Below are 56,199 nucleotides of genomic sequence, written 5' to 3' on the forward strand. Positions count from 1 at the left end.
GCGGAGAGGCGTCGCAGGGCGTACCGCTGATCTGGGGACGCGCCGCGGAGTTGGGGCAACTCGCGAGGGCCGCGCGGGCGTGGCACGAGGGCGGGTCATTGAGCGACATCCGCCGGGTCGCGCCCTTCGTGCTCATGACCGGCCGGTTCGAGGTGCCCGACGGCGATCCCGTCCGGCTGGCCGAGTCCGAGTGGCAGGGCCTGCGCAAGGAGGCGGGGGAAGTGGCCGTGCCCGGCTACCGGGCGCTGGTCGAAAGGGCGTACGCCGAACCGGCTCTGAGGGGTCTGTACCCCTTCCGGGACAGGTGGGTGCTGTACTTCTCGACCACCACCCGCCCGGACCTGACCGTCACCGGGCCGTGCCTGCGCGCCGATGACGTCGACCGGTTCACGGTCCGCGGAGCCTTCGCCGACCGGGACGTCCTCACCGAGACCGCCACCGCGCGGGAGGCGGTGGCGGTCGCCGTCCGGCATCTGCCGAGCGGACTCGGCCCCGTCACGTCCGGGGCGCCCCGGTAGCCACCCGCCGGCGCCGTCAGGACCTATCCGGACCACCGCTCAGGACCGCAGCAGCTCGGCGGCGCGTTCCGCGATCGCGTAGACGGTGGCGTTGGTGTTCGCGGAGGGGATCGAGGGGATGACGGAGGCGTCGGCGACCCGCAGGCCGTCGACGCCGCGCACACGCAGGGCGGGGTCGACGACGGAGCCGTCGTCGTGGCCCATCCGGCAGGTGCCGACGGGGTGCATGTACGAGCACAGGGTCCTGAGCGCGTGGTCCCGCAGGCCGGCGTCGTCCGTGACCTGGGGCCCCGGCAGGACCTCGTGCCCGCGCCACTCGGCGAGCGCGTCCGCCTGACCGATCTCCCGCGCCAGGTGAAGCCCCCGGACCACGGCGGCCAGGTCCCGCTCGTCGCCGTAGTAGTCGGGGTCGACGAGCGGCAGGACGTCCGGGTCGGCGCTCGCGAGGCGGACGCTCCCGCGGCTGTGGGGCCGTATCGAGGAGACGGAGATGGTGTAACCCTGCCCCGCGGCGGGCGCGTCGGGGACGGGGATGTGACCCGCCGCGTCGACGAAGAGCACCTGGAGGTCCGGGCCGTCGAGCCCGGGCCCGCTGCGCACCAGGCCGTACGCCTCGCCGTGGTTGTTGGCGCCCTCCGGGACCGGACGGGCCGCCCGGTAGATGAGGTTGGCGATCGGGTGGTCGTGCAGGTTCTCCCCGACGGCCGGGAGGTCCACCACGACGTCGATGCCGGTACGGCGCAGGTGCCCCTCGGGGCCGACTCCGGAGAGCATCAGCAGTTGCGCCGATCCGATGGCGCCCGCGGTGAGGACCACCTCGCCCGAGCACCGCACGAGCGATACGGTGCCGTCCCTGGCGCCGTACTCCACCCCGCTGCACCGCCCGCCGCCGATGTGCAGCCGGAGCACCTGGGTACCGGTCACCACGGTCAGGTCGGGACGGTGCAGGACGGGGGCCAGGTAGGCGTCGGCGGCGCTCTGCCGCCTGCCGTCGACGACGTTCAGGTCGGACCAGCCGAATCCCTCCTCCGCTCCGCCGCCGATGTCGGTCGCGCGCCGGTGACCGGTCTCGGCCGCCGCCTCGAGCATGGCCGCCACGACCGGGTTCGGGGACTCGGGGAGCCCGACGGTCAGGGGGCCGCCGACCCCGCGCAGGGCCGGATCCCGTCCGGAGAGGTTCTCGCTGCGCTTGAAGTAGGGCAGCAGCCCGTCGAACCCCCAGCCCTCCAGGCCGGCTTCCGCCCAGGCGTCGTAGCTGGAGCGGTGGCCGCGGAGGAAGTTCATCGCGTTGATGGCGGATCCGCCGCCGAGCGTGCGCCCGCGGGCGAGGGGGACGGTGGTGCCGCTCGCCCGCTGCCGGACGGTGGTGTCCCCCCAGTTCGCCGACGTCCGCAGCAGGGCCGGCCAGGCCGGGGGCGAGGTCATGTCGGCCGAGGTCTGCGCCGTGCCCGCCTCGAGCAGCAGGACGCGTACGCCCTCGGGCTCGGACAGCCGTGCCGCGATCACGCAGCCGGCCGTCCCGCCGCCGACGACGACGTAGTCGTAGCTGTCGGTCATCGATGTCCCGTCCGTTCCTCGTGAGTCGATCGTGTGCCGTGCCCAGAGGGGCAGGTCATTCGGCGATGGGGTAGCGCGGCGGCCGCGAGCCTTCGATGGTGATCCACTGGAGTTCGGTGAACTCCTCCAGGCCGGCGCGCCCGCCGGACTTGCCGTAGCCGCTGTTCTTGACGCCGCCGAAGGGCATCTGCGCCTCGTCGTCGAGCGTGCTGCCGTTGATGTGGCACATGCCGGCGTTGATGCGCTTGGCGAGGTCGAGGGCGAGGGGGATGTCCCGGGTGAAGACGGCCGAGGTGAGCCCGTAGTCGTTGTCGTTGGCCACGCGCAGGGCCTCCTCGGGTCCGTCGACGGAGATGACGCCGACGACGGGGCCGAAGGACTCCTCGCGGTAGACGCGCATGTCCGGGGTGACGTCGGCCAGTACGGTGGGCGCGAAGCACGGACCGTCCGAGGTCCCGCCGGCCAGGAGCCGTGCGCCGGCCGTGACCGCGTCCAGGACCAGGTCGGACAGCCGATCGATGCTGTCCGGTCCGACGACCGGGCCGAGCGCGGTGTGCGGGTCGCGCGGGTCACCGCAGGTGACGGTGGCGGCGACGGCGGCCAGGCGCCGGGTGAACTCCTCGGCGATCCTGCGGTCGACCAGGATGCGTTCCGTGGACAGGCACGCCTGGCCCGAGTTGGCGAAGGCGCCGAAGGCCGTGGCGCTGATCGCCCGGTCGAGGTCGGCGTCGGCGAGGACCAGGACGGGCGCCTTGCCGCCGAGTTCGAGGATCGCCTGCTTCATGTGCGCGGCGGCCCGCTGCGCGATGATCCGGCCCACCCGGCTCGAACCGGTGAAGTGCACCCGCCGTACGGCCGGGTGGGCGATCAGCGCGTCGACCACCTCGGGGCCGTCCTCGGGCGCGTTGGTGACGAGGTTGTACACCCCATGGGGCAGCCCGGCCTCGGTGAGGCACTCGGCGACCAGGCCGTGGGTGCGCGGGGTCTGCTCGGACGCCTTCATCACGACGGTGTTGCCCACGGCCAGCGCGTACGGGACCGAGTTGCCGACGAGCAGCGCCGGGGCGTTCCACGGGATGATGCAGGCGACCACGCCGACCGGTTTGCGGATCGCGATGGAGGTGCGGCCGGGTGTCTCGGAGGGGATGAGCTCGCCGGTGAGGCCGTCGTGGACCGCGCTCGCGGCGTAGCGGAACTTCTCGGCGAGAGCCGAGGTGTTGTAGTGGCCCCATGGGGCGGGGCCGCCCATCTCGACGGTGATCGCCTCGGAGATCTCCTCGGCTCGCGCTTCGAGTGCCTCGGCGGCCGCCCACAGGATGCGGCGGCGTTCGTTGGGCGGCAGCGCCGCCCAGGCGGGGAAGGCACGGTCGGCGGCATCGGCCGCCCGCAGGACGTCCGCCGAGAGGGCGGCTGCGGCCTGGGAGGCGATGTCGCCGGTGAACGGGTCGCGTGCGGTGAAGGTGTGCGTGCTGGCGGCCTGTTGCCAGACGCCGTCGATCAGCAGTTGCTGCACGGTGTTCTCGCCGGTGAGGGTCACGGGTGGTTCTCCTGCTGTGCGGAGGCGCGGTGCTTCGTGCGCAGCACGGCGCGTGGAGGTGGCGCTGGGACCGGTGGTGCCAGAGCGAAGGGTGATGCCGATCGGACGGGCCTGCTGGATGCGGGGCCCGTCAGCGACGCACGGGGTGGCGTCGTGCACGTCGGCGGTGTCGCCGAGGGTTTCCGGTGGCGTGGGGCGTGTGTCGTGCTCCGGCTCGCGGAGCGGGAGTTGGCGACCGCCCGCCACCGGCCTCGGCGCATGCGCGGCGGGCTCCGAGGACGCCTCACGTGCCGGTGGGGCGTCGGAGGCGGTGGCCTCCGCAGCGTCCGGAGTCCCCCGGCCGGTGCTATTGAAGGATGTCCGTGCAGCGTAGCGCTGATAAGCCGCAAGGTGCAATAGGTGCTAACATTTATGTATAAATCGGACGCGGATGACGTCGCGCCCTTGATCACGGCGAAGAACCCGCCCCCGGCGGCAGTTGCTGGTCGACCCAGACGAGCTTGCCTTCCGGAAGGTGGCGGGCCCCCAGGCGCGGGACAACTGCGCGACGAGGAAGAGCCCGCGGCCGTGTTCGTCGGTGGCGGTGGGGCGGTGCAGCAGCGGGTGACTGTGGCTGGAGTCCGAGACCTCGCAGGTCAGGACTGCGTGCCGGATCAGGCGCAGCCCGATCGTCCGGTCGTTGTCGCAGCCTCCGCCGCCGTGGACGACGGCGTTGGTGACCAGCTCGCTGACGATCGGCTCCGTGGACTCGGCCAGGTCGTCCAGCCCCCAGCGGGCCAGTTGGCGGGTGACGAGCGCCCGGGCACGGCTGACGACGGCCGCGGCGCCCGGGGGCCCGTACGTCACATTCCGGCGGCCTGTGTCGTCGTACCTCTGTGGAGGCGCACGCCTTCACGGGATGTGCGGATCGCGACCATAGGCTGTGTCTATCGACGCCTTCCGATATCCGTCTTGGACGTCACGGCGCGCTCGTCCATAGCATCCAGACATGGCACTTACCGTCCGGTCGGGGCCGGGCCCTGGGCCGCGGAACGGCCGCGAACGGTGGGCTGACATGACCACCTATGAGGAGGCTTCCATGAACTGGCGCGACGCCGCCGCCTGCAGCGGGGAGGATCCGGAACTCTTCTTCCCGATCAGCGGCAGCGGCCTGGGCATGGCGCAGATCGACGAGGCCAAGGCAGTGTGCCGGCGGTGCCCCGTCATCGCCCGGTGCCTGGAGTGGGCGGTGGAAACCGGCCCCATGGAAGGCATCTGGGGCGGCACCACGGAGAGCGAACGGCGTGCGATGCGGCACCGCGCCACCCGTGAGCGACTCAGAGGGGCGAGCGGAACCGCCGCCTGAGCCGCCCCACGCGACGGCTCGCCGGTTTCCGTCACCGCCTGCACGAGGGAAGCACGACACTCATGGAGGCCCTGCGCCGCCGCACAGGGGTCTCCTCGGCCAGAGGAACTCATGCTCATGCGGGGCAAGGCCGCGGGGCGACCGGGCACCCTTCCGAACCCGGCGCTGAAGGACCGGCCCATGCTGATGGCGTTGGCCTTCAGGATGCTCGGATCGACGCACGACGCCGAGGACGCCGTCCAGGAGACCTACGCCCGCTGGTACGCGATGTCCCCCTCGGCCCGCGCCGGCATCAGGTTCCCCCACGGCCTGGCTGGTCCGCGTGGCCGGCCGGATCTGCCTGGACCACCTCGGCTCCGCCCGCGTCCGCAGGGAGAGGTACACGGGCGAGTGGCTGCCCGAACCGCTGCCGGACAGCTCGGCGTGGAGCAGCGTACGGACGTCCGCGCACATGGACGACCCCGCTGACCGGGTCGCCCTGGACGACTCCGTCACCATGGGGATGCTCGTCCTGCTCGAGGCCCTCACGCCGGCGCAACGCGTGAGCTTCGTCCTGCACGACGTCTTCAAGGTGTCCTTCGTCGAGATCGCCGCCATCGTCGGCCGCAGCGCAGAGAGTTGCCGCGCGCTGGCCGTGGCGGGCCGCAGCGGCATCACCTCCGCGCGCAGGCACGAGGCGGATCAGCAGGAGTACCGGCGGCTGGTCCGCGAGTTCAAGCGGGCGTGCCAGACCGGCGAACTCGACCGCCTGATCGCCCTGCTGGACCCGCAGGTCACCACGCGGGCGGACAGCGGAGGACGGGTCCGTGCCGCTCTCAAGCCCATCCACGGAGCGGACAGGACCGCCCGCTACCTCATCGGCGCGTCCCGTAAGGAGGGCCGTCTGGCCACGGCCCTCATGACCCTGGAGAACGCCGGTCACCGCCCTGCACTGGTCTGCCGGGTGGACGGAGCGGTGGTCGCCGTCGTCACCCTGCACGTTGCCGGATCGCGGATCACCGACGTGTGGATCACGCTGAACCCGGACAAGCTGGCCGCCTGGGTCTAGGGCCTGTCGTCACACCTCGGTCAACGCCCACCCGGGATCAGGGCTGGTCGGCTCCCGGGAGGTCGGCGGTCAGAGGGGTGTGTCAGAGGGGTGTGTCAGAGGGGTGTGTCAGAGTCTGCGCATGCTCGAGATCGTGGTGAAGACGGAGAACCGGGAGCGGCACGTCCGTGTGTCCGCCGAGGAGCTGGCTGGGCTGGTCCGGCACATCGGTGGTGACGGTGACCGGTTCCTGGTGGTCCAGCGGATACCCGACCTGCCTGACGTCTTCGCCCAGGTCTGGCACGAGGCCGGTGGTGACTACACGCTGGAGCACCGGGACGGTGCCGCCGACCGGCACTTCCAGGCGATGGCCGACGGGCCCGAAGCCGTGGTCGCGGCGATGACCGGCTGGGCCCGCCAGGAGGCCGGCTGGGACGGTGGTCTGGGCTGGTCGCTCCTGGACATGGGCCCCGTCCCCGAAGTACCGCCGCTCGACCTCGACGAAAACGAGCGCGTGGAGTTGGAGGAGCGCGTCCGCGAGGTGCTGGTCGGCGGCTACGCTTCCCGCGCCGAACTGGCCGAGCTTGCCGAGGAGTACCTGGTCACCAAGGACCGTCGGCCCGTCTCGCGCGAGCAGGCGGAGGCGCTGGCCGACCGGTTGTGGCTGGAGCGGGTCGCGGAGCAGACCGCATGGCAGGGCGAGACCGACCCTGAGCGACTCACCCGCGCGTTCGCCGCCCTGCAGGAGGCCGGCATCACCGCCCGTGAGAACTTCACCTGCTGCCGCACCTGCGGCCAGTCCGAGATCGGCGACGAAGGCAGGCCGGACGCCCGCGGCTTCGTCTACTTCCACACCCAGTGCACGGACTCCGCCGCGGCCGGCCACGGGCTGATGCTCCTCTACGGGGGTTTCGACGGCTCGCCCGAGACCACTGCAGCCATCGGCCACGAGGTCGTGGCCGCCCTCGAAGCGGCCGGCCTTCACGCCGTGTGGGACCGTGACCCCGACCGGGCCATCACCGTCACGCCCCTGGACTGGCGCCGCCGCCTGGTCGGTTAGGGACCGGCGTCAAGGATCACACCCACATCAGGTGTGAGCCGAGGGTGACAGCCGCCCGATATCCCCCGGCTTCGCCGGTCAGTGCTCGATGCCGTGCCGCATCTCCTCCTCGGTGGGCTTGGCCACCTGTGACGCGGGCCCGTAGAAGGCGTGCGACAGGCGCAGCCGCAGGCGTTCGCGGCGGGTCCCAGGCAGATGCGTTTGGTGACGACGAGGGAGACCACCGGGACGACGAACACCGCGACGCGGACGGCCCAGGTGACCGCGTTGATGGAGAGGTGGAAGCGGGTCGCGAACAGGTCGTTGCCGCCGCCCGCCAGCAGGCAGAAGTAGAGGCTCAGCCAGCGACGCCGAGCCCCGTGCGCACCTCGTCGGCCGGGTGGACGGCGTGACGGCGGCGGTCGTCGGTATCGACCTCACCGAGGAGGGCCGCATCGGCCGGATCTGGCTCATGATGCACCCGGACAAGCTGCACGCGTGGCGCAACAGGGACGGCGGATGACGACTCCTGGTGGAAGGAGGTTTCCGGACCTCCGGGAATGGCGGCGTGTCAGTTCCAAGTGGTCAGCGAACAGCCGGGCCCGCGCAGCCTCACATCCGGGATCTCAGCACGTCGACCTCGCAGCCCGGCGCGAACGGGTCGAAGCCGTGCTCGATCAGCCAGCGAACCACCAGCAGGCTTCGCAACGACCACCACGCGTGGATCACGTCGAGGTCGACGTCGGTGCCGTAGCCCGCGACGACGTCGTCGAGGTGCTCCTCGTGTCCGAGCGTGAAGGTGGCGAGGTCGTACAAGGCGTCACCCTGACCCGCCTCGGACCAGTCGATGATGCCCGTGACCTCGTCGCCTTCGAGGAAGACGTGCGCGATCTGCAGGTCGCCGTGCGTGAACGCCGGAGTCCACGGCCGGAGCGCGGCCTCGGCGACCCGGCGGTTGCGGGTGACCAGGTCAGCGGGCAGGAGGCCGTTCGTCACGAGCAGCTCGCACTCGCCGTCGAGTTCCGCCGCCAGTGCGACGAGGCTCCGGCCCGCCCCGCCGGGCCGGGGCGGCAGCGGCGCGTCGTGCAGCTTCCGGATGGCGGCGCCCGCCGCGGCCCACGCCGCCGGTGGCCCGGTCGACGGCCCGCCGAGGCGCCCAAGCGTCGTCCCCGGGACTGCGGCGATCGCGAGCACGGGCGGCTTGCGCCACAGGACCTCCGGGGTCGGGACCGGCGCGAGGGACATCGCCTCGACCTCGACGTCGATGCGCGCCTGATCGGCGTCCACCTTCAGGAACACGTCGCCGACGCGCAGGGTCGCGCGCTCGGAATGGGCGACGACGACTTCCACCTCATCCATGGGCGACCAGTATCCCGGGGGTGATCGCCGACGTCGCCGGGTTTGTCGCGTGCGATGACGCGGCCGGCGGCGTCCCGACACCGATCCGGGGTGTCACACATGCACCAGGTGATGGGTCATGGGGACGAAGGAAGTTCGTGACCACGGAGAACGGCCGTGGAAAGGCCATGCCGGGCGCCCGTTGTTCGCACACGTCCCGGCGTGAAGTTCACCCCGCGGAGGGGCCCGATGTGTCCGTGTTGCCGCGCATGTGCATGCGCCGTGGCCGGATACTGCGCATTGGCGTTCATGCCCTGCGGCCATGAAGAAGGAGTTTCCCGATGGTTGATGAGCCGATCCTGGTGCTTGCCGCAACCGGCGGACAGGGCAGGGCCGTGACCGACGCGTTGCTGGACCGCGGGGCCAGGGTGCGGGCGATGGTGCGGGATCCCGCGCGGGAGGCCGCGCGGCGGCTGGCCGATCGAGGCGTCACCGTGGTGGCGGGCTCCCTGAACGACGGCGCTTCCCTTGCCGCGGCGATGGACGGGGTGGCGGGGGTCTTCGCGTTCACCACGCCCTTCGAGGCCGGCGTGGACGCCGAGGTGGCCCAGGGACGGGCCATCCTGACCGCCGCCGGCGCGACGCGCGTACCGCATCTGGTGTTCAGTTCGGTGGCCGGTGCCGACCAGGGGAGCGGCGTACCGCACTTCGACAGCAAGGCCCGCATCGAAGCCGAGCTGGCCTCCGGCGATGTGCCCCACACGATCCTGGGGCCGACGTACTTCTACGACAACGCCCTCGGCGGCGCGGAGCGCATCCGCGGCGGCGTGCTCGACCTGCCGCTGCCCGCCGACAGGCCGCTGCAGCAGCTCGCACGGGCCGACCATGGCGCGTTCGCGGCCGAGGTGCTGCTCAACCCCGCGCCCTACCTGGGGCGGCGTATCGAACTGGCCAGCGACGCACCCACGCCCGCGCAGATGGCGGACGCCCTGCGCGCGGCCCTGGGGCGGGACGTCCGGCACGAGCGCGTACCGCTGGAGGCCATCGGCAACCCGGACATGCACGCGATGTGGACCTTCCTCAACGGCCCCGGCTACCGCGTCGACGTCCCCGCGCTCCACGCGGCACATCCGGAGATCGCCTGGACCGGCTTCGCCGAATGGGCGCAGGCCGCCTTCGCCCCCGCCCACTGAGCCCGGGCGCACGGCCAGGCCACGACGCCCCAGCCGGTCACACGTCCGGTAGGAGGAGCCAGACTTCGGAGAGGGCGAGACCGTGCTCGTGGGTCGTCACCCCGCACGGGCAGCCCAGCCGGATCAGGCGCCAGTCGCAGGTCACCGTCCACGGGCCGTCCCGGCCTCCGCACGCCGGGCAGCCGACGGTCTCGGCCGTCCACACCCCGGCGGCGGGTCTGCCGTGACGCCGGAAGCGGCCCGCGTACCGGACCTGCCAGGGCCGGACCGGTGGTGTGTGCGGGGCGGTCCCGGGCGGGCCCGCCGAGGCCAGCGCGGCGAACAGTTCGGTCAGTTCGGGGAGCAGTGCCTCGCCCGCGTCGGTCGCCGGCCGGGTCCGTCCGCCTGCCGTCCCCGCAGGGGACCCGTATCCGGGCGCGGCCGCTGCCACTGGTGGGTTCGGGGTGGCGTACCACGGCAGGAAGGCCCGGGCGACGGCGGCGAGGAGAGCGGCCGCGCGCGGGCTGACGGCGCCTGCGTCGAGGTGGTGGAGGGCGGTGCGCAGGACCCGTTGGAGCCGCCGGTCCCGGTCCGTGGCGCGGGTCCGGGCGGTCGCCTGCCGCCGGGCCGGGAGCGGCGCCGCAAGACGGTCCAGGACCGCCGCGGCCGCTGCGGAGTCCGCGGGGGCGGGCCGCCACTCCCCGGCCGCAAGGAGCCGCCGTGCCTGCCCGGCCTCACGGGCCAGGGCGCGAGTCGACAGCGGCCACGGACCGCAAGTTGCCTCGTGAACCTCGTCCCCGCGCGGCACGGCCTCATCTCCGCCTTCCCTCGTTCCCGCCGCTGACGCGACGTGGGTCCTTCCCTATCCGTACGCGCTGGACGTGTCCAGCTCCGTCGTCCAGTCCGGAACACGCCGGGGCGCATCCCAGTCGTCCTCCGGCCGATCGCCCGGGGCCGCCCCGTACGGCCGGTCCCGGGCGATAGCGTCCTTCCGCTACAGCCCCCGGCCCCCGGCCGCCGCCTTGCCGCTGAGGCTCTCCAGGTCGCTCCTGCGGACCCGGATCAACAGCAGTGCGACCAGCAGCACGACGGCCGCCATGGCGATGATGACGTGGTACGGGAGGTGCGCCGGGCGCTGATGGGTGATCGGCTCGTCCGCGGCCCGGCTTCGGAAGTGCCCTGATCCGGGCCCTCGATGTCGTCGGTCACGCGTCACCTGGGCCAGACGGGTAAGACGGCAGCCATGAGGATCGCTGGCGGCGCAGTCCCGCCACGGCTGCGGTGGTTGCTGCTGCTGCCCGCGCAGTGGGGGCTGCTGGTGGCGCTCGGAGCGCTGGTGACCGGCCCCCTGGCGGACCGGTGGCCGCTGTCGGGGGAGGACGGCGTCGTCCGGTCCCTGTCCGCGCACCGTACCGGCGCGGGCGTCACCGTGGCGCAGGGGCTGTCACTGGTCGCGGGTACCCAGGGCGTGATCGCCGTGACGCTGCTGTGCGCGGTGGCGCTGCTCGTACTGCCGCGCACCGCGCGGCGGGCCGAGGCGTACTTCCTGCCCGGCGCGGTGGCGGCGCAGTCGGCGGTCTTCGTCCTCGTCACCATGTGCGTGGAACGGCCCCGCCCGGACGTCCCGCACCTGGAGCTCGCACCGCCGACCTCGAGCTTCCCCTCCGGGCACGCGGGGGCCGCACTCGCCCTGTACGGGGGCCTGGCCGTGCTCGCGGCGCGCGGGCCGCGCCGTCCGTGGCGGCTTCCGTCGGTCGTCCTGCTGCTGTGCGTCCCGGCCGCGGTGGCGGTGTCGCGGCTGTACGCGGGCATGCACCACCCCAGTGACGTCATCGGAGGTCTCCTCAACGGCGCCTGCACCCTGTTCGTGATGACCCGCGCCCTGCCGCCGGCCGGCGGACGGCAGGGCCGGACGCCCGGCCCCCGCTCCCGTGGTGGCGGCGGACGCCGGGCCGTCGTCGTCCGGCACCCGCATGCCTGCCCCGGCGAACTGGCCGACGAGGTGCGTGCCGTCCTGGACCGCCACGGCTACACCGACCAGCGGTGGACCCTCACCACGGCGGAGCGCCCCGGCGGGGAACTCGCGGCACTGGCCGCGGTACCCGGCACCACGCTGGTCGTCGTGTGCGGCGGTGACGGCACCGTACGCGCCTGCGCCGGGCCCTTGCTGGGCACGGACACCGCCATGGCCATCGTGCCCTGCGGCACCGGCAACCTGCTGGCCCGCAACCTCCACCTGCCCATGGACCCGGCCGTGGCCCTGGAGCAGGCACTGACCGGGCGGACCACCCGCATCGACGTGGGGCGGGTGCACGGCGACGGGCTGCCCACGACCTGCTTCACCGTCATGGCGGGCGCCGGCTTCGACGCCGCCATGGTCCGTGACGCCTCCGTCCGGCTCAAGGCGCGCCTGGGCTGGAGCGCCTACGTCCTGTCTGGGGTCGGCCATCTCACCGACCCGCGCATGCACCTGGCGATCCGTCTGGACGGCGGCCCGGAACTGCCGCGCAGGGCGCGGATGGTCCTCATCGGCAACGTCGGCGTCCTCCAGGGCGGCCTGCCGCTGCTGCCCCGGGCACGCCCCGACAGCGGATGCCTGGACCTCGTGCTGCTCAACCCCCGTGGCCTGACCGGATGGGCGGCCGCCGCGGGGCACCTGGCGGTACGCATGTTGCCGCACCGCCCGGGGCGCCGCGGCGGCGGCACCGCGACCGGCGCGCCCGTGGCCCGCGGGGCGCTGGAGTACTTCCAGGCCCGGCGGATCGACATCGGCTTCGCCCCGTCCCAGGCACGGGAACTCGACGGGGACGTCGTCGCCGACGGCACCCGGATCACCGCCGAGGTCCAGCCGGGGGCGCTCGCCGTCCGCCTCCCCGCCCCCACTACTGCACCCGCCACCGAGCGTGCCCCGCGGCACGACGACCGAGCCGTCACCCCCGGCGGCTGAGACCCCCGCCGCCACCCCGCGGCCGTACCGGTCAGGAGAACGATGGGCACCGCCACCCGCGTCCCGCAACGACGCGACGTCCAGGGCGACGAGCTGTCCGGCGACGAGGCCTGGGCCGCGCTGCGCCGGTACGGCGGCTGGAGCCTGCTGCGCGACTCCTTCGTGCGGTTCCGCTACGCCGACGGCTTCAGCCACTCCCGCGCGCTGGCCCTGCAGACGGTCCTGTCGATCGTCCCCTTCGCCATCGCCGTGATCGGCCTGTCGAGCGTCCTGCACACCGACGACATCGGCCGCGTCGCCGAACTGACCGTCCGCCGGATCGCCAGCGGACCCAGCCAGGAGGTCATCGACGACGCCCTGCGGCAGAGCCACCGGCAGGGCGACGGCGGCGGGCAGGCGGCCCTGTGGCTGGGGCTGCTGTTCTCCGTCGTCAACGTCACCACCGGCCTGTGCCAGGTCGAACGCGGCGCCAACCGCATCTACGGCGTGGAGCGCGACCGCCCGTTCCTGTACAAGTACAGCCGCGGCCTGGTGATGGCCGTGCTGGCGGGCATGCCGCTGGGCCTCAGCTTCGTCCTCACCGTCCTGGGAGGCCATCTGACGCGGGCCCTGGCGCAGGTTTACCACCTGGACGCCGCCACCACGCACGCCTGGGACCTCCTGCGCTGGCCGCTCGGGATACTCCTCGCGGTGCTCGCCACCAGCGCGATCTTCCGCCGTTCACCCCGCCGTGCCCAGCCCGGCTACACATGGCTCGCCTTCGGCGCGACGGTGTACCTGGTGCTGTGGAGCGCGTCGACCTGGGCCCTGAGCCTGTACGTCGGGGCGAGCGGATCCTTCACGAGCATGTACGGGCCGCTCAGCGCCTTCGTCGCGCTGCTGCCGTGGTCCTATCTCACCTCGGTCGCGCTCTTCCTCGGCCTGGCGTTCGCCGCGCAACTGGAGGCGGTGCGCGCCGGGGTCCGGCAACCCGCCGCCGACGACCCGGGCGTGTGACACCCGACCGGCGAAGGAGGCCCCGCCCATGCGCAACCCGTACCACTTCACGCACCTGGGACCCGACGCACGTCTGGGCGCCCGGCTGCCGGCCGCGGCGGCCGCCACAGCCGTCATGGCGGTGCCCTTCGCCCTCGCCGTACTGCTGGTGGAATCCGGATGGCCCCCGCTGCGCCGCCTGGACCAGGGCGCCGCCGACCATCTGCACCGCGCCGCCCTGCAGCACCCGGGCCTGGTGCGCGTGCTCCGCGTCCTCACCGACGTCGTCTGGGACCCGGCGACGCTGCGCGCGCTGGTCGCCGTACTGGTGGTGTGGCTGCTGACCCGCCGGGCCTGGCGCCTGGCGGCCTGGGCCGCCGTCACCGCGGTCGCCGGAGCCACGACGGGGCTGCTCGCCAAGAACACCGTCGAACGCGCCCGCCCCCACCTGCCGGACCCGGTCGCCCACGCCCCCGGCTTCTCCTTCCCGTCCGGCCACGCCATGACGGCCACCACCTCCTGCGCCGTCCTGCTGCTCGCCCTGCTCCCCCTGGTGCCCAAGGCGTGGCGCCCGCTGCCGTGGGCCCTCGCCGGGATCACGGTGCTCGGCGTCGGCTGCACCCGGGTGGCCCTGGGCGTCCACTGGGTCAGCGACGTCCTGGGCGGCTGGCTGCTGGGCCTGGTCGTGGTCACCGCCACCACCCTCGTCTTCGAGACCTGGCGCGCCGAGACCGGACGTCCCCGCACCGCCCCCTCGCAGGGCCTGGAGCCGGAACTGACCGGGGGCGCCCCCGAATCACCACGCGACGCCTGGCGGCCCTGAGGCCCCGGCCAGCCCGACGAGCCGCCGAGCCAGTCGGCCAGGAGGGGGACGACCAGCTCGGGCGCCTCGACCTGGGGGAAGTGCCCCACCGCGGGCGCGTCGTCGAGAACGGTCAGCTTGGAGCGGGGGACGAACTCCGCGATGCGCGGGATCACATGGGCCCCGCTGATGGGGTCCGCCGGGCCCCAGATGAACTGCTGCTCGTCCTCACACGTGCGCAGCACCTCCGTCCATCGAGCGGCGTGCACCTTCCGTTCGTCCATGTACCGCAGGAGGCCCGGCAGGACTCTGAGGCCGTCGCGCATCCGCGTCCCGGCCCACATGTCGTGCGGCACCGCCTCAGGCAGGGGTCGTCCGGTCAGATGCGCCACTCCCTGCGCCGCCGGTGAGGCCGGACCTGACCTTGGCCAGCATCTGGCCGAGCAGGTGGAAGGCCCGTGCCCGCGTGGGTGCTTGGCGGAGCGTTCCGGACCAGTGGACGTCGGTGTACCTCTCGACGGCGACGAGGGTCTCGTGGTCGTTCCGAGCCGCCAGCACCTGCACGAAGCGCACGTAGTCGCCGATGTCCGTGCCGGGCGGGTGCCGCTCCATGAAGGCCCGAAGGCGCGGGGTCAGCGCCGGCAGCGTCCGATCCGTCGGGAAGACGACGGCCAGGCCGGCGAGGGCGAGTCGCACCGCAGGGCATTCGGTTTCCCATCGGGCCAGGAGGTCCGGCGTGCGGGACTCGACGACTGCCCGGGTTCGGGCCTCGCTGTCCGGGTCGGTGTGGGGTGGGGTGCCGGGCCGGCGACGTGCCAGATGACGCTCCCCGACCGTGGCGGCGTGGAACAGCGTGTGCACCGCTCCGAACCGCTGCCGGGCAGGCACCCGGTCGTCGGTGGCCAGTACCGCGGGCAACACGACGCCTTCGGCTGTCCAGGGCCGGCAGGTGTCCTGGTGGAGGATTTCGCCGTAGAAGTCGCCGAGGAACCGGACGTCGCTCTCCCAGTGCGGATCCGCCAAGGGCTCGAACAGCATGGATGCCTGGGGCACCCGGCGCCAGTCGGGCAGACGGTCGGCGATGACGTCCCGGAAGATCCGCCGGATCGGCGGGCCGAAGACGCGACCGGTCCTCCACGCCGCCCGGAGCTCTTCATCGGTCGCGTCGGCGGAAGCGGAAGTGGATTCTGGTTCGGGTCGGTCGCTCATCGCCGGCGCAGCGTACTGCGGCACGGCTCGCCCGCGCCGTCCCCCGTTGCCGCTGTCACCGCCGCCAGTTCGGCGGTGGCGTGGCGCCGGCCTGGGGGCTGCTGACGGCGGCGCCGAGGGCCGCGCCGAAGACCGCGAGGGGGAGGGCCGCCAGCGGTACGTAGAGGAGCACCCAGCCGATGGCCTCGTGCAGGGCCAGGCCGATCCGGCCGGAGACCGGGTCGCCGTCGATGGGGTGCACCCCGGCCCGCTGGTAGCGGAACGCCTCCGTGACGTAGACGGTGAAGGCCGGAAGGCACGTGGCCGCCACCGCCCACACCGCGGCCTGCAGTCCGGCCCGGAACGAGTGGTCGGCGGCCGCGACGAACAGCGAGGCCAGGAACAGGGCCAGGACCGGGACGGCGAGCAGGTAGAGGCCGAGGCTGTCGCCGGAGGCGATGTCGTTGAGGCGGGCGCAGAGGAGGAGTCCGCCGGAGACCGCCACCCCGACGCCGAGGCCGGTGCGACGGGCACGGCGGCTGGTGGTCAGTGCCCGCGGCGGAACGAGCGTGAGCCACAGGCCCACGGCCAGCAGCACCGCCAGGGTGACGGCGGCCGAGGGAGCCAGCACGACGGAGGCGTCCGTGCCCAGGGAGCAGGCCGTGACGGCGACGCACGCGGCCACGCCCACCAGGCCCGCGACCGCGGTGGGCAGACCGGGTGCGGGGCGGCGCAGTCGCCGGGCGCGGGAGACGGCGACGGTGGCCAGGGCGCCTGCCAGGCCGACGAACGTCACCGCGAAGAGCCGCAGTTCGGGCAGCGCGCGACCGACCACCGGTCCGGTGCCGACGGCGAGCGCCGCGGCCAGGGCCGCGGCCGCGAGCACCGCCGCCCGGTGCCCGCGCGGCGGGAACAGCGCGGTACGGGCACACCCGGTCGCGAACGACCAGCGCTCCCGGGGGTCCGGCACCTGCGCCAGTTCGGCGGTCATCGCCGAGCCCCAGTCGCGGCGGTCGGCCGGCAACGTCGCGACCGCCGCCGTCAGCAGCCGCGCCGGGGCGTCCATGGCGGCCAACCGGACACCGGACGTGCGCCACCAGGCGGCCCAGAGCAGCGCACCGGCCAATGCCGCGGGCGCGGCCAGGAGGACCGAGGTCACGGCGTACGACAGGAGGTCCTCCTCCGGCGCCGGCGGGCTGCTGCGGCTCAGCAGCAGGACGTAGGCCGCGTCGACGGCGGCGCACACGAGCGCCGCGCCCAGCCGGCCCGTGCGGTTCATGCGCCCTCCCACCCCAGACGCAGCCCGGACCGTTCGGTGACGGTGCCGCTTTCCTGCTCGGCGAGTTCGGCGGCCAGCGCCAAGCCGGCGCCCGTGAGCCGGTACAGGTGCCGCGGGGGTCGTCCGGCCGGTGCGTCGGACTCCCACGTGGTCTCCAGTTGCCCGCGGTCGGCCAGCCGGATCAGGATCGGGTACATCGACCCGGCCCGGATGTCGAGCATGCGGCACAGTTCGTAGCCGTACCGCCAGTCGGTCGGGGTTTCGGCCAGCGCCAGCACCACCGCGATGGTCTGCGCCGAGGGGCGTCGGGACCGGGTCATGCGGATAACTCTATATAGCTAGAGTTGACCCGGCAAGGGACCGTCGTGAAGCGACGACGGAGCGCAACCCGCGGCTCAGACCACGGACTTGGTGTCGTCGTGGTCGGTGGACAGGGCCAGGGCCCGCCAGGTGTCCGCTTCCTTGCGGAGCTGGACGATCTTGCCGTCCATCGCGGCGGCGCAGTCGCTGCCCAATTGGGCCCGCATCGGCGGGTGGTCGGAGTCGGCGAGCTCGATCATGGCCCGGGCGCCCTTGACCGGGTCCCCCGGCTGGCCGTGGTTGAGGCCGGGGACGGCGTCGCGCACCGCACCCGCGGTGGCGGCGTAGTCGGCGATCACCTGACCCTCGGTGTGCAGGCTGGTCGCGTCGAGGAAGTCGGTGCGGAAATAACCCGGCTCGACGATGACGACGTGGATGCCCAGCGGGGCCAGTTCGTCGTGGAGGGCCTCGGAGAGCCCCTCCACCGCGAACTTGGTGGAGCAGTAGACGCCGAAGCCCGGCGCGCCTCGGAAACCGCCGATGGAGCTGAGGTTGAGGATGCGGCCCGACCGCTGCCGGCGCATGACCGGTAGGACGGCGCGGGTGACGTTGGCCAGACCGAAGACGTTCGTCTCGTACACCGACCGGAACGCCGCGTCGGAGGTCTCCTCGACCGCTCCCAGGACACCGCGGCCCGCGTTGTTGACCAGGACGTCGATCCTGCCGAAGGCGTACACGGCCGCGTCGACCGCCGCACGGGCCTGCGGCTCGTCGGTCACGTCCAGCGCGACCGCGAGCACCCGGTCGCCGTAGGCGGAGAGCGCCTTCTCCACGTCCCGGGGGTCGCGTGCCGTCGCCACGACGCGGTCGCCGCGTTCCAGCGCCTGACGTGCGATCTCCAGGCCGAATCCGCGGGCCGCGCCGGTGATGAACCATGTGATCATGACTGCCGGCCTCCTGGAGTCAGTGCGCGATGAGGTTCTGGCCGCCGTCGATGTCGTACGTCCCGCCGGTGAGCGCGTCGTTGCACATGATGTGGGTGGCCAGGGCGGCGACGTCCGCCGGGCCGACGACCCGCCGGATGGGCAGCTTGGCGCGCAGTTCCTCGCGCCGGGCCTCGAGTTGGTCACCCAGGAGCGACGCCGACAGGGCGGTGTCCACGAAGCCGGCGGCGACGAGGTTCACGCGGATCGGCGCCAGCTCGAGCGCCAGGTTCGCGGTGAGGGCGGGAAGGGCGGCGGTGAGCGCGGAGGTCACGGCCAGGCCGACGCCGGGGTGCCGGCCGCCGGTGCCGCCGATGAACAGCAGCGTGCCGCCGGGGCGGACCTTGTCGGCGCTGTAGAGCGCCACCGCCAAGGTCATGGCCAGACGTTCGCTGAAGTGGCGGCGTGCCTCCCCGAGGTCCATGTCGGCGAGCGGCATGTAGAAGGGGCTGCCGGCCGTGAGCAGCACGTGGTCGACCGTGCCGGGCAGGCCCTGGAAGAACTCCTCGAGACGGTCGGTGTCGGTGGCGTCGAAGGCCGCCGTGCTCAGGGGCCGGAGCTCGTCCGCGGCCTTCCGCAGCCGCTCGGGGTTGCGCCCGACCAGCACCACCTCGCCGCCACCGGCCCGTACGCGGCGCGCGGTCTCGAAGCCGATGCCCGCGCTGGCCCCGATCACCACGACGGTCTGGCCGGCGAGGTCAGGGGGGTCGTGCGACGCCTTGCCGTCCGTCATGGGCACCTCCGGTTTGGCCAGCCGTCCGTCCCGTCGGGTGGGGGTCAGACCAGCGGCTCGCCGCCGCGCAGCTGCGGGTAGAGCTGGCCGGGGCCGCCGGGCAGGGCCGCCTGGACCTTCCGGGTGACGTCGTCGGCGAGCACCTCGTCCGCTCCGGCCGCCACGCCGTCGAGGGTGGCGCGGGCCACCGCGGCGGGATCGGCCTTCGGACCGCTCACGGCGGCAGCCATCTCCGTCGCGAGGTAGCTGACGTGGAGCGCGGTGACCTGCGTGCCCTGCTCGGCGAGCGCCACCCGCAGGGCGTTGGTGATCGACCATTCGGCGGACTTGGCGGCGGCGTACCCGGCGGTGCGCGGGATGGAGACCCAGGACAGCACGGAGAGCACGTTGACGATCGCGCCGCCCCCGTTGCGCCCGAGGACCGGCGCGAACGCCCTGCTCATGGCGAGGGTGCCGAGGACGTGCGTCTCGAATTCCGTACGGAACGCGTCGAGGTCGGCGGTGAGGACATTGGCACGGGTCGTCGAGCCCGCGTTGTTGATCAGGAACGTCACGTCCCCGGCCTGCTCGGCCGCGGCACGGACCGAATCCTGGTCGGTGATGTCCACCGCGATCGGGACGGCGCCGGGGACGGCGACCTTCGCGGGGTCGCGGGCTCCCGCGTAGACCTTGGCGGCCCCGGCCTCGAAGAGCGCCCGCACGAACTGCTCACCGAGCCCGCGGTTGGCTCCGGTGACGAGGGCAACGCACCCTTGGACCTTCATGGAGGCACCTTCCCGGCGTGGGGTCTCGGGGCTGGGACGCGCGCTCACGGCCCGCCACGGCAGCCGGTGGCCGTCCGTCCTGCCTCCTCGACCTCTTCGAACGCACCTCTTCGAACGTATATCGCCCGGGTTGCCGCCACCACCGGAAGGGCGGGCACCCCTTTGGCGGCGCTCATGATGCCGTGGCCGCCACGGTCCGGAAACTGGGGTTCGGCAGCGGAGTGTCGTGGAGGAGGTCGGCGTGGCGGGCGAGTCTCCCGGCGGTGCGGATCAGCAGGAGTCGTCGGGGCGGACGGCGGACCCGGACGAGGCGAACAGCGCGGTGGGGCCCTCCGTGCCCGCCGGCGAGGGCCGGACCCTGCTGGACGAGCTGACGAACCCTCCTCCGCCGCCCCCGCCCCCGCCACCGGTCGCGGAGGAGCGCACCCCCGTGAGCCCGGTGAGGCTCTGGCTTCCGGTGGTCGTGCTGCTGGCGCTGGTCTTCTGCGTGGTCCAGGCGCTGCGCCCGCTGCCGGCGCCCACGCTGAAGCTGACCGCGGCGCCCTCCTACACCTTCGGCGGCGACGGACCGTCGCTGCCGTGGCCCGCCGAGGGCCAAGCGGTCCTGGAAGCCGAAGGGCTGGGCCGGATCGGTACGTTCGGCGTGCAGCGGCCGGTGCCGATCGCGAGCGTCGCGAAGGTGATGACGGCCTACGTCATCCTGCGCGACCACCCCATCGGGGACGACGGCGAGGGCAAGACCGTCGAGGTCGACCGCAAGGCCGAGGACCAGTTCGGCAGCGGGCAGACGGAGGGGGAGTCCGTCGTCAAGGTCACCGCAGGGCAGAAGCTCAGCGAGTACGAGGCGCTGGAGGCCGTCATGCTGCCCTCGGCCAACAACATCGCCCGCCTGCTGGCCCGTTGGGACGCGGGGACGGAGGAGGCGTTCGTGAGGAAGATGAACGCCACCGCCAGGGAGCTCGGGATGGACGACACGACGTACACCGACCCGAGCGGCCTGGAGGCGACCACCGTCAGCACCGCGAGCGACCAGGTCAAGCTGGCGCACGCGGCGATGAAGGACGAGGTCTTCGCGGAACTCGCCGCCAAGGCCCGGTACACGGACCTGAACGGCGACGTCCAGAGGAACGTCAACCAGCTCGTCGGCTCCGGCGGCGTCGTCGGCATCAAGACCGGCAGCAGCACCAAGGCGGGCGGCAACCTCCTCTTCGCGGCGGTCCGTGAGTTCGGCGGCACGCAGCAGCTCGTCATCGGAGCGATGCTGGGGCAGCACAAGGCCGACATCCTCGACACGGTGCTGGGCCGCAGCAACACCCTGCTCCAGGCCGCGCTGGGCGCCCTCGCCTCGGACACGGTGGTCAGGAAGGGTGAGGTCGTCGGCTACGTGGACGACGGCCTCGGCGGCCGCACCGAGGTCATGGCGGCCGAGGACGTCCAGGCGATCGGCTGGAGCGGACTGAAGGTCCGCCTCTCCCTGCACGCCCCCGAGAAGGGCGTCCCGCACGCGGCGCCGGCCGGCGCCCCCCTCGGCACCCTCACCGTCGGGGACGACGACAGCGCCGTCAAGGTCCCCGTCGCCCTCGGCCGCCACCTGTCCTCGCCGTCGATCGGCTCGAAGCTCACCCGCCTCGGCTGACGCGGGTCGGCGATCCCCCCGCCCAGGGCGGGTACCCCGGATCCCTAGACGAGGTAGTCGGCGACCAGGTCCGCGAACTCCTGCTCGGTGAGCACCCTCGTGCCCAGTTCCTGGGCCTTGGCGAGCTTGGAGCCCGCGCCCTGGCCCGCGACGAGGATGGTGGTCTTCTTCGACACGCTGCCGGAGGAGGTGCCGCCGGCGTTGCTGACGAGCTCGTTCATCTCGTTGCGGTTCCTGCCGGCGAGGGGCCCGTTCATGCCGCCCGTGATGACGACGACCTGACCGTCCAGGGGTTTGGCCTCGCCTGGCGTGGCGGCGGCGGCCGGCGCCACGGGCTCGGTCATGGTGACGCCCGCGGCGACGAGCTTGTCGATGACGGGTCCCATGGCCGCGATGTGGGCCGCGATCTTGGGGGCGTTGGCCGCCGGGAGCTTGTGCACCGCGGCCAGGGCGTCGGCGTCGGCGGCGCGTATCGCGTCCATCGTGCCGAAGTGGCGGGCGATCTCCCGTGACAGCGTACGGCCGGTGCGGACGATGCCGAGCGCGCAGAACACCCGGTTGAGGGGCTTGGCCCTGGCCGCCTCGATCTGCGCCACCACGGTGTCGGCGCGCTTCTCGCTGCGGGTCGCGTCGACCAGTTGCCCACGTGTGAGGCCGAACAGGTCGGCCACGTCGGCGACCGCGCCGCCGTCGACGAGGGCCTCCAGGTAGGTGATGCCGAGACCGTCGATGTCCAGCTGGTCGCGGCCCACGGCGTACCGCAGCGCGGCGAGCAGCCCGCATCCGCCGCCAGTGCCGCCCGCGCACTCCCACCGTTCGCCGGAGGTGTCGATCTCGCCGCCGCACGTCGGGCACGACTCGGGGAACACCACGGGCGTCTCGTCGCCCGTGCGCAGTTCCACCACGGGTGCCTCGATGCGGGGGATGATGTCGCCGGCCTTCCACACCATGACGGTGTCGCCGATCATCATGCCGCTGTCGCGGATGAACTTCGGGTTGTGCAGCGTCGCGTACCTGACGACGCTGCCGTCGACCTCGACCGGCTCCAGCACGGCCCGCGGCGCGATGATGCCGGTGCGTCCGACGTTCCACTCCACCGCGAGGAGCTTCGACTGCCGTACGGCGGCGGCGAGTTTGTACGCCGTCGCCCAGTGCGGGTGGCGGGTGGCGAACCCGGCCTTCTCCTGCTCGGCGACCGCATCGGCCTTGATGACGACGCCGTCGATGCCGAACGGCAGCTCCGCGCGCAGCCCGGCGATCTCGTCGACGCGGCGCTGCACCTCCTCCACCGTGCTGCAGACGCGCGGCCCGGCCGGTGTCGCGGCCGTGGTCTGCACCCCGGCGGCGGCGACCGCCTCCATCATCTCCGTGTGCGTGTCAGCGGGCAGGCCGACCACGCCGTACGCGTAGAAGGTCGTCTCGATCACGTAGGGGCGGTCCTTGGCGCGCAGCGTCCCGGCCGTGCCGTTGCGCGGGTTGGAGAAGACCTTCGCCCCGTGGGCCGTGCGTATGGCGTTGGCCGCCGCGAACTGCTCCCGGGTGAGCAGGACTTCCCCGCGCACCTCGAAGGTGGCCGGTGAGTTCAGCTCCAGGGGCAGGCCCACGATCGACCTGATCGCATGGGAGACGTCCTCGCCGGTGGTGCCGTCGCCCCGGGTGACGAGCTGTGTCAGGCGCCCGTCCACGTACCGGGCGGCGACGGCCGCGCCGTCCAGCTTGGGCTCGGTGACGTAGCCGCCCTGAACCGGCGCGCCCAGCCGGCGGGCGACGGACGCGTCCCACTTCACCAGTTCCTCGGGGCTGAACACATTGTCGAGGGACAACATGGGAACGGTGTGGGCGACATCGCCCGCCGGGGCGGCGCCACCGCCCACCTTGCCCGTTGGGGAGTCCTCCCGGACGTCCTCGGGGTGGTCCAGCTCGTAGTCGCGGATGCGCCCGGCCAGCAGGTCGTACGCGGCGTCGTCGAGCGGGCTCGTCCCGTCGGCGTAGTAGGCGGCGCACGCCTGCAGGGCCGTGTCGACGGCGGAGCGGTAGTCCTCACGGGACATCAGCGGGGCAGCGATCACTGTCGTCATGTGCCGCATCTTGGTGCACGGGTCTGACAGTGAGCCGGTCAAGCGGCCCCGGGCGGGCCGGGCCCGTCAGCGGCTGCCGGCGGGCCACGGCTGCCCGTCCGGGCGCATGAGCGCGGGCCGGCCCGCCGCTACGAAGTCCCCGTACTCGTCCTGCACGATGCCTTGGTTGACCCAGCGCGACCGCAGCGCACCCGTGCGCTCCTCAGCGGTCACCAGCGCGGCCAGCGGATCGTCGGCGGTGCCGACGAGGCGGCCGAACGCCTCCTCCTCCGCTTCCGGGTCGAGCGGCGGAAACTCGACCAGGTCCATGAAGGTCGCGTGCCCGACGTCCTCGAGGTCGTGGACGTGGACCTCGTACACCGCTTTCGCCGGCCGGACCTCGACGACCCTGACGCCAGGGCGCTCGGGCGCACCGATCGGCCCGAGGAACTGTTCCACCGGACGGCCCCGTCTCAGGGCCCCGACAGCGAAGGACTCCGCCAAGTAGCGCACACGCGCATCGTACGGTGCTCAGGCGGGCTCCTTGCCGATGCCGCCGGACGCCTTGCACAGCAGCCGGGCGGCCCCGTCGGCGAGTTCGCGGACGACGTCGAGGGCCGACTCGATGCGGGAGACCGTGCCGACCGCCTCGCCCGCGTAGAGGGCCATCGCGTCCAGATGCCCGGTCGTGGTCCGGAGCGGGCAGAACGGGCTGGACGCCGGGACGGGTACGGGCACGCCGCCCAGTACCGCCTCGCCGGCGATGTCGGTGTCCAGGGCGCGTGCGCGCTCGACGCACTCCGACAGGACGCGGTGCGGCGCGTCCGGCCATCCGGTCGAGAACTGCGTCGTCAGCACGGTGTCGCCGGCACCCGCCCTGATCAGGGCCTCCTTGTACCGCGGGTGCGCATCGGACTCGTGCGTGGCGACGAACCGCGTGCCGATACGGGCCGCGTGCGCCCCGGCGGCCAGCACCGCGGCGAGGGACCGCGCGGCGCCGATGCCGCCCGCCGCGACGACGGGGACGTCGACCGCGTCGAGCACCTCGTCGAGGAGCGGGAGCAGGGGCCGTACCCCGCGCACGTGACCGCCCGCCTCCCTGCCCTGGACGACGACGAAGTCGCACCCGGCGTCGGCCGCGGCCCGGGCCTCCTCGACCGAACCCACCTGCCAGGCGGCCAGCGCCCCGCCGCGCTTGGCACGGGTGACCAGGCGGGGGACGGGATCCGCGTAGAAGAACTCGACGACCGGCATCCGCTCCGCGGCGACGTCGACGCACGCCTCGTCCTCGAGCAGCGGCAGGATGAAGTTGACCCCCACAGGGCGGGAGGTGCGCCGCCGTACCGCGTCGAGCAGGTCGGTGAGCACGGGCGGTGGCACCATCGGGTAGCCCACCATGCCGAGCGCCCCTGCCGCGGACACCGCGTCGGCGAGGTCCAGCCCGCTCACCCAGCCCATGCCGGCCAGCTGGATCGGCACGTCGCAGCCGACGAGGTCGGTGAACGGGGTGCGCAGCGGGATGGGTACGGTCGCCATGTGCTGATGCAAGCGCCCGCCGTCGCGCTGTCGCCGCTGCGACGCGTCACGCGGGCGGAGCGTCACCCCGACGGCCGATGCCCCGCCTCGACGGGGTGACGCCGGATGAAGTCGAGGACGGTCCACGCGACGAGGGAGGGGTCCTCCAGGGGCATCGCGTGGCTGACGCCCGGGAGCGTCACCTGCCGGGCCCGGGCGAGCCGTCCGGCCAGCGCGCGGTTCCGAGCCCGGTAGGGGCTGTTGAGGCGCTCCCCCTCGCCGCCCGCCACCAGGAGCACCGGCTGCGGCAGGCCGTCGAGGCCGGCGGCGTCGGCGTCCCACGCGGCGAACGCCGCGCGCTCGTGGTCGAAGAAGTACCTGCCGCTGAGCACCGACCTCCTGAAGCCCTCCGTGCCGAGCGCACGGGTCATGACGCCCAGGTAGCCGGGGGCGCACACGCTCCCCGGGAAGAAGCCGTAGGCCCGCGCCAGGTCGCCCTCCTCCGCGGCGGCGACGGCCCGGCGCATGGCGTCGCTCTCCGGCTCGTCGGGGGCGTACGGGAACGCCGGTTCCAGCAGCACCATCGACCAGACGAGCTCCGGGTACGCGGCGGCCAGTTGCAGGGTGATGGTGCCGCCGGTCGAGTGGCCGACCACGTGCGCCTGCCCGATCCCCGGGCGTGGAGCACCTCCGCGAGGTGCCGGGCGTGGTCGGTGACGCCCAGCCGGCCGCTCAGGTCCCGGCTCCGGCCGTACCCGGCGCGATGGGTGCGTACGACCCGCAAGCCGGGGAGCAGCCCGGCGAGCGGTGCGAACCAGTCGGCGCCGAAGGAGGCGTGGACGAGCAGTACCGCCTCGCCGTCCCCCTCGTCCCAGAAGGCGATGTCGGCGTCCGGTGTCACGATGTGCTGCTCCGCTCGCATGGGCATTCGCCTCGGAGTGGGTGCCGTCCGTGCTGGTATGTGGTGGTTTGTGCAACTTCACGCGAGGCGATGCTGTTCCCGGCGGGGTGATTCCCCGTGCCGGTCACCCTGTGGATCGGCCGCTTCGCGGTGAGTGCCGTGCTCGCAGGGTGCCGGGCAGCCGTGACGTCGCCGTGCGCTCCGGTCACCCGATGCGATGCTGGACAGCGTGGGTCATCACCGGTGGAGATGACCGCCCGGTTCGGGCCACGGGAAAGGGACGGCGGCGGTTCGCATGGACCTACGGCAGATGGAAGTGGTGGTCGCGGTCGCCGAGGAGGGCGGGTTCACGGCGGCGGCGCAGCGGCTGCACGTGGTGCAGTCCGCGGTGTCCGGCACGGTGCGGGCGCTGGAGAAGGAACTGGGCAGCGCCTTGTTCGACCGGACCACGCACCACGTGTCGCTGACCCCGGCGGGGGAGGCGTTCGTGCCCGCCGCCCGTGCGGCGCTCCGCGCGGCCGAGGAGGCGCGAGCGGTGGTCGACGCCGTACGGGGTGAGGTGCGCGGACGCGTGACGGTCGCCATCATGCAGGGCGTCTGGGCCGGCCTGCACCGCGCCCTGGCGGGGCTGCGCGCGGAGCACCCCGGGGTGAGCGTACGTCTGCAGCAGGCACCGGTGGCCAACGTCCGGCAGGCGCTGAGCGAGGGCACGGTGGACCTCGGCGTGGTGGCGCTCGACCGGCAGCAGCAACGGGGGCTGGTGACCCGTCTGCTGTCGCGCGAGGAGATGCTGCTGGTGTCCTCGCCGACGCGTGCCTTCGCCGAGGAGGACCTGGTGCGCCTCGACGAGATCTCCGGCATGCCCTTCGTGGACTTCCTGCCCGGCTGGGCCATTCGCTACTCGGTGGACCGGGCCTTCCGGGCCGCCGCCGTGGAGCGGTCCACGGTGTTCGAGGTGAACGACATCGTGGCGGCGTCCGAGCTGGTCCGGCACGACCTCGGGGTGTGCATCATGCCGGCGTCGATCGCGGCCCGGTTCCCGGACCTCTCCGTACGCCGGTTCGTGCAGCACGCCCCCGCCTGGAAGGTCATGGTGGTCCGCCGCCGGGGGGACATGTCGCCCGCGGTCGAGGCGCTGCTGCGGCACATCACCCCCCGGACGGCGGCGGAGACGACGGGATGAGCACGGTGGGGCCCGCCGACCAGGGGCGTCACCGGATCACGGCCGGCGCGTCCGTGGCCGCGGTGTCCTTGCGGGCGGGGCGGCGCTCCGTCGCCCAGTAGGCGAGGGAGATCAGCGGCAGGGCGGCACCGAGGACGCTCACCGCCGTCCGGCCGCCGGCGTGGTAGGCGAGCGACCCGAGCCGGGAGCCGAGTGCGCCACCCGCGAAGAAGGGCGCCATGAAGGCGCTGTTGAGCCGTGACCGGGCGCCCGCGTCGAGCTGAATCATGATGCCGGTCATCTCGAACAGAGATGGTGGCGAGTGCAGGCCGACCCGGTGGGCCACTGAACGGGTGCGAGGCCGTGTCGTCAAATTGCCGCCTGCCCCGCGACGCTCCCCCAGCCGGCGCTGGGAGGTGCCCCCAGGCACGGCACTCCCCCAGCCTTCGGCCCGGGGGAGTTGTCGAATCGTCCGAGTAGCCCACTACGAGGACGACTCTCCGCCTTGCGATGCACCGCACCTGGGGGCACCGCCAGCGGAGCTGGGGGAGCTCCTTTGACGACACGACCTAGTGCCACAACTGCCGGGAGCCGATTGATTCCGCTGCCTCGTGCGCGGTGAGGGCGAGCCGCCCTCCGTCGTGCACCTCGGTGACGTCGACCAGGAGCGTGCCGTTCGCGTCGAGGCGCAGGGTGAAGACCGGGTCGAGGGCCATCAGGAAGTCGAACCCCTCCTTCTCGTCCCCCGAGGGAGGGCCGGCGAGTGTCGCCCGGCAGGTCCAGGTGGAGCCGGCGACCTCGATCTCGACGTGCACCTCGAACGAGCCCAGGCACGTCGACCGGTTGGCCCACCACTCGAGCGTCGCCGCCCCCGCGTAGCTGTCCACGGTCCGAGTATCCAGCCTTGGTGCTTCGTGACGGTCCGTCGGTCGTCAGGGAACCGGAACGCGCTCTACCGGCGGACCGCCGAGATCAGTCCGCCGGGCCGTTCCTCGCTCTGCGGCGGGGTGCCGATCGGGCGGCCGTAGGCGGCAGCGCGCTCGCGCAGGGTGTGGCTGCCGGCCTCCCAGCCGTGCCCGGCCAGCCAGCCCACCGGGTCGTCGGGCATCTCCGAGACCCACATGGACGCCGCCGATCCCGGCACGGCGTCCGCGCCGAAGCGCTCGATTACGCCGCGCGAGCCCAAGGTCAGCCCCATCCGACTGCCTGGCGCCGACTGCGCGCTGATCCGGGCCAGCAGCAGCTCCACCGCGTCCTCGGGCAGATAGATCAGCAGTCCCTCGGCGATCCACACGGTCGGCAGGGCCGGGTCGTGCCCTGCGGCGGCCAGCGCGCCCGGCCAGTCCTCACGCAGATCCACCGCGACGGTGATCCGCTCGCAGCGTGCGACGGCCCGCTCCTGGCGCAGCACCGAAGCCTTGAAGTCCAGTGGCGCGGCGGTGTCGACCTCGAACAGCCGGGTGCCCTCGGGCCAGTCCATCCGGAAGGCCCGGCTGTCCATGCCGGCGCCGAGCAGCACGACCTGCCGGACCCCGGACGCGGAGGCCTGCTGCAACAGGTCGTCGAGGAACTTCGTCCTGATGACGATGGAGAACGACACGGCCAGCCGGCGGCGTCGCGCGGTCTCGTCACCGGGCGGTGGCGAGGAGGGCCACAGGCCGCCGGCGGTGGCGAAGGCCTGTGCCAGTGGGTCCCGGAACAGCGCGTTCTCCCGTTCGGTCTCCAGCGCGCGCACCCTGGCCACCCCCACAGCCGTGGCCCACACTCCCGACGGCTGGACCCGCTCCTGCTCATCAGTCACCGCGCCAGCCTAATCACCGCGGTCCAGGGCCGGTGGCGGGGGCTGATCGCGTACGGGCAGCCCACCTCGTGAAAGCTCGAGGCTAGGATCGGCCTGCCACGCGGACCGAGGACAGGTGGGGATGGGACATGGCCGGCCGGGTCACGGCGGTGAGCCGCCACGCGACGTACGCCTTCAGCAAGCCCAACCGTGACTCCGTCACGCTGCTCGCCGGGCTCGGCGTCGAAGGGGACGTCCACGCGGGCGAGACGATCCGCCACCAGTTCCGGATGACCTACGAGCCCGACCTGCCGAACCTGCGCCAGGTCCACCTGATGCACGAGGAACTCTTCGACGAGCTCGCGCTCAAGGGCTTCGGCATCTCGGCCGGCCGGCTCGGCGAGAACATCACCACCCGCGGCGTGGACCTGCTGGGCCTGCCCACCGGCACCCTGCTGCACCTCGGCGACGAGGCCGTGGTGGAGGTGACGGGGCTGCGCAACCCCTGCTCGAAGATCAACGACTTCCGCAAGGGCCTGCTCGGCGAGATGTTCGCCCTGGACCCGGTGTCGGGGGAGTTCACCTTCAAGTCCGGCGTCATGGGCGTGGTCCTCCGCGGCGGAGTCGTCCGCCCCCAGGACCCCGTCGAGGCCGAACTCCCGCCCACCCCGCACCGGCCCCTGGAGCGCGTCTAGCGCCGTGGGAGTGCCGGGCCCGGCGGTGCGCCCTGCTCGGCGCAGCAGGCCACGCCCAGGCGGATCAGGCTCGTGCGCATCCTGTGGGCGCCCAGTTCGGGGAGGAGGGCGCCGACGTGGTCCGCGGACAGGGCGGCGAGGAGGGTGTGGGCGAGGGTGGGCGGGTCGGGCGTGGTGGCGAGCAGGGTCGTCAGGTGGTCGTGCCAGAAGCGGTAGGCGGCGGTGCGGTGGCGCGCGCCCGGGTGCGCGGTCTGGGAGGCGCGGAGGAGGTCCAGGTGCCCGGCCACGTGGTCGAAGTAGGCGGTGACGAACGCCGCGAGGCGGTCCTCGGCCGGGGCTCCGGGGCCGAGTGGGGGCGGGCCGTCGAGGACGGCTTCCCGCAGTTCGCGTTCGCGGGCGGCCAGGAGCGCGGAGGCCAGTCCGGACCGGTCGCCGAAGCGGCGGTACACGGTGCCCTTGCCGACGCCCGCCGCGACGGCGACCCGGTCCATGGAGACGCCGTCCGCGCCGTGTTCGGCGAAGAGACGGGCGGCTGCCTTGAGTATCGCGGCGCGGTTGCGCGCGGCGTCCACCCGCTCCCTGAGCGGCGGGTCGTGGTCGTGCCTCACGTACGGACTCCTGGCCGAAGCATGTTGTGACGTCGGGCCCGATGCTGGCAGGCCGGAGTCGCCCCGGGCATCGGGAGAATTCCCGAATGCGGGATCCGTCAGGGGGAGGACGGGAGCCCGTGGCGGTGCGCCATCGCCGCGGCCTCGGTGCGGCTGGAGGCGCCCAGCTTGGCCAGGATGCTGGAGACGTGCGTGCTCGTCGTCTTCTGCGAGATGTGGAGCTCTTCGGAGATCCGGCGGTTGCTGTACCCCCTCGCGACCAGCCCCAGCACCTCCGACTCGCGCGGGGTGAGCCCGAAGGGCGTCGCCGGTTCCGCCGCGGTGGCGGCGGTCGCGGGCGGGGCCTGTTCGTCCGCCGGGCGCGTGCCGGCCCGGCGCGTCACCGCTTCGACGTCCGCGAGGAGCAGGCCCGCCCCGAGGCCGGTGGCGATGCGCCGTGCCCGGCCGAGCCGGTCGAGTGCCGCGGCGCGGTGCCGGTGGGTGGTGAGCAGGGCGCGTCCCTCGCCGAGGAGTGCCGCCGCCGTCTCGTAGGGACGCTCGGCCGCCGTGAAGTCGGCCACGGCCTTCGACCACAGGGCCGGGTCGTCGGCTCCCTCGGCGCGTCCCAACTCCGCGTGGAGCAGCCGCTCGTACGCCGCCCAGACGGGGAAGACGACGTCGATCCGGCCGGCGGCGCGGCGTACCGCGGCGAGGACCTCGGGCGAGGCCCCGCCGAGGGCGGCGGACCGACGGGCCTCGGCCTCGACCGCCGCCGCGGTGCGCAGCAGTGGCAGCGACCAGCGGACGGGTCCGGTCGTCAGGCCCGCGGCGTCGGCCCGCAGGAACTCGGCCCGGGCGTCCGCGAGACGGCCCTGGGCGGCCGCGATCTCCATCGTGCAGTGGCTGAGGGCGACGAGGAGCTCGGCCCGCAGCCGCTCGGTGCCGCGCAGTCGCTCGGCGAGCGCCAACTGCCGGGCGGCCCCGTCCGCGTCACCGCGGTGGAGCAGGTGGTACGCGCGGCGGGCCGCGAACGTCCAGCGCGGCAGGTGCGACCGGGCGACCGAGGCGGCCTCGTCGAGGGCCGCCTCGGACTCCGCCCAACGGCCCAGGGAGAAGAGGCTGATCGCCCTGTTGGAGTGCACCCATGCTTCGTGGTCGGCCAGCCCAAGCGAGCGGCACAGCGCGATGCCGTGGTCCGCGGCCGCGACGGCCTCCTCGGAACGGCCCATGCCCTCCAGGATCGACGGCAGGTTCTGGTTCGCCCGCCCGGCGATGCCGAGTTCGCCCAGTTCCTCCGCCCGCCGTCTGACCTCGTACAGCTCGGTGATGCCGGCGCCCTCGCGGTCGGTCCCGGCGTCCAGCAGGCACCTGGTCATGCGGGCGTGCAGTTCCAGTGCCTCGGCGCCCACGGAGGCCGCGTACCGCACGGCCTCGTCGGTGGCGGCCCGGTGGTCCGTACCGGGGCGGTGGACGGCGCTCCAGTTGGCGATGTGGACCAGGACGTCGGCGTGCACCGGCGACGGGGCCAGCCCGTCGACCAGTTTCCGCGCCGTCTCGAGGTCCTGCCATCCGTCGCCGCGGTTCAGCCCCTGGATCAGCCGGGACCGCTGGGTGCGGAACCACGCGGCGCGCAGCCGGTGCGGCTCGTCCTCCGGCGGAAGGCCCTCCAGGGCGGCGTCGGCCAGGCGCAGTGCCGTGTCGAGGCTGCCGCTGTGCAGCGCGGCGACGGTGGCGGTCGCGAGCAGCTCCAGGCGGAGGCGTCCGTTCCCGTCGAGCCGGGGCGCGGCGGGCCCGGTCCCGTCGAGCCCGGGCCCCGCGTGCCCGGCGCCACCGCGCGGGTACGTCTGCGGGCAGCGCGGGGCGGGCAGGGCCGCACGGGCCTCGTCCGGGACCCGGTCCCACAGCTGGAGCGCCCGTTCCAGGTGCCACAGCTGCTCGGCGTAGGCGTAGCAGTGACGCGCTTCCTCGGCCGCCGCGACGCTCATCCGCAGGGCCTTCACGGAGTCCTGCGCGGCGTGCCAGTGGCGGGCCAGACGGCAGGACAGTTCCACGGCGGGCACGAGCGTGGGGTCGGCCTCCAGCGCCTGCGCGTACCGGCGGTTGATCAGCGCGCGTTCGCCCGGCAGCAGGGTCTCGCTGACGGTCTCGCGCACCAGCGAGTGCCGGAACCGGTAGTCCGCGCCGCCCGGTTCGGGGACGAGGACGTGGGCGAGGACGGCCGCGCGCAGTCCCTCGATCAGCTCGTCCTCGGGCAGCCCCGCCACCTCCCGCAGCAGTGCGTACCCGGTCACCGTCCCGCCCTCGGCGGCCGTGCGCAGGATGCGCCGGCTGGTCTCCGGCAACGCCTCCAGCCTGGTCAGCAGCACGTCGTGGAGCTCCTGGAGGTCGTGGAGCCCCGGGCCCGGTCGCTCCCGGCCGGCGCCGGCGAGCTCCTCGACGAAGAAGGCGTTGCCGTCGGAGCGGGCGAAGACGTCGTCGAGGACCGCCGGGTCCGGTGGCGCCCCGAGGATGCCGGTGAGCTGTCCGCCGACCTCGCCCCGGGTGAACCGGGGGAGCGCCACACGGCGTACGGATCTGAGCCGGCCCAGCTCCGCGAGCAGCGGGCGCAGCGGGTGCCGGGGGTCGACGTCGTCGGACCGGTAGGTCCCCACGAGCAGCAGCCTGCCGCGGCGCCTGGTGCGGAACAGGTAACCCAGCAGGTTGCGGGTGGAGGCGTCGGCCCAGTGCAGGTCCTCGATGACGAGCACGACCAGGCGGTCCGAGGCGAGGCGCTCCAGGACGCGGATGGTGAGCTCGAACAGCCGCGTCACGTCGTCGTCCCGGTGGTCGACGGGCGTCACGCCGCCCGGGTCGGGCAGGATCCGGGCGAGGAGGTCCTCATGGCCCGCGCTCGCCGCGCGCACCTCGTCGGGCAGTCGCTGCCACAGCACGCGCAGGGCCTCGGAGAACGCGGCGAAGGGCAGGCCGTCGCCGCCGACCTCGACGCAGCCACCGACCGCCGCGACGGCCGCCCTCGGCTCCAGCGACCGCAGGAGCTCCCCGACCAGCCTCGTCTTGCCCACTCCGGCCTCGCCCCGGACGAGGACGGCCTGGGGGTCGCCGCCGTCCGCGGCCCCGGCGGCCCGCAGCAGCTCGGCCAGCTCGGCCTCGCGGCCCACGAAGACGGGGCTGACGCGGGTCTGTGCCGGGAGGGATGCGCTCATCCGAGGGGACCTGTGGGGACCTGTGGGTGGTGACCACCGGGTACCGGGGGCGGCGTGCCCCGTCGTGGTCATGCGGACAATTCTCGCCGAAGGGTAGCAACGTACGGGTCCTTCCCCGCCCGTGGGGCCGGGAGCGACCCCCGTGGCGAGCCCCCGACCGGCTCGACCACGGGGTGCTGCGTTCGCGGGCGGGGGTCCCCGCGAATCCGCGGCTCCGACGGACCGCCGGGGTGGAGCCCTTCCGATGCTGGCGCAGCCGGGCTCTCCCGGGCATCGGGAGAACTCCCGACCGCCCTCCGGCGTCTGCCGGGCGGCCGTGCGGCGCGGACTCCGCCGCGGGATCGGGAATTCTCCCGATGTGCGCAGGCCGCTGCCGCTGACAGCATCCGAAGCTCCCTTCCGCGATCACCCCACCAATCGAGGCTCCAGCAGTGGCAGCAGTACCGACAGTCAGCGAGACCATGGCCGATGTGCGCGACATGTTCATGGCGCACACGATGATGCGCCGGGAGTTCCGCCTGCTCCCGCAACTCGTCCGGGACGTGGAGGCCGGTGACACCCGGCGCGCCGGGATCGTGGCGGACCATGCCGACAAGGTGTGCCTGATCCTGCACCTGCACCACGAGGGCGAGGACAAGGTGGTGTGGCCGCGCCTCCTGGAGCGCGGCGGTGAGCGGACCGCGGCCATCGTGCCCACGATGGAGGCGCAGCACCACGGCATCGACACCGCCCTCAGCGGGGTGACCGCGCTCCTGGCGGGGTGGCGCTCCACCGCCCAGGACGGCGAGGCCCTCGCCGCGGCCCTCGAAGAACTGCTGAGCCGGCTCCTGGAGCACATGGCCCTGGAGGAGAAGGAGATCCTCCCGCTGGCCGAGGAGTTCATCACCGCGGCGGAGTGGGCGGAGCTCGGTGAGCACGGCATGGCCAACAGCCCGAAGAAGGATTTGCCGCTGGCCTTCGGCATGGTGATGTACGAGGGCGACCCCGAGGTGATCAAGGCGGTCCTCTCGCACGCCCCGCTGGCGCCCCGGCTGGTCATGCCGCTGCTGGCCCCGCGCCTGTACGCCTCGCACGCCAAGCGCGTGTACGGGACGCCGACCCCGCCCCGCGTCGGGGCCTGACCCGGTCACCGTCGGGCGGGGCGTACGCGGTACGCCCCGCCACAGCGTCGGCCGCCCGGCCCCGGCCCCCGGCTTCAGGCGCCCGCGGGGAAGGCGTGCCTCCTGCCCCCGGTCACGGCCGCGGCGGCGGCGACCAGGAGGGCCAGCGCCGCCCAGGTGATCGACGCGGTCCCCAGGTCCGCGACCAGGAGGCCACCGATGAGGCCGCCCAGGGCGATGGACGAGGAGAAGACCGTGATCGTGATCGACTGCGCGACGTCGGCGGCCGCCCCCGTCGCGTTGATCGCGGCGCCGATGAACAGGCTCGGGGAGCTGCCGAAGGCGAAGCCCCACGCCGCGACGGCGACGTAGACCAGCGCGGGCACGCCGGAGCACACCGCGAGCACGAGCACGGTGAGCGCGAACAGCGCGGTGCTGCCCACGACGAGCCTGCGCAGGTGCCGGTCGATGTGGGTGCCGACGACGAGGACGCTCAGGATGGACGTGACGCCGAAGGCGAACAGCACCCATCCCGCCTGGCCGCCCATGCCCAGGTACCCGAGGAAGTCGGTGACGTAGGTGTAGAGGATGTTGTGGGCGACCATGTACGTGGCGAGGGCGAACAGGATGGTGCGCAGCCCCGGCAGGCGCAGGACTTGCGGGACCGTGAAGCGTTCGTCGGCCGACCGGCCGGGCAGGTTCGGCAGCGTCGCCAGGATCCACACCATGGTCAGCGCGGTCAGGGCGGCGGACGCGTGGAAGGCGAGCCGCCACCCGCCGAGGGCGCCCAGCCAGGTGCCCAGCGGGACGCCCAGCGCCAGCGACACGGGGGTTCCGGCAAGGGCGATGGCGATGGCGCGGCCCTGGCGTCCCTCGGGGGCGAGCCGGGCGGCGTAACCGCCGAGGAGGGGCCAGACGAGCCCGGTGCCGAGGCCGGCGGCGAAGCGGATCACGAGGGTCTGCGCGTAGTCGTCGGACAGCGCCGTGAGGGCGTTGGCGACGGCGACCGTGCCGAGCGCGAGCTGCAGCACGTTCTTGCGGGGCCACCTCGCCATCGCCCGGGTCAGCGGGATCGCCCCGATCGCGGTGGCGAGGGCGTAGATGGTCACGGTCTGGCCGGTGAGCGAGACGCTCGTGTGGAGCGTGCCGCTGATCTGCGGCAGCAGGCCGGCGGGCAGGCACTCGGTGAGGATGCCGACGAACCCGCTGAGGAAGAGGCCGAAGAGGGCCTTCCCGGGGAGGCGGTCCCGTCCGCGCGCTGGGGTGGACGGACCTGTGGTGGTCGTTTCCGTCATTCTTCGTGGTCCATGGGCTGTGTGTGACCCGACGCCACACGGGCGGACGGGTCGAGCGGCACGCGATCCGAAGCGGGAACGGAGGGCGTGTCCCCGGGATGGCGTGACCCCGGGTGGTCGTCTCCAGGGCTCGTTCAGGCTGCTCCGGCCGTACGGCGTCACCCAGAGCCCCGCTCTGCCCACGTCCCGGGTGAGTACCACCGGCAGGGACAGGTTCCGCCCGGCATCCGGCGTGATACTGGAGCGCATGGCCACCCACCCCGACCTCCGCACCGGCCCGGGAGACGGGCCGGACCCCGGTCCGGGACCCGGCGCCGGGCGGCACCTCGACGCGCGCTCGGAGCTCAACGAGTTCCTGCGCACCCGCAGGGCCCGGCTGAAGCCGGCCGACATCGGGCTCGCCGAGTACGGCCGGCGCCGGGTGCCGGGCCTGCGGCGCGAGGAGCTGGCACAGCTCGCCGGGGTGTCCGTGGCGTACTACACGCGCCTGGAGCAGGGCAACGGCCGCAACGTGTCCGTGGAGGTGCTGGGCGCGATCTCGCGGGCGCTCAGGCTCTCCGAGGCGGAGCACGCCCACCTGCTGCACCTGGCGAAGCCGAAGCGGCGCAAGCCGCGGCCCGCGCCCGAGCGCCGGCAGGTACGGCCGGAGCTCCGGGAACTGCTGTCGGCCCTGGAGGGCGTCCCCGCGTACGTGTGGGGCCGCCGCACCGACGTGCTGGCGTGGAACCGCTCGGCGTCCGCTCTCTTCGGCGACTGGGCGGAGCGCGCCCCCGAGGACCGGAACTGGGCCAGGATCACCTTCCTCGACCCGGCGGCCCGGCGGCTCTTCGCCGACTGGGAGTCCAAGGCCGCCGACGTGGTGGGCCAGCTGAGGATGGACGCCGGCCGGCACGTCGACGATCCGGCACTCGCGGCGCTGGTCGGGGAGCTCTCCATGAGGAGTGCGGACTTCCGCTCGCTGTGGGCCGCCCACGACGTCAAGCGGAAGTCGCACGGCGGGATGCGGCTGCTGCACCCGCTGGCGGGCGCGCTCACCCTCCGCTACGAGACCCTCGCGCTCCCCGGCGACGAGGAGCAGTCACTGTCGACCTACCACGCCGAGCCGGGTTCGGCGTCGGAGGAGGCGCTGCGTCTGCTGGCGAGCTGGGGCGCGGACGCCTCCCGGGACTGGTCGGCGGCCGTGCGGGGTTGATCCCGTCCCCGCGAGCGCTCCTTACAAGTGACCTTCCCGGCCTGCGCGTTGGGGTACGGCGAGCGGCAGGCGCGGTGTGGGCCAGGCCGGTTCCCATCGCCATGCCGCCCACGTGGCGGCCTCGCCGAACGGTCCGGAACGCTCCTCGAGCATCGCCAGCGCCTGTTCGCGGGCCGCGTCGACGGCCCGGTGCTCGGTGTCGGTGACGACGCCGAGCCTGCGGACGTGGGCGTACTCGTCCTCGTCCTTCCACTCCCAGCTGCTCAGGTCGGGGGCGACGAGCAGGTCCACGATGAGGTCGAAGGTGTCGAACCCGTCGGCGGTCCGGATCGTGGGGCGCTCGAAGTTCACGTACCAGTTCCGCAGCCCGGCCCCGGTGTAGAAGGCGTTGACGCTGAACCAGGCGGTGGGCGGCTTCCACATCCGCAGCTCGGTCTCCTGCCACCGCCCGGGCGTGAGCTCCCACCGTCCCGTGGCGAGGGCGTCGATCCCGTCGGTGCGCACCGTGCGGTCGCCGGTGGCGCGGGCCTGCGCGTAGGCGACGGGCCAGCGGGTCTGCGCGCCGGGAGCACAGGCGGTCACCAGGGCGGTGCCGGTGTCGGCGAGGACACGGAGCGCGTGCTCGCTCCACACACGGCCGCTGCGGTGCACATCGCGGCGCACGGCCGTACGGCCGGCCCGGTGGGTGTTCATCGCCTTCTCCTTCGACTCGTCCGCCGTGGGACAGCGTGCGTCCGGCGCCGTGTGCGTACGTCGCACGTGTCCAGGCCTCCGTTCGAGTGGCCGCCCCGCGGCCGTCCGACGCGGCACGCGACCCCGGGCCCGAACCTCGGCTTCACTCGGTGGTGCCCCCGCTTCCGGACCAGGATTGAACGGTGTGCCCCTGATGACGACCGGTACCAGCGTACGCAACCGCAGGGCGACGGCCCCGCTGGAGGGGCGCGTGGCCGTCGTCACCGGCGCGGCCCGGGGAGTCGGGGAGGCGCTCGCCCTGCACCTGTCGTCAGCCGGCATGCGGGTCGCGCTGCTGGGCCGTGAGGAGGCGACCCTGCGTCAGGCGGCGGCCGCCCTGCCCCGCCCGAACATCTTCGTCGAGGCGGACGTCACCGACCGCCCGGCACTCGAAGACGCGGCCCGGCGGGTGGACGAGGAACTCGGCCCCGCCAGCGTGGTGGTGGCCAACGCGGGCATCGCCGCCGGCGGGCCCTTCGCCCACACCGAAGCCGAACTCTGGCAGCGCGTCATCGACGTCAACCTGGTGGGGGCCGCGAACACGGCCAGGGCCTTCCTGCCCCAGCTCACGCGGACCCGCGGCTACTTCCTGCAGATCGCCTCGACCGCCGCCTTCTCCGCCGCCCCGCTGATGAGCGCCTACTGCGCCTCCAAGGCCGGCGCCGAGTCCTTCGCCCAGGCCCTGCGCGGCGAGGTCGAGCCCGACGGCGTCACCGTCGGCATCGCCTACCTCCACTGGACCGGCACCGACATGATCGTCGATCTGGACGACCACCCCGTACTGCGCGCCCTGCGGAAGAACCAGCCGTCGTTCGCACGGCGCGTCCACTCGCCCGTCCAGGTCGCCGACTGGCTCGCCACGGGCATCGCACGTCGCGCACACCATGTGTACGCGCCACCGTGGCTGCGCTTCTGCCAGCCGCTGCGGCCGCTGTTCCCCCCGGTGGTCTCGTGGATGGCCCGGCGCGAGCTGCGGGCCCGTTCAGGTGCGGAACTGGGGTCCGCCACCGCCGTCATGGGGGCCGGTGGCCGCGCCGACTGGGACGCCTTCACGTCGCCCGTCGAGCCGCAGCGGCCGGAGCGCCCGCCGCGGTGAGGGCGCCGTTCCACCCGCCTACGGCGGAGGGCGTCGCCCCGTGAGCCCCTGCCACCGGTCCCGGGCGGCTTCCAGGCCCGCGAGTGCTCCGGCGAGTGCCGGGTCGCGGATCTGGCGGGCGGTCAGCATGCCCAGCCACCTGCGGGCGTCCTGAGCGGGACCGGTATCGGCGTGCGCCGCCTTGAGGGCGTCCTCCGCTTTCTTGACGGCCGTGGCGAGCTCCGTGCGGAACCTGTTCTCCTTGGCGACGGCGTTCTCGACGCGGACGCTGAAGCGGCGCACGCCGTCCTCGCCGTGCTCCCCGGGCGGGTAGGACTCCAGGTGCACCCCGTCCGGCCGCCTGAGGTAGAGGTGATGGCCCGTCGGGCTGTGCTCGAACCGCACCTGCAGGCCGTCCAGCTGCAGCACCTTCGTCTCCCGCCCGGATATGACCATCACGTGCGCGTGCAGGGACACTTTCCCGAGTGCCGCGACGAAGGCGCCCTTCCCGGGCCGGCGCAGCCGCGCGAGGTGCCGTTCGGCGTCGCCGACGCGACGCCGGTGGGCACGATCGGCCCGTGCCACCTGCGCCCGCGCCCTTGCCAGTTCGCGCCGCGCCCGGCGCCGCAGCTTGCGGACGGCCCGCCGGGCGCGGTCCAGGGCGTCCCTGTCGGCTTCATGACGGCCGGAGAGCGCGAATCTCCAGCCGCCGGGGTATCGGCGGAGCCGCCGCCCCGCTCCAGCGAGCACGAGGATCACGACGGTCAAGGTCATCCCCACTATGCCCACGCGCCCACCTCACCCAGTGACAGCCGCCGCCGCACTCATGCGCACGGGGTGGAGGAACCAGTCGAAGGTGTCGAATCTGATGCATATCGGAAGATATGCCCAGCAATGTCACGGCGAATGCGCGCGCGACGGCGGCATTTCCGGACGTGTCCGGCACCTCGGGTCCTGCGGGCTGACGCCGCATCGGGTCGGCCCGCGGGTGCCGTCAGGGAGGAAGCGCGATCGGGTCCTCCGGGCGCGCCCGCGGGCCGGGTCGTGCCTCTCAGGCGGCGTGATGGGCCAGTTCGGCGTGCGGGTCGGCCGCACCGGGGACGGGTGCGGGGTCCGCGTGGACCAGGGCGGCGGTCAGGCGGGGGACCGCGTGCAGCAGCGCGTGCTCGGCCGCGACAGCCGTGTGGTGGGCCTGACGCACGGTGAGGTTCCCGTCGACGACCACGGCGACCTCGGCGCGCAGCCGGTGCCCGATCCAGCGCAGGCGCAGCTCGCCCACCTCCCGGACGCCGGGCACCTCGCGCAGGGCGCGCTCGGCGTCGTCCACCAGCGCCGGGTCGACGGCGTCCATGACGCGGCGGAAGACCTCGCGCGCGGCGTCGCGGAGCACCAGCAGGATGGCCGCCGTGATGGCCAGGCCCACGATGGGGTCCGCCAGGCGCCAGCCCAGCGCGGCGCCCGCGGCGCCGAGCAGCACGGCCAGCGAGGTGAAGCCGTCGGTGCGGGCGTGGAGGCCGTCGGCGACGAGCGCGGCGGAGCCGATCTTGCGTCCGACGCGGATGCGGTAGCGGGCCACCCATTCGTTGCCGATGAAGCCGAGCACCGCCGCGACGGCCACGGCGGGCAGGTAGGCGACGTCCCGCGGGTGCAGGAGGCGGTCGACGGCGGTCCAGGCGGCGAAGCCCGCGGACGCGGTGATGGTGAGGACGATGACGATCCCGGCGAGGTCCTCGGCCCGGCCGTAGCCGTAGGTGAAGCGCCGCGTGGCGGCCCGCCGCCCGAGGACGAACGCGACGCCGAGCGGGAGGGCGGTGAGGGCGTCGGCCGCGTTGTGGACGGTGTCGCCCAGGAGGGCTACCGAACCGGACAGGACGACGACCACGGCCTGGGCGATCGCGGTGACGCCGAGGACCGCGAGCGAGATCCACAGGGCCCGCATGCCTTCGGCGGAGGACTCCAGGGCCCTGTCCACCTTGTCGGCGGACTCGTGCGAGTGCGGGCGCAGGAGGTGTCCCAGCCGGTGGCGCAGGCGTGCCCGGCTCCGGGGGCCGTGGCCTGCCGAGCGGTCGTGGCCGTGGCCGTGCGGGTACCCGTGGTCGTGCCCGTGTTCCTGCCCGTGGCCGTGGTCGTGCTGGGGGTGCGTGTGCCGGCCGTTCATGGGACCGCCTCCGGGGAGTCGTGGGTGGACACGGGCTGAGCCTTCCCCCCATTATGTGCATATGAACGCACGCATGCACCTGTCACCTGCGCATGGTGCGCACCCGCGGGAACCGGGCACCGAGCACTACGTCCGCGGGGCCGAGCTCCTGAGCCTCCTCGCGGACCGCACCCGCCTCGCCCTGCTGCACACGCTGACCGGGGGCGAGGCGGACGTCTCCACGCTGACCGAGCGGGTCGGCGCCGCACGTCCCGCCGTCAGCCAGCACCTGGCCAAACTCCGGATCGCGGGCCTGGTCTCCTCCCGCAAGGAGGGCCGCAGGGTGATCTACGCACTCTCCGACGGCCATCTGCGCAGGCTCGTCGACGAGGTGCTCAACCTCGCGGATCACCATCTGAGCGGCAAACCGCCGCACGCCTGAGCGCGTTCCGGGATGTTCCATGGCGTAATGTGCGGCCTGTGCGAGGCCGCCACCGCGGAACGTGCCCGACGTTCCTCGTTGCGCTGCTGGCCGCATTCTGCTTCACCGTGGCCGGCTCGCCCGCGCACGCCCGCAGCTGCCCGCACCCGCACGTTCATCTGAAGAACGCGCAGGAGCGGCCGCACCCCGTCACTCCCCACCACCCCGGTGAGGACTGCTCCCCGGGCTCCGCCGAGCTCCCGGGGTCCCGCACCGGACCACGCGAGCACGGTACCGGCCCCGCGCAGACCGGCGCCGCCGAAGCGGCGCCCGGACAGGTGCCCGCCTCGCACAACACACCGGGGAGCGACCCGGCCCCCGACGCCCGCATAGCGACTGCGGCGCCGTCCGTCCTCTGCCTCTGGCGCATCTAGAAGACGCCCCCCGGACCGGCTGACGGTCCCTCATCCCTGCCCGTGTGCGCACCGGCGGTGGGTGAGCCGTGCACGGCACTCTTCCCGATTCCAGAAAGCGGACACCATGAACGAGCCCACCACCGGCCACGACCTCGCCTCCGCGGTCGGCGACACGCCCCTGCTGTGGATCTCCCACCCCCTCACCTCTCCCGGACGCGGCTTCTGGGCCAAGCTGGAAGGCGCCAACCCAGGCGCCATCGAGGACCGCTCCGCCCTCCACATGGTCGGCTGCGCACGCGAGCGCGGCGACCTCCTTCCCGGCGCGACTGTCGTGGCGTCCACCAGCGGCGCCTTCGGCCTGGGACTGGTGCTCGCCGGACGGGTCTTCGGCCACCCGGTCACGCTCGTGACCGATCCGGACCTGGAGCCGGACATGAAGCGCCTGCTGCGCTCACGCGGTGCCCGTCTCGACATCGTCCGCGACGCCCACCCCTACGAGGGCTGGCAGGAGGCCTGCCGCCGGCGCGTGACCGAACTCCTGGCGGCCGAACCGGGGGCCTGGTGCGCCGACCCGTACGACAACCCCGACAACGCCGACGCCTACACGCCCCTGGCGGCGGAACTGATCGAGCAACTGGGCCGGGTCGACGTCCTGGTCACCAGCGTCGGCACCGGCGGCCACTCGGCGGGCATCAGCCGCACGCTGCGCGCCGTCAACCCGGACCTGCACGTGATCGGGGTGGACACCGTCGGTTCGATCACCTTCGGCCGGCCCGTCAGGCCCCGTCTCGTCCGGGGCCTGGGCAGCAGCATCCACTCGCGCAACGTGGCGTACGAGCAGTTCACCGAGGTGCACTGGGTCGCCGCGGCCGAGGCCGTGCACACCTGCCGTGCCCTGGCCCGCTCCCACTACGCGTCGGGCGGCTGGAGCGTCGGTGCCGTCGCCCTCGTCGCCGGATGGGCGGCCCGCACCTACTCCGCCGAGGCACGCATCGTGGCCGTGTTCCCCGACGGGCCGCACCGCTACCTCTCCACGATCTACGACGACGACTACTGCCGGGACCGCGGGCTGCTCGGTACCGCCCCCGCCACGGAGCCCACGGAGGTCGCCTCGCCCACCGACGGTGAGGCGGCGGGCTGGACCCGCTGCCGCACGGTGACGAACCCCGTGGCGTCGCTCATCGCCCCGCCGGCGCACCCCGTGGAGGCGCCCGAGTCCGTGTGAGGCGGTGCCGCCGCAAGGGCGGCCGTGTTCGCCGTGCCGCCGGCACGGCGAACACGGCTGTCGCACGGCGATGACATTCGGTTGCCGCCCTGTGACAGGAGTCCGCAACTGGCCGGGCGTGAGGTGACGTCTTCCGGGGCCGGGACACGAGGTCGGAGTGCCCCTCCGGCCCGCCGCGCCACCATCGGAGGACCCAACAGTGATGCGTTCACCTCTGGCAATCGTCGGCCTGGTGCTCCTCGCCGCGACTGCGACCGCCTGCGGCTCGTCGGACACCGGCGCGAAGGCGGCCCCCGCGCAGTCCGGCCCTGCTTCCGCTGCCAAGGGGAAGGAAGCGGCCTCGGGCGGATCGCCGGAGGACGGCAAGGAGGTCGATGCCTGCACCCTGCTCAAGCCCGAGGAGGTCACCCCGCTCATCGGCGAGAACGACGGCGGGCACCCCGACGCCGGTGTGGGGGAGAGCGTCTGCACCTGGGAGAACCCCGACACCTACCACTCCGTCACCCTGAGCATCGGCTCCCCGAAGACGGCCGGCTCGGAGGACGTCGACAACTCGATGATGACCGCGTTCACCGTCGACGACCGCCTGTGCACGATCCAGGTCGTCACCCTCAAGCGGGACGCCGACAAGAAGTCCGAGGCCAAGCTCATCGACCTCGTCCGCGCGAGAGTGTGACGGGGCGGCGGCCGTGTGCCTGACGCGTCGGCATCAATGCCCCCGCGCCACGCCCCCGCGGGTCCTGGAGGCTGCTCCGAGGCCCGCGGGGCGCCCGGACGCGGCCGGGTTGCCGCTGGTGCGCCGGACACTGGCGTCGGACCCATGGACGCACCGATGCGGTTCACGCTGACCGAGCACTCGGCCACCTACTGGTCGGCCGCACGCGCCCGGTGACCGCCGCCGCAGAGGCGGGTGCCCTCACCCGACGCGGCTGAGGGCCTACGGGAGCATGATCGTCCTGGAGCGCCGGATGACCTGCTCGGCGCGGGCGCCCATGTCCTCGTCGACCGGCGGCGGTGCCTCGCCGGGGCGGGCGGGTGTGCTGTGGTCCAGCATCAGCTGTTCGAGGCCGGGCGGCGTGTAGATGAAGAGCAGGCGCGCCGCGTGGATGCGCTTGTTCTTGAAACCGTGCCGGATGCCCTTGGGCACGTGGATGAAGTCCCCTGCCATGGCGGTGAACTCGTGGTCGCCGTCCACGAACTCCAGCTCGCCGTCGAGGACGTAGAACGTCTCGTCCTCTTGCGTGTGCGCATGGGGCACCGGGCCGCCACCGGCCGGAACGGTGGCCTCGATGAAGCCGATGTTCCCGTTCGTCTGCGCGCCCGTGGCCTTGACCGTGTAGACGTCGTCCGCGGCCCACACGGTCGGCCCCTGGCCCGACGGCACGTAGAGCGCGCCGCGCCTGTTCCAGGTCGGGTCGTCGGGGTCGTTCTCGTCCAGCAGGAAACTCATCGTGCCTCCGTTGTCAGGCGACCGCCCGTCTTCCTCCGGAGCGTATCAAATCCTTGACGAGTCAATTATCTCGTGGCGCTCGGTCTGTCCTCGGAACGGCCGCCTGGAGCGCGGCAGGTCGACGCACAGGGGGTCTCTGGCCGGCGGCACCGCCTGCCAGAGACCCCCATCCGTGATCAGCGGGCGTCAGCCGTCGTTCTCCGCCGACGGGATGTAGGCGCCCGGGACGTCGTCCGGGGCGAAGATCTTGTCCTCGCCGGGGTACGGCGTCGTCCACTGGTGCGTCTCGTACCACGTGAGGTGGTTCATCTGCGCGGGGTTGGCGAAGTCCGGCCTGGCGTTGGGGCCGGTCAGCCGCTGCTTGGACTGCCAGTCCTCCCACTTCGCGGCGAGGGCCTTCTTGCCCGCAGGCACCTTCGTCGTCGGGACGGCCGCGGCGCTCGGGTCCTGCGGCGCCGGGGTGTCCAGGCCGCAGGCGGGCGGGGTCTTGAGGCCGTCGGTGAGCGGGGTGCGGTTGGGCAGCGCGGTGAAGGGCGTGTAGTCGGCCTTCTTGGTGAACGCCCCGAACATCGGGGTGGCCGCACTGTCCTTCTGGTTCATCGGGTGGATCCCGAGGATCTGCTCGATGGTGCGGATCATCGTGATCTGCGAGTAGTAGCGGCTGTCGACGGTGTCGTGCCGGGCCCAGGGGCTGATGATCTGGATCGGGGCGCGGTGGCCGTCGACGTGGTCGAGGCCGGCCTGGGAGTCGTCCTCGACCACGAAGATCGCGGAGTCCTTCCAGTACGTGCTGTGCGAGATCTCGTCGACGATCCGGCCGACCGCGAGGTCGTTGTCGGCGACCTGGGCGGCGGGGCCCGCGGGCCCGCCGGTGTGGTCGCTGGAGAGCCAGAACATGTTCAGGTTCGCCGGACCGTTCTTCTCGAAGTCCTGCTTCCATATCTCCGCCCGGTAGACGTCCGGGACGCTGGTGTCGAACTTCGGGAAGCCGGGCACCGAAACGCTGTTCAGAGACGGGATCGGCGAGGACGAGACCAGGTTGTAGGCGGTGTCCTGCCCGGTGGCCTGCATGTTCTTGGTGTCGCAGTAAAGGTTCTGCCAGGTCGCGCCCGACGGCTTGGTCAGGAACTGGTGGAACTCGCCGAAGTCCCGCACGCTCTTGCCCTGCGCCTGCGCGCCGGTCCAGATGAAGCCGGTGCGCTGGTGGCCGAGGGCGTCGTCCTCGGTGTCGTAGCTGCGCGCGTACTCTCCGGCCGAGGACTCGGTGTACTCCGGGTTGTCCGCCTGCATCAGCCAGTTGTGGCCCTCGGCGGAGTTCGTGCCGATGTCGTACGTGTTGTCGTACAGCCCGAACTGCCGGGCCAGCGCGTGCTGGTTCGGCGTCACGTTCTCGCCGAACTCCGCGAGGGACGGGTCGCCGTTGCCCTGCGTGACGTCGCCGAAGACCTGGTCGTAGGTACGGTTCTCCTTGACGATCATGAAGACGTGCTTGATCGTCGACGGGTCGCCGAGCCGCTGCGGGACGGCCACCGGCTTCGTGCGGCCCTTGTCCTTGCCCTTGTCCTTCGCGAGCTTGACCGAGCCGTTGGTCCAGCCGTTCTGCTGGAAGACCTTGGCCGTCTGGGACTTGATGACCTTCTCGCTCGGCAGCCTGAACCGCTGCACGCTCGAGGTGGTGTCGTGGGTGCCGTGCCCGGCGCTGCCGGTGGGCCGGCGGGCGTCGATGCCGCGGGTGTTGGAGACCACGACCTGGTCGCCTACGGTGGCGATCTCCGCGGGGAAGTAGTCCGTCGGGAGCAGGCCGACGTAGCCGACCGGCTCCTGCGGGGAGTTGTACCGGTAGACGGCGACCGCGTTGGCGCGGCCCAGCGTCACCAGCAGGTGGCCGTCGTCGGTGAGCGTGACGGCGTTGGGCTCGTAGCCCACCGACGCCTCCGGCCACGGCTGGGTGGCGATGGTCTGTACGACCTTGTTCTTGCGGGTGTCGATGACCGACACGTCGTTGGTGGCGGTGTCCGTGACGAACAGCGCCCCCTTCTTGGCGTACAGGGCGGTCGGGTGCAGACCCACGTCGATGCTCGCGACGGCGGCCGCCGGGTCGGCCAGGTCGATGACGCTGACCGTGCCGGTGGTGGTGGCACCGGTCTTGGGGTCGGCCGGTACCTGCGTGCCGTACGAGTTGATGGTGGTCTCGCCGGGCTTCGCCGGGCGCCCGCCCTCGTTGCTGACGTACAGCTTGGAGCCGACCACGACCATGTCGCGCGGGGCGTTGCCCACGGCCCAGCTCTGCTTGACGGTCGCGGTAGCCGTGTCGATGGCGACCACGCGGTTCTGGCCGTTGACCGCGGCGTACACGGTGGAGCCGTCGGAGGAGAACACCGGCTCGCCCACCAGGGCGTGCTTGGAGCCGTCCGCCGGGACGGAGACGGACGTCGGGTTGGCGAGGCTGCCGTCGGGGTTCACGGTGAAGCGGGTGTAGCCGTCGGTCTGGCCCAGCCACAGCTGCGAACCGTCGGGGGAGTACGTGGGGCCCTCCTGGCCCACGCTGTTGCTGCCGATGCGCGGGTCCGCGGACGCGGAGTTGCCGACGAGCTGCTGGACCTTCCAGCTCTTCAGGTCCACGACGGCGAGCGCCACGCCCCCGTCGGTGACGGAGGCCGCGAGGTGGGTGCCGTCCGGGCTGACCGAGGACGACATGATCTTGCCGTTGTCGATGACGAGGTGCTCACCGTACGGGGCGATGTACTGGTCGCTCGAGACGACCTGCCCCCGGCCGGTGACCTGGCCGACCTGGTCGTGGCCGAACTGGGTGGTCTGGGCGAACCCGATCCCGGTACCGGTGGCGAGGACGACAGCGGTCGCGGCGGCCAGCGTGAGGCTTCTGCGGCTGCCGAACCATCGGCCGGGGAGGGCATGGGTATCCCTCTCGGCGCCCGCGCGGCGGCGACGTGTGACCTGCATGGTGAGTTATCCCTTCGGGGAGGTGGCAAGCAGTTCGACGTTGCCGTCGAACTGCCAGAGCGGGTCCGGCGCGTCCCCCACCGGGGTCCGCACCAGGAAGTAGCCGTTGACTTCCTTCGGTCCGTCGCCGTCGGCGACGTACCGCCCGTCCGGAGTGACGTCGAGTTGGTAGATGGCCTGGCCCGTGGCGGTGACGCCGGGAAGGTGCCAGGAGACGACGCAGCGCCAGTCGTTGCCGGGCCCTTCGGCATCGGCCGTGACGCCGCCCTTGGTGCACGCCGCCGTGGCCTTGAGCTGCGCTTCGGTGACGGCGGGACGGTGGAGCTGGTCGGTCTGCATGCGGTACAGGTGAGCGAAGGCCGTGGCGACCGAGCGCTGCACCTTGTCCTGCTCGACCCCGGAACCCGTGGCCGTCGTCGTCGCGGTGAGGACGGCGACCGTCGCGGCGAGCAGCCCGGCCAGCGGCAGGGCGCCGGCGAGGAGCGCGCGGCGCGCGGAGCCGTCATCGGTCAGGTTGGTGAAGTCGCGCCGCAGGAAGAGGAGGTAGGCCAGGGCCGTCGTGGTCACGGACCACAGCAGGCTGACCGCGATGCCGATGAGGAGCGGTGCCAGCTGCTGGGGGCCGGCGAACAGCCCGTTCCAGGAGATGAAGGCGTAGCCGGGCAGGGCCAGGCGTACGACGACGGGGAGCGGCATCATCTGCGCGAGCTGCATCGCGAGCGCGACGAGCGCGGGCAGCAGCAGGCCCATCGGGGAGCGCCCGAGCGCGATGGAACCGAGCAGGCCGATCCCGGCCAGGGCGAGCGTCGGGGCGAGTGCACAGAGCCAGGCGAGCAGGACCTGCCCGGCGGCGTCGGACGGCGTCAGCAGGTGGCCGTCGAGGCCGACCAGCGGCTGGTTGCCGACCGCCACGACCCCGCCGACCGCGCTGGAGCAGGCCATCCCGGCCACGAGCAGCAGCAGGACGGTGAGGCTGGCCAGCGCCTTCGCCACGAAGATCCGCCGGGCTGAGCGGACCGCCACCAGCAGGTGCCGCCAGGTGCCGAGCCGGTCCTCGGAGGCGAAGACGTCGCCGGCGACGACCGAGGTCAGCAGCGGGAGGGCCCAGGTGCCCGCGAAACCGAGCATCACCAGCGGTCCGGCCCACCCCGTCGCGTGCATCCAGCGGCCGAAGAGGGTGTCGACGGGGAGCGTGCTCTGCCGGCTCACCGCGGCGACGAAGAGCGCCGGCGCGATCCAGCAGGCCAGGACCAGCAGGCGGATCCGCCATTGCGACACCAGCTTGACCAGCTCGAAGCGGTAGCCGCGCGAAACCGGGACGCGACGGACGGGGACAACGTTGTCGGCGACGACGGTCGCGGTCATCGGCCGGCCTCCTGCTGCTGGGTGAGGGCGAGGAACGCCGCCTCGAGCGGCGAGACGACGGGTGCGAGCTCACGCAGTGCGATGCCCGCCCGAACGATCCCCACCACGAGTTCGTCGAGGGCCGGCACCAGAGCGCGCACGACCAGGAGGTCGGCGTCGTTCCGTACGCCGGCGTCGTCGACGACGCGGATTCCGGTCGTGCCGAGGGCCAGTTCGCGGGCGGCCTCCGGGTCGGAGGTGAGCAGCCGGTAGTCGAGTTCACGGTTCTCGGCGGCCAGCTTGCCCAGCGGGCCCGAGAAGACGACCCGTCCGGTGGCCAGGATGGTGACCTCGGAGCACAGTGCCTCCAGGTCGTCCATGCGGTGGCTCGACAGCACGACGGCGGTCCCCTCTTCGGCGAGCCGGGTCAGGACCCCGTGCACGTGCTTCTTGCCCGCCGGATCCAGGCCGTTGGACGGTTCGTCGAGCACGAGCAGCCGGGGTTTGGTGAGCAGGGCGGCGGCGAGCCCGAGCCGCTGGCGCATGCCGAGCGAGAACCCGCGGGCCCGGTCGTCCGCGACGTCCGTGAGTCCCACCTGGGCCAGTACGTCGTCGATCCCGGCCGTGCGCGCGTCCTGCCCGCGGAGGGCGGCCAGCGCGGCGAGGTTCTGCCGGGCGGTGAGTGACGGATAGAGGCCGGGCCCGTCCACGAAGCCGGCGACGCCGTCGGGCGCGGCGAGCGCCCGCCCGACCGGAGTGCCCAGGATCCCGAGGCTGCCGCTGTCGGCGACCGCCAAGCCCAGCAGGAGGCCGAGCAACGTGGTCTTGCCTGCGCCGTTCGGTCCGACCAGGCCGTGGATCTGTCCCTGCGTCACGTCGAGGTCGACGCCGTCGAGTGCGACGACGTCCCCGAAGTACTTGGCGATTCCGCGAGCACGGACTGCGAGGAGTGTGTCCATGAGTCCCTTCTTCCGCAACGCTCAAGGACCTTAGGGAGGGCGCACACCCCCGCCGGGGACGCTCGGTTGAATGGCCATGGAACGTATCGTCAAGACATCGGCAAGTCCGGGTGCACGAAGTGGGCGTCACCGAGCCGGACTCGGGCAGAACCGGGCGTAGGGCGCGGGCAGAACCGCTTCGGAAGTCGGAAATTCAGTAGCCATGTACATAGTAGCCATGTACGGTATTTGGCGTGAGTCCAGCAACTGAGAGCGCCACGCCGGGATACCTGGTCTGGCGCCTGTCGATGAGATGGCGGGTGGCCGTCGACCGGGCGGTCGCACCACTGGGCCTGACCCACGCCCAGTACGCGGTGATGGCCTCCCTGTACGGCATGTCGCGTTCCGGGCTGCGGCCCAGCCAGCGCCGGCTCGCCGACCACACCGGCCTCGAACCGCTGTACGTCTCCAAGCTCGCCCGCGCCCTGGAGACCGCCGGGCTCGTCGACCGCACCCGGGACCCGAGCGACCCGCGCGCCATGCAGCTGTCGCTGACCGAGCAGGGGCGCGACGTCACGCGACGCGCGATCGGCGTGGTCCAGGGCCTGCTGGACCAGTTGCTGGAGCCGCTCGGGGGGCAGGACAGCCCGCGCACGCGGCAGTTCACCCGCGAGCTGGCGACCCTGATCGACGCACCTCTTGATCCGTACACCGAGAACGACGAGGAGCAGTCATGACCACCACCGCACCCGCACCCACCGCCAACGGCCGGGTCATCGCCCTTGCGCACCACGCCGCGCGCGCCCTCCTGGAGGGCGTGCTGACCCGCCACGGCGCCACGTTCCACCAGAGTGTGACGCTCCGGGTCGTCGTTTCCGCGGGCGGGGCCATCGGCCGGGACGAGCTCGTCGGCGACGTCGTCGGTTCGCTCAAGACCGACGTGCCGGTCGTGTGCGGCGTGATCGAGGAGCTGACCGCCGCAATGCTGCTGGAGGAAGACCCGGCAGACGCGTCCCGGATGCGGCTCACGGACGCCGGACGGGAGTTGCACGAGAGCACCACCACGGAGACCGCCGGGATCTCCGCCCGGCTGTACGCCGGTATCCCCGCCGAGGACCTCGCTGTCGCGGGTCGGGTGCTGACACTGATCACGGAGCGTGCGAACGCCGAGTTGGCCGACGCCTGAGGTCTTCTCCCGCTCGTCTCCGTTCCGGGGGCTGCGGCCTCCTGAGCCGGGGCCCGGCGCGTCATGCGGCGCGCCGGGCCTGCCACGGGTGGGGCCCGCTCACCACCAGATGACCATGTATCCGGCCCCACCGGGCCTGCCCGCAGGACTTGTCGTGGTGCCGCCGTCGCCACCCGAACCCGAATCCCCGATCGGTGGCTGGCCGATGAGCGACAATCCCACGGGCGGCGTGACGATGCCGTTCGTCGCGGGGCCGCCCTGGCCGGTGTTCAGGCCCGGTCCGCCTGAGCGGGAGACGGCGTCCGGGTTGAGGGGTGGACCGCAGAGACCGATGCCCGGCGCGCCACTTCCGATGGAGGAAGCGGGTCCACCGGAGCCGCCCGTGGCGAGCGCGACCGCGCGAGGTTGTCGGGAGGGGCGGACAGGAGCGAGAGTCCGCCTTGGGTGCCTGCGGTATTGGCGGGGCCGCCGGCCCCGCCCTCGCCGATGGTGACCGTGTGAGGTTGCCCCGGCTGTACCTGGACGGTGCACCAGACGAAGCCGCCGCCGCCCCCACCGGTGCCGTTGCTGCCGTTCGGCCTCACTCCGGCACCGCCACCACCGGCGCCCCACAGCTGGAGGAAGGCGGTGGTGACCCCGTCGGGCGGAACGAAGGTTCCGCTGGCGCTGAATTGCCGCAGACCGTGAACGGCGCTGGGCCCGGGCGGGCCCGCGGGCCCTGCGGCCCGGTGGGACCCAGGGATCCCGGGTCTCCCTGCGGGCCTTGTGGCCCCTGCGGCCCGGTGGGCCCCACGGAGCCGGGGTCGCCTGACGGTCCCGCGGGCCCTGTGGGGCCCGGCGCGCCTGACGGCCCGGCAGCTCCAGTCAGGCCGCCCGGGCCCGTCGGGCCCGCAGGCCCGGCCGGACGCGGGGGTCCCGGCGGGCCGGGCGTTCCGGGGCGGCCCAATCGCGGCGGGCAGTAGCCGGGCACGGCCGGGACGAAGAAGCACGGGAAAGCGGAGCTCTGCGGGGCGGCGACCGGAGACGTGAGCACGGGAGTCGCGGCGCGCTCTCCGCTGCCCGCATGCGCCATTCCCGTCACGGCACCGGACGTCAGAGCCACGGCCGCGGCTGCCGTCCACACGTGCACGCACCTCGGACGGTGTCCGGCCGGCGCCGCCAAGCCGACTCGGCGGATCACAGCATCACCTCCAGCATGGGGCCTCGAGGGCGGACTGCACCGTTCTCCCGCGGCAAGAAACACCCCGGGTCCCATCTGACGCGCCCTCAGTGGCCGACCGGGTGACGGGCCTCGGGCGCGCCGGGGGGCACGGGGGCGGGGGAGCGGGGCCGGAAGGCGCGATTCCGTGGTATCCAGGCGGGAGTTGGGGCGATCGACTGGCGGGGAGACAGCCGTGAGGACACTGGACAGGGCGGTGCTGGCCGGGGCGGTTCTCGTCGCCGGGGTGCTGGGCTCCACGGGCTGCACCCTCACCATCGGCGAGACTGCGGGGGAGCCGGCGGATGTCGCCGTGGTCACCGCGACGGCTTCCGCCACGTCTTCGTCGTCCGGCTCCCCGTTCCCGTCCGCGCATCCCTCCGCCACAGCCTCCGCCTCGCCCTCGCCGAGCCGCACGCCGTCACCGGTGCCCGTCCGCGGACCCCGTCAGAAGCTGGTGGTGATGACCGTCAGCGGCGGCTTCGCAGGCGTCCACCAGCAGGTGACGCTCCGGGGTGACGGCACCGTCCTCACGATGGGCAAGGGCGAACCCGTGCAGCGCCGGGTCGGTGCTGCCCGGTTCGAGCAATTGCGGCTTCTGCTCGGTGACCCGGCGCTGGAAGACGTCCCGGACTTCACAATGAACATGGCGGCAAACGACATGTTCCAGTACACCCTCGAATTCGGCGGTCGCACCGTCATGACGGACCGCTCGGACGGGCCGCCCGCGCTGGAAAGGCTCATCAACGCCCTGAGTCGGTGGCTCCCGGGTCGTTGACCTGCACTCCTTGACGGAAGTGGTCCGGGAACCGTCCATCGGAAATACCGCAGGTGAATTCTCCTGCGGTCATGAGTCGGATATCACGGTGGCCCGCACGAGTACGCCGCCCGTGCCGTGTGAGAATGCTTGAGCCCAGCCCCGGAACCAGAGAGCCGGAAACTCCGATGCAAACCTCCGTGTACACCGCCGACGTCGGCGGTGGAACGCGCCAGGGGCTGGTCGGACGCGCGGGGGACGTGGACCGGATCGAGGGTCTGCTCGGCTCCGTCGATTCCGGTGGCGCGGTGCTGCTGTCCGGTGAGCCCGGGGTGGGCAAGACGGCGCTGCTCGGCCATCTCGCCCAGAGGGCACTGGCAGCCGGTGCCAGGGTGCTGCGGGCGGCGGGCACGCGGTCCGAGAGCGACGTGGAGTACGCGGCACTCAACCAGCTGCTCTTCCCGCTGTGGGAGGAGGATCCGCAAGCCCTGGACGGGGCGCACCGCGAGGCACTGCGGGTGGCCCTGGGCTTCGGGGAGGGACCCCCGCCCGAGCGGTTCCTGGTCTCCAACGCGGCCCTGGTACTGCTCCGCAACGCGGCCACCGCGACGCCGGTGCTGCTGGTCGTCGACGACCTCGATGCGGTGGACCCGGCGAGCGCGGCCGTGCTGGGATTTGCCGCACGCCGGCTCCCGGGAAGCCGCGTCAGGTTCCTGGCGGCCGTCCGCAAGGGTCGTCGCAGCTCCGTCGAGGACGGCGTACGCACCGGACACGAGGTCCTGCCGCTGGACGAGAGCGCGTCGCGGCTCCTGGCCGGCTCGTCCCATCCGGACCTCGCCGGGCCGGTCGTGGAGTGCGTCGTCGCGGTGGCGCAGGGAAATCCGCTGGCCCTGGTCGAGTTGCCGGCGGCCCTGACCGGGCCGCAGCGCGCCGGACTGGAGCGGCCGCCGGCCGCGCTGCCGCTGACGCGGCGCCTGCGCGAGGTCTTCGGCTCGTGCGTGGCGGAGCTGCCCGCGGCGACACGCCGTCTGCTGCTGGTGTCCGCGCTGGAGGGGACGGGGGACCTGGCCGTCGTGCAGACCGCCGCGCACCGGCTCGGCGTCGGGGCCGACCTGGTGGACCTGGAGGCCGCCGAGCGTGACGGCCTCGTGCGGATCGAGGAGTTCGACCACCGCGTGAGCTTCCGGCACCCGCTGTTCCGTGCCGCGGTGGTCGACGCGTCCACCTCCGCGGAGCGCCGTGCCGTGCACCGCGAACTCGCCGAGGTGCTGCACGACCGCCCCGACCAGCGCGCGTGGCACTTGGGGGAGGCGTGCGTGGAACAGGACGAACACGTCGCCGCGTTGCTGGAGGGCACCGCCCACCGGGTCCTGCGGCGCGGCGACGCCATGGCCGCGATCCGGGCCCTCACCAAGGCCGCGCACCTGAGCCCCGGCGCGGCCGACCGTGGCCGCCGGCTGGCCACCGCCGCGTACATACGCGCGGACGCCTCCGGTGAGCTGACGATGGCGTCCCGCCTTCTTGACGACGCCCGGCGCTTTGGTTCCGACGCCCGCGCCTCCCTCTACTCGGCGGCGGTCACGGTCCACCGGCTGCTCGACGGCGAGGGGGACATCGACACGGCCCACCAGGTACTCCTCGGCGCGATCGAGAACGGCGACCATCCCTACGGCGTCTGCGACCCGGCCCTCGAGGAGGCCCTCTACCTGTTGTTGATGCTGTGCTGCCTGGGTGGCCGTGAAGAGCTGTGGGCGCCCCTCCACCGGATCCTGGACCGGCTCGGGCCCGACGCGCCGCCCCTGCTGGGGGTGAACGTCGCCACCCAGGGCGATCCCGCACGCACCGCCCTGGCGGCACTGGGGGACCTGGAGGAACTCATCGCGGGCCTTTCCCAGGAGACGGCCCCGTCGAGGATCACCCGGATCGGCGCCGCGAGCATCGCCGCGGACCGGCTCTCCGGGGTGCGTGACGCCGTATCGCGCGTCCTGCCCCAGGGCCGCCGGCAGATCGTCACCCTGCCGCTCCTGTGCACGGACGCGTTCCTCGCGGGACGGTGGGACGACACGACGGAGCTTGCCGACGAGGGACTGCGCCTGTGCAAGGAGCACGCCTTCGAGGCCGTCTCCTGGTACTTCCGCTACTACAAGGCGGTCGTCGCGGCGGCGCGCGGCGAAGCGGGCCTCGCGGTGGAGGCAGCCGACGCGATGGCCCTGTGGGGGACGTCCCGTGGCGCGCAGCATCTGGTGACCCTGGCGGACCACATCCGGGTGCTCGTCGCGCAGGCGGAGGGCGACTTCGAACGCGCCTACCGGCACGCGGCGGCCATCAGCCGACCTGGTGAACTGGCCCCGTACACCCCGGTGGCGCTGCTGGTGGCCGGGGACGTGGTGGAGGCGGCCGTGCGCACCCAGCGGCAGGCGGAGGCGGCCGCCCACGTGACCGCCGTCCGGCAGGCCGGGATCGCGGCGCTGTCCCCGCGCAGGGCCATGCTCGTCGACGCTTCGGCCGCGACGGCCGCCGAGGCGGACGAGGAGGCGATCGGGCACTTCGAGCGGGCCCTGTCGCACCCCGGCCTCCAGCAGTGGCCCTTCGACCTGGCACGCGTGACCCTGGCCTACGGCGAACGCCTGCGCAAGGCGCGGTCGACCACCGACGCCAGGGCGTCACTGAGCGCGGCCCTGGCGACCTTCGAGCAACTCGGCGCACGGCCGTGGGCGGACCGGGCGAGGCGCGCGCTGCAGGCGACTGGATGGATGGTCAAGCGGGCCGACGGGCCGGAGTCGGTCGGCCTCACCCCGCAGGAGGTCGAGATCGCCCATCTCGCGGCCTCCGGCCTGACCAACAAGCAGATCGCCGAGCGGCTCTACCTCTCCCCCCGCACCGTCGGTGGCCATCTGGGCCGGGTCTTCCCCAAACTCGGCATCACCTCCCGCGCGGCGCTCCGCGACGCCCTGACGGGCCTCGCCAAGCGCTAGCCGCGGACGTGCGGGGGCCGGCTCGGCGCCCGGGCGCCCAGGTGGGCGGGGGACTGCACGGGTGGGCAAGGGGCCGTGCACAACGGGGCAAGGAGCCCGGCGGGGAGTCCTCCTACGGTCGAGGTGTCCCATCACAAGTGGGACACCAATGCGCGGGTCCGGCACCGTTCGCGGATCCGTCGGCCTCCGGCCCCGCGCACGAACCCCAAGGGAGTGATGCCGATGCCGGACATCGAACAGTTCGAGGAGGAGCCCGACGGCGGGCGGCCGCCCCGGCATTTGGCCGTCGTGGGCGGCGTGGCGTGGATGCTCGCGGTGTGCGCGGTGTGCGTGATCCTGCCGCTGTACGCCCATCCGAGTCTCGCGTGCGGACTCGCGCCGCTGGTCACCGCAGGGGTCGTGGCGGTGGTGATGGCCCGCATGAAGGACCGGTACCGTCACGGGGCGGCGCGGGCGCGCGCCGTTTCGGACACCGTGCGGCGGACCTTGCTGCGGCCGCTCCCCGAGCGGGTCGGGGCGCTGGGGCTCGCCTCCGTCTACCGGGCCTGCGGCGGGCGGGGACAGGTCGGCGGGGACCTCTACGCCGTCGCGCGCAAAGGCGGGACGACCCGCCTGATCATCGGTGACGTGTGCGGCAAGGGCCTGCTCACGTTCGAGGACGTCGCGGCCGTGCTCGGGGCCTTCCGCGAATGGGCCCCGCGTGCGGCGACCCTGGCGGAGCTGTCGGCGCGGCTGGAGGAGAGCTTCGTGCGCCATC

General features: G+C 73.2%; 52 protein-coding genes and 1 pseudogene (2 of these 53 running past the window's edge). 23 read left to right on the forward strand and 30 right to left on the reverse strand.

From position 1 onward, the window contains the following. Positions 1-518 carry the 3' portion of a DUF6193 family natural product biosynthesis protein gene (locus PV410_RS22220; RefSeq protein WP_500327042.1) on the forward strand. The gene continues 115 nt to the left of window position 1, outside the view, so only the last 518 of its 633 coding nucleotides appear in the window; the start codon falls outside the window, past its left edge; the stop codon is at positions 516-518. 39 nt (positions 519-557) lie between these two features. Here the strand turns inward: PV410_RS22220 and PV410_RS22225 are convergent, their stop codons facing one another. The 3 genes from PV410_RS22225 to PV410_RS22235 form a co-directional block, all read right to left on the reverse strand. Continuing rightward, positions 558-2,075, reverse strand: coding sequence for a GMC family oxidoreductase (locus PV410_RS22225; protein ID WP_500327043.1), 1,518 nt, complete (start codon positions 2,073-2,075; stop codon positions 558-560). 55 nt (positions 2,076-2,130) lie between these two features. Continuing rightward, on the reverse strand, positions 2,131-3,612 hold the full coding sequence (locus PV410_RS22230) for an aldehyde dehydrogenase family protein (RefSeq protein WP_500327044.1): 1,482 nt from the start codon (positions 3,610-3,612) through the stop codon (positions 2,131-2,133). A gap of 402 nt (positions 3,613-4,014) precedes the next feature. Continuing rightward, positions 4,015-4,458: an ATP-binding protein gene (locus PV410_RS22235; protein ID WP_500327045.1), complete on the reverse strand. Its 444-nt coding sequence runs from the start codon at positions 4,456-4,458 to the stop codon at positions 4,015-4,017. Between the two features lie 232 nt (positions 4,459-4,690). On the opposite strand from PV410_RS22235, the gene PV410_RS22240 reads away from it, so the two are divergent. The 3 genes from PV410_RS22240 (at position 4,691) to PV410_RS22250 (ending at position 7,044) form a co-directional block, all read left to right on the forward strand. Continuing rightward, on the forward strand, positions 4,691-4,957 hold the full coding sequence (locus PV410_RS22240; RefSeq protein ID WP_500327191.1) for a WhiB family transcriptional regulator: 267 nt from the start codon (positions 4,691-4,693) through the stop codon (positions 4,955-4,957). A 322-nt stretch (positions 4,958-5,279) separates the two neighbouring features. After that, positions 5,280-6,005, forward strand: coding sequence for a sigma factor-like helix-turn-helix DNA-binding protein (locus PV410_RS22245; RefSeq protein ID WP_500327046.1), 726 nt, complete (start codon positions 5,280-5,282; stop codon positions 6,003-6,005). 121 nt (positions 6,006-6,126) lie between these two features. Beyond that, a complete protein-coding gene (locus PV410_RS22250; protein ID WP_500327048.1) occupies positions 6,127-7,044 on the forward strand; it encodes a DUF6891 domain-containing protein in 918 nt (305 codons plus the stop codon). A 185-nt stretch (positions 7,045-7,229) separates the two neighbouring features. Here PV410_RS22250 and PV410_RS22255 read toward each other — a convergent pair. Continuing rightward, positions 7,230-7,453: pseudogene (locus tag PV410_RS22255) on the reverse strand (cytochrome bc1 complex cytochrome b subunit); the annotation flags it as partial. Positions 7,454-7,635: 182 nt separating this feature from the next. Then, positions 7,636-8,382: a phosphotransferase family protein gene (locus tag PV410_RS22260; RefSeq protein ID WP_500327049.1), complete on the reverse strand. Its 747-nt coding sequence runs from the start codon at positions 8,380-8,382 to the stop codon at positions 7,636-7,638. 320 nt (positions 8,383-8,702) lie between these two features. On the opposite strand from PV410_RS22260, the gene PV410_RS22265 reads away from it, so the two are divergent. Then, positions 8,703-9,554: an NmrA/HSCARG family protein gene (locus PV410_RS22265; protein WP_500327051.1), complete on the forward strand. Its 852-nt coding sequence runs from the start codon at positions 8,703-8,705 to the stop codon at positions 9,552-9,554. 37 nt (positions 9,555-9,591) lie between these two features. Here the strand turns inward: PV410_RS22265 and PV410_RS22270 are convergent, their stop codons facing one another. Then, entirely contained in the window at positions 9,592-10,341 is a 750-nt protein-coding gene (locus PV410_RS22270; protein WP_500327052.1) for a hypothetical protein, read from the reverse strand. 435 nt (positions 10,342-10,776) lie between these two features. Here PV410_RS22270 and PV410_RS22275 point away from each other — a divergent pair, with 435 nt between their 5' ends. Genes PV410_RS22275 through PV410_RS22285 form a run of 3 tightly spaced genes read left to right on the forward strand, consistent with a single transcriptional unit; the run spans position 10,777 to position 14,278 of the window. Then, a complete protein-coding gene (locus PV410_RS22275) occupies positions 10,777-12,480 on the forward strand; it encodes a bifunctional phosphatase PAP2/diacylglycerol kinase family protein (RefSeq protein WP_500327054.1) in 1,704 nt (567 codons plus the stop codon). 42 nt (positions 12,481-12,522) lie between these two features. Continuing rightward, positions 12,523-13,476 (forward strand): YihY/virulence factor BrkB family protein, encoded by a 954-nt coding sequence (locus tag PV410_RS22280; protein WP_500327056.1) that lies wholly within the window; start codon positions 12,523-12,525, stop codon positions 13,474-13,476. Positions 13,477-13,504: 28 nt separating this feature from the next. Further along, positions 13,505-14,278 carry a phosphatase PAP2 family protein gene (locus PV410_RS22285; protein WP_500327058.1) on the forward strand — a complete coding sequence of 258 codons (774 nt, stop codon included), beginning with the start codon at positions 13,505-13,507 and terminating at the stop codon, positions 14,276-14,278. Positions 14,279-14,617: 339 nt separating this feature from the next. Here PV410_RS22285 and PV410_RS22290 read toward each other — a convergent pair whose 3' ends face one another. The 6 genes from PV410_RS22290 to PV410_RS22315 form a co-directional block, all read right to left on the reverse strand. Continuing rightward, positions 14,618-15,466, reverse strand: coding sequence for a hypothetical protein (locus PV410_RS22290; protein ID WP_500327059.1), 849 nt, complete (start codon positions 15,464-15,466; stop codon positions 14,618-14,620). 55 nt (positions 15,467-15,521) lie between these two features. Beyond that, positions 15,522-16,724 (reverse strand): hypothetical protein, encoded by a 1,203-nt coding sequence (locus tag PV410_RS22295; protein ID WP_500327061.1) that lies wholly within the window; start codon positions 16,722-16,724, stop codon positions 15,522-15,524. Then, positions 16,721-17,044 carry a PadR family transcriptional regulator gene (locus PV410_RS22300; protein ID WP_500327063.1) on the reverse strand — a complete coding sequence of 108 codons (324 nt, stop codon included), beginning with the start codon at positions 17,042-17,044 and terminating at the stop codon, positions 16,721-16,723. Before PV410_RS22300 ends, PV410_RS22295 begins: the two co-directional genes overlap by 4 nt. 75 nt (positions 17,045-17,119) lie before the next feature. Further along, positions 17,120-17,968, reverse strand: a complete 849-nt coding sequence (locus tag PV410_RS22305) for an oxidoreductase (RefSeq protein WP_500327065.1) — start codon at positions 17,966-17,968, stop codon at positions 17,120-17,122. 19 nt (positions 17,969-17,987) lie between these two features. Further along, positions 17,988-18,740: an SDR family oxidoreductase gene (locus PV410_RS22310; protein ID WP_500327067.1), complete on the reverse strand. Its 753-nt coding sequence runs from the start codon at positions 18,738-18,740 to the stop codon at positions 17,988-17,990. Positions 18,741-18,784: 44 nt separating this feature from the next. Next, a complete protein-coding gene (locus PV410_RS22315; protein ID WP_500327069.1) occupies positions 18,785-19,504 on the reverse strand; it encodes an SDR family oxidoreductase in 720 nt (239 codons plus the stop codon). 241 nt (positions 19,505-19,745) lie between these two features. Here PV410_RS22315 and PV410_RS22320 point away from each other — a divergent pair, with 241 nt between their 5' ends. After that, entirely contained in the window at positions 19,746-21,140 is a 1,395-nt protein-coding gene (locus tag PV410_RS22320) for a D-alanyl-D-alanine carboxypeptidase family protein (RefSeq protein WP_500327071.1), read from the forward strand. 44 nt (positions 21,141-21,184) lie between these two features. Here PV410_RS22320 and ligA read toward each other — a convergent pair whose 3' ends face one another. The 4 genes from ligA to PV410_RS22340 form a co-directional block, all read right to left on the reverse strand. Beyond that, positions 21,185-23,218, reverse strand: a complete 2,034-nt coding sequence (ligA, locus tag PV410_RS22325; protein WP_500327073.1) for an NAD-dependent DNA ligase LigA — start codon at positions 23,216-23,218, stop codon at positions 21,185-21,187. A 66-nt stretch (positions 23,219-23,284) separates the two neighbouring features. Next, positions 23,285-23,710 (reverse strand): hypothetical protein, encoded by a 426-nt coding sequence (locus tag PV410_RS22330; protein WP_500327074.1) that lies wholly within the window; start codon positions 23,708-23,710, stop codon positions 23,285-23,287. An 18-nt stretch (positions 23,711-23,728) separates the two neighbouring features. After that, positions 23,729-24,733 (reverse strand): NAD(P)H-dependent flavin oxidoreductase, encoded by a 1,005-nt coding sequence (locus PV410_RS22335; protein WP_500327076.1) that lies wholly within the window; start codon positions 24,731-24,733, stop codon positions 23,729-23,731. Between the two features lie 62 nt (positions 24,734-24,795). Beyond that, the gene (locus PV410_RS22340) at positions 24,796-25,695 is read right to left on the reverse strand and encodes an alpha/beta fold hydrolase (protein ID WP_500327078.1); all 900 of its coding nucleotides are present in this window, start codon (positions 25,693-25,695) and stop codon (positions 24,796-24,798) included. Between the two features lie 213 nt (positions 25,696-25,908). On the opposite strand from PV410_RS22340, the gene PV410_RS22345 reads away from it, so the two are divergent. Then, positions 25,909-26,796 (forward strand): LysR family transcriptional regulator, encoded by an 888-nt coding sequence (locus tag PV410_RS22345; protein WP_500327080.1) that lies wholly within the window; start codon positions 25,909-25,911, stop codon positions 26,794-26,796. Positions 26,797-26,824: 28 nt separating this feature from the next. On the opposite strand, the gene PV410_RS22350 is transcribed toward PV410_RS22345, so the two are convergent. From PV410_RS22350 to PV410_RS22360, 3 genes are all read right to left on the reverse strand, one after another. Continuing rightward, entirely contained in the window at positions 26,825-27,064 is a 240-nt protein-coding gene (locus PV410_RS22350; RefSeq protein ID WP_500327082.1) for a hypothetical protein, read from the reverse strand. A 280-nt stretch (positions 27,065-27,344) separates the two neighbouring features. Continuing rightward, entirely contained in the window at positions 27,345-27,662 is a 318-nt protein-coding gene (locus PV410_RS22355; protein WP_500327083.1) for a hypothetical protein, read from the reverse strand. Positions 27,663-27,727: 65 nt separating this feature from the next. Further along, positions 27,728-28,540 carry a class I SAM-dependent methyltransferase gene (locus tag PV410_RS22360; protein ID WP_500327193.1) on the reverse strand — a complete coding sequence of 271 codons (813 nt, stop codon included), beginning with the start codon at positions 28,538-28,540 and terminating at the stop codon, positions 27,728-27,730. 164 nt (positions 28,541-28,704) lie between these two features. Here PV410_RS22360 and PV410_RS22365 point away from each other — a divergent pair, with 164 nt between their 5' ends. After that, entirely contained in the window at positions 28,705-29,250 is a 546-nt protein-coding gene (locus PV410_RS22365) for an MOSC domain-containing protein (protein ID WP_500327085.1), read from the forward strand. Here PV410_RS22365 and PV410_RS22370 read toward each other — a convergent pair. Together PV410_RS22370 and PV410_RS22375 are read right to left on the reverse strand one after the other, a co-directional pair. Next, positions 29,247-29,858 carry a TetR/AcrR family transcriptional regulator gene (locus tag PV410_RS22370; RefSeq protein ID WP_500327086.1) on the reverse strand — a complete coding sequence of 204 codons (612 nt, stop codon included), beginning with the start codon at positions 29,856-29,858 and terminating at the stop codon, positions 29,247-29,249. The genes PV410_RS22365 and PV410_RS22370 overlap by 4 nt on opposite strands. 98 nt (positions 29,859-29,956) lie before the next feature. After that, positions 29,957-33,040 carry a helix-turn-helix transcriptional regulator gene (locus PV410_RS22375; protein WP_500327088.1) on the reverse strand — a complete coding sequence of 1,028 codons (3,084 nt, stop codon included), beginning with the start codon at positions 33,038-33,040 and terminating at the stop codon, positions 29,957-29,959. A gap of 431 nt (positions 33,041-33,471) precedes the next feature. On the opposite strand from PV410_RS22375, the gene PV410_RS22380 reads away from it, so the two are divergent. Then, positions 33,472-34,161 carry a hemerythrin domain-containing protein gene (locus tag PV410_RS22380; protein ID WP_500327090.1) on the forward strand — a complete coding sequence of 230 codons (690 nt, stop codon included), beginning with the start codon at positions 33,472-33,474 and terminating at the stop codon, positions 34,159-34,161. Between the two features lie 74 nt (positions 34,162-34,235). On the opposite strand, the gene PV410_RS22385 is transcribed toward PV410_RS22380, so the two are convergent. Continuing rightward, positions 34,236-35,435, reverse strand: a complete 1,200-nt coding sequence (locus PV410_RS22385) for an MFS transporter (RefSeq protein WP_500327092.1) — start codon at positions 35,433-35,435, stop codon at positions 34,236-34,238. Positions 35,436-35,682: 247 nt separating this feature from the next. Between PV410_RS22385 and PV410_RS22390 the strand changes: the two genes are divergently transcribed. Beyond that, positions 35,683-36,627: a helix-turn-helix domain-containing protein gene (locus tag PV410_RS22390; RefSeq protein ID WP_500327094.1), complete on the forward strand. Its 945-nt coding sequence runs from the start codon at positions 35,683-35,685 to the stop codon at positions 36,625-36,627. Between the two features lie 21 nt (positions 36,628-36,648). Here the strand turns inward: PV410_RS22390 and PV410_RS22395 are convergent, their stop codons facing one another. Then, positions 36,649-37,320 carry a ribonuclease FAU-1 family protein gene (locus PV410_RS22395; RefSeq protein ID WP_500327095.1) on the reverse strand — a complete coding sequence of 224 codons (672 nt, stop codon included), beginning with the start codon at positions 37,318-37,320 and terminating at the stop codon, positions 36,649-36,651. Positions 37,321-37,513: 193 nt separating this feature from the next. Here PV410_RS22395 and PV410_RS22400 point away from each other — a divergent pair, with 193 nt between their 5' ends. Continuing rightward, positions 37,514-38,455, forward strand: coding sequence for an SDR family oxidoreductase (locus PV410_RS22400; protein WP_500327097.1), 942 nt, complete (start codon positions 37,514-37,516; stop codon positions 38,453-38,455). An 18-nt stretch (positions 38,456-38,473) separates the two neighbouring features. Here the strand turns inward: PV410_RS22400 and PV410_RS22405 are convergent, their stop codons facing one another. After that, positions 38,474-39,208 carry a hypothetical protein gene (locus PV410_RS22405; RefSeq protein WP_500327099.1) on the reverse strand — a complete coding sequence of 245 codons (735 nt, stop codon included), beginning with the start codon at positions 39,206-39,208 and terminating at the stop codon, positions 38,474-38,476. Between the two features lie 277 nt (positions 39,209-39,485). Continuing rightward, positions 39,486-40,592 (reverse strand): cation diffusion facilitator family transporter, encoded by a 1,107-nt coding sequence (locus tag PV410_RS22410; protein ID WP_500327100.1) that lies wholly within the window; start codon positions 40,590-40,592, stop codon positions 39,486-39,488. Positions 40,593-40,653: 61 nt separating this feature from the next. Between PV410_RS22410 and PV410_RS22415 the strand changes: the two genes are divergently transcribed. From PV410_RS22415 to PV410_RS22430, 4 genes are all read left to right on the forward strand, one after another. After that, complete coding sequence (locus PV410_RS22415) at positions 40,654-41,013, forward strand: ArsR/SmtB family transcription factor (RefSeq protein ID WP_500327102.1); 360 nt, start codon at positions 40,654-40,656, stop codon at positions 41,011-41,013. 107 nt (positions 41,014-41,120) lie between these two features. Beyond that, positions 41,121-41,426 carry a hypothetical protein gene (locus PV410_RS22420; RefSeq protein WP_500327104.1) on the forward strand — a complete coding sequence of 102 codons (306 nt, stop codon included), beginning with the start codon at positions 41,121-41,123 and terminating at the stop codon, positions 41,424-41,426. Between the two features lie 106 nt (positions 41,427-41,532). Then, positions 41,533-42,633, forward strand: a complete 1,101-nt coding sequence (locus PV410_RS22425) for a PLP-dependent cysteine synthase family protein (RefSeq protein WP_500327105.1) — start codon at positions 41,533-41,535, stop codon at positions 42,631-42,633. A 202-nt stretch (positions 42,634-42,835) separates the two neighbouring features. Then, entirely contained in the window at positions 42,836-43,309 is a 474-nt protein-coding gene (locus PV410_RS22430) for a DUF3558 family protein (RefSeq protein ID WP_500327107.1), read from the forward strand. A 261-nt stretch (positions 43,310-43,570) separates the two neighbouring features. Here the strand turns inward: PV410_RS22430 and PV410_RS22435 are convergent, their stop codons facing one another. The 4 genes from PV410_RS22435 to PV410_RS22450 form a co-directional block, all read right to left on the reverse strand. Continuing rightward, positions 43,571-44,083, reverse strand: coding sequence for a cupin domain-containing protein (locus PV410_RS22435; RefSeq protein WP_500327109.1), 513 nt, complete (start codon positions 44,081-44,083; stop codon positions 43,571-43,573). A 186-nt stretch (positions 44,084-44,269) separates the two neighbouring features. Next, complete coding sequence (locus PV410_RS22440) at positions 44,270-47,044, reverse strand: bifunctional YncE family protein/alkaline phosphatase family protein (protein WP_500327111.1); 2,775 nt, start codon at positions 47,042-47,044, stop codon at positions 44,270-44,272. A 6-nt stretch (positions 47,045-47,050) separates the two neighbouring features. Continuing rightward, entirely contained in the window at positions 47,051-48,409 is a 1,359-nt protein-coding gene (locus PV410_RS22445) for an ABC-2 transporter permease family protein (RefSeq protein WP_500327113.1), read from the reverse strand. Further along, a complete protein-coding gene (locus PV410_RS22450) occupies positions 48,406-49,347 on the reverse strand; it encodes an ABC transporter ATP-binding protein (protein WP_500327115.1) in 942 nt (313 codons plus the stop codon). The genes PV410_RS22445 and PV410_RS22450 overlap by 4 nt, the downstream gene beginning before the upstream one ends. 233 nt (positions 49,348-49,580) lie before the next feature. Here PV410_RS22450 and PV410_RS22455 point away from each other — a divergent pair, with 233 nt between their 5' ends. After that, positions 49,581-50,063, forward strand: coding sequence for a MarR family winged helix-turn-helix transcriptional regulator (locus PV410_RS22455; protein WP_500327117.1), 483 nt, complete (start codon positions 49,581-49,583; stop codon positions 50,061-50,063). Beyond that, positions 50,060-50,512: a winged helix DNA-binding protein gene (locus PV410_RS22460; RefSeq protein ID WP_500327119.1), complete on the forward strand. Its 453-nt coding sequence runs from the start codon at positions 50,060-50,062 to the stop codon at positions 50,510-50,512. The genes PV410_RS22455 and PV410_RS22460 overlap by 4 nt, the downstream gene beginning before the upstream one ends. 269 nt (positions 50,513-50,781) lie before the next feature. Here the strand turns inward: PV410_RS22460 and PV410_RS22465 are convergent, their stop codons facing one another. Beyond that, complete coding sequence (locus PV410_RS22465) at positions 50,782-51,645, reverse strand: glycine-rich domain-containing protein (protein WP_500327120.1); 864 nt, start codon at positions 51,643-51,645, stop codon at positions 50,782-50,784. Positions 51,646-51,906: 261 nt separating this feature from the next. Here PV410_RS22465 and PV410_RS22470 point away from each other — a divergent pair, with 261 nt between their 5' ends. From PV410_RS22470 to PV410_RS22480, 3 genes are all read left to right on the forward strand, one after another. Next, the gene (locus tag PV410_RS22470; RefSeq protein WP_500327122.1) at positions 51,907-52,488 is read left to right on the forward strand and encodes a hypothetical protein; all 582 of its coding nucleotides are present in this window, start codon (positions 51,907-51,909) and stop codon (positions 52,486-52,488) included. Between the two features lie 167 nt (positions 52,489-52,655). Further along, positions 52,656-55,442 (forward strand): ATP-binding protein, encoded by a 2,787-nt coding sequence (locus PV410_RS22475; RefSeq protein ID WP_500327124.1) that lies wholly within the window; start codon positions 52,656-52,658, stop codon positions 55,440-55,442. Positions 55,443-55,664: 222 nt separating this feature from the next. Then, positions 55,665-56,199, forward strand: partial view of a PP2C family protein-serine/threonine phosphatase gene (locus tag PV410_RS22480; RefSeq protein ID WP_500327125.1) — the start only. The gene runs 539 nt beyond the window's last position; the window shows 535 of its 1,074 coding nt (coding positions 1-535); its start codon is at positions 55,665-55,667; the stop codon falls past the right edge of the window.

The sequence above is a fragment of the Streptomyces sp. PA03-5A genome (genome assembly GCF_033792725.1).
Taxonomy (GTDB): domain Bacteria; phylum Actinomycetota; class Actinomycetes; order Streptomycetales; family Streptomycetaceae; genus Actinacidiphila.

Coding starts and splice junctions, on each gene's coding strand:
- PV410_RS22305 (WP_500327065.1), bottom strand. CDS start 17,968: ATGATCACATGGTTCATCACCGGCGCGGCCCGCGGATTCGGCCTGGAG.
- PV410_RS22410 (WP_500327100.1), bottom strand. CDS start 40,592: ATGAACGGCCGGCACACGCACCCCCAGCACGACCACGGCCACGGGCAG.
- PV410_RS22315 (WP_500327069.1), bottom strand. CDS start 19,504: ATGAAGGTCCAAGGGTGCGTTGCCCTCGTCACCGGAGCCAACCGCGGG.
- PV410_RS22445 (WP_500327113.1), bottom strand. CDS start 48,409: ATGACCGCGACCGTCGTCGCCGACAACGTTGTCCCCGTCCGTCGCGTC.
- PV410_RS22295 (WP_500327061.1), bottom strand. CDS start 16,724: ATGAACCGCACGGGCCGGCTGGGCGCGGCGCTCGTGTGCGCCGCCGTC.
- PV410_RS22285 (WP_500327058.1), top strand. CDS start 13,505: ATGCGCAACCCGTACCACTTCACGCACCTGGGACCCGACGCACGTCTG.
- PV410_RS22430 (WP_500327107.1), top strand. CDS start 42,836: ATGCGTTCACCTCTGGCAATCGTCGGCCTGGTGCTCCTCGCCGCGACT.
- PV410_RS22440 (WP_500327111.1), bottom strand. CDS start 47,044: ATGCAGGTCACACGTCGCCGCCGCGCGGGCGCCGAGAGGGATACCCAT.
- PV410_RS22365 (WP_500327085.1), top strand. CDS start 28,705: ATGGCCGGCCGGGTCACGGCGGTGAGCCGCCACGCGACGTACGCCTTC.
- PV410_RS22450 (WP_500327115.1), bottom strand. CDS start 49,347: ATGGACACACTCCTCGCAGTCCGTGCTCGCGGAATCGCCAAGTACTTC.
- PV410_RS22260 (WP_500327049.1), bottom strand. CDS start 8,382: ATGGATGAGGTGGAAGTCGTCGTCGCCCATTCCGAGCGCGCGACCCTG.
- PV410_RS22240 (WP_500327191.1), top strand. CDS start 4,691: ATGAACTGGCGCGACGCCGCCGCCTGCAGCGGGGAGGATCCGGAACTC.
- PV410_RS22290 (WP_500327059.1), bottom strand. CDS start 15,466: ATGAGCGACCGACCCGAACCAGAATCCACTTCCGCTTCCGCCGACGCG.
- PV410_RS22250 (WP_500327048.1), top strand. CDS start 6,127: ATGCTCGAGATCGTGGTGAAGACGGAGAACCGGGAGCGGCACGTCCGT.
- PV410_RS22345 (WP_500327080.1), top strand. CDS start 25,909: ATGGACCTACGGCAGATGGAAGTGGTGGTCGCGGTCGCCGAGGAGGGC.
- PV410_RS22280 (WP_500327056.1), top strand. CDS start 12,523: ATGGGCACCGCCACCCGCGTCCCGCAACGACGCGACGTCCAGGGCGAC.
- PV410_RS22225 (WP_500327043.1), bottom strand. CDS start 2,075: ATGACCGACAGCTACGACTACGTCGTCGTCGGCGGCGGGACGGCCGGC.
- PV410_RS22275 (WP_500327054.1), top strand. CDS start 10,777: ATGAGGATCGCTGGCGGCGCAGTCCCGCCACGGCTGCGGTGGTTGCTG.
- PV410_RS22350 (WP_500327082.1), bottom strand. CDS start 27,064: ATGATTCAGCTCGACGCGGGCGCCCGGTCACGGCTCAACAGCGCCTTC.
- PV410_RS22375 (WP_500327088.1), bottom strand. CDS start 33,040: ATGAGCGCATCCCTCCCGGCACAGACCCGCGTCAGCCCCGTCTTCGTG.
- PV410_RS22335 (WP_500327076.1), bottom strand. CDS start 24,733: ATGGCGACCGTACCCATCCCGCTGCGCACCCCGTTCACCGACCTCGTC.
- PV410_RS22265 (WP_500327051.1), top strand. CDS start 8,703: ATGGTTGATGAGCCGATCCTGGTGCTTGCCGCAACCGGCGGACAGGGC.
- PV410_RS22300 (WP_500327063.1), bottom strand. CDS start 17,044: ATGACCCGGTCCCGACGCCCCTCGGCGCAGACCATCGCGGTGGTGCTG.
- PV410_RS22310 (WP_500327067.1), bottom strand. CDS start 18,740: ATGACGGACGGCAAGGCGTCGCACGACCCCCCTGACCTCGCCGGCCAG.
- ligA (WP_500327073.1), bottom strand. CDS start 23,218: ATGACGACAGTGATCGCTGCCCCGCTGATGTCCCGTGAGGACTACCGC.
- PV410_RS22405 (WP_500327099.1), bottom strand. CDS start 39,208: ATGACCTTGACCGTCGTGATCCTCGTGCTCGCTGGAGCGGGGCGGCGG.
- PV410_RS22395 (WP_500327095.1), bottom strand. CDS start 37,320: ATGAACACCCACCGGGCCGGCCGTACGGCCGTGCGCCGCGATGTGCAC.
- PV410_RS22475 (WP_500327124.1), top strand. CDS start 52,656: ATGCAAACCTCCGTGTACACCGCCGACGTCGGCGGTGGAACGCGCCAG.
- PV410_RS22385 (WP_500327092.1), bottom strand. CDS start 35,435: ATGACGGAAACGACCACCACAGGTCCGTCCACCCCAGCGCGCGGACGG.
- PV410_RS22390 (WP_500327094.1), top strand. CDS start 35,683: ATGGCCACCCACCCCGACCTCCGCACCGGCCCGGGAGACGGGCCGGAC.
- PV410_RS22400 (WP_500327097.1), top strand. CDS start 37,514: ATGACGACCGGTACCAGCGTACGCAACCGCAGGGCGACGGCCCCGCTG.
- PV410_RS22425 (WP_500327105.1), top strand. CDS start 41,533: ATGAACGAGCCCACCACCGGCCACGACCTCGCCTCCGCGGTCGGCGAC.
- PV410_RS22415 (WP_500327102.1), top strand. CDS start 40,654: ATGAACGCACGCATGCACCTGTCACCTGCGCATGGTGCGCACCCGCGG.
- PV410_RS22460 (WP_500327119.1), top strand. CDS start 50,060: ATGACCACCACCGCACCCGCACCCACCGCCAACGGCCGGGTCATCGCC.
- PV410_RS22435 (WP_500327109.1), bottom strand. CDS start 44,083: ATGAGTTTCCTGCTGGACGAGAACGACCCCGACGACCCGACCTGGAAC.